The organism is Polaribacter sp. ALD11, assembly GCF_002831685.1.
Classification (GTDB): domain Bacteria; phylum Bacteroidota; class Bacteroidia; order Flavobacteriales; family Flavobacteriaceae; genus Polaribacter.
In genome coordinates this window covers 1,993,015-2,050,685 of record NZ_CP025119.1, presented here as the reverse complement: position 1 = coordinate 2,050,685, position 57,671 = coordinate 1,993,015, and the positions used below count along the sequence as shown (strand labels likewise).

46 protein-coding genes and 1 tRNA gene (1 of these 47 running past the window's edge) are annotated in these 57,671 nt (G+C 31.9%); 27 read left to right on the top strand and 20 right to left on the bottom strand.

Going from position 1 to position 57,671, the window contains the following annotated elements; genetic code table 11:
- Positions 1-56 precede the first annotated feature (56 nt).
- The 4 genes from CW731_RS09145 to polA form a co-directional block, all read right to left on the bottom strand.
- Entirely contained in the window at positions 57-863 is an 807-nt protein-coding gene (locus tag CW731_RS09145; RefSeq protein ID WP_100946433.1) for an N-acetylmuramoyl-L-alanine amidase, read from the bottom strand.
- A gap of 69 nt (positions 864-932) precedes the next feature.
- The gene (locus tag CW731_RS09140) at positions 933-1,895 is read right to left on the bottom strand and encodes a TolB family protein (protein WP_100946432.1); all 963 of its coding nucleotides are present in this window, start codon (positions 1,893-1,895) and stop codon (positions 933-935) included.
- Between the two features lie 6 nt (positions 1,896-1,901).
- Entirely contained in the window at positions 1,902-2,279 is a 378-nt protein-coding gene (locus tag CW731_RS09135; protein WP_100946431.1) for a hypothetical protein, read from the bottom strand.
- A 10-nt stretch (positions 2,280-2,289) separates the two neighbouring features.
- Entirely contained in the window at positions 2,290-5,148 is a 2,859-nt protein-coding gene (gene polA / locus CW731_RS09130; protein ID WP_100946430.1) for a DNA polymerase I, read from the bottom strand.
- 158 nt (positions 5,149-5,306) lie between these two features.
- Here polA and CW731_RS09125 point away from each other — a divergent pair, with 158 nt between their 5' ends.
- From CW731_RS09125 to CW731_RS09110, 4 genes are all read left to right on the top strand, one after another.
- Positions 5,307-6,530 carry a metallophosphoesterase gene (locus CW731_RS09125; RefSeq protein ID WP_100946429.1) on the top strand — a complete coding sequence of 408 codons (1,224 nt, stop codon included), beginning with the start codon at positions 5,307-5,309 and terminating at the stop codon, positions 6,528-6,530.
- Between the two features lie 85 nt (positions 6,531-6,615).
- Positions 6,616-6,909 carry a co-chaperone YbbN gene (locus CW731_RS09120; RefSeq protein WP_100946428.1) on the top strand — a complete coding sequence of 98 codons (294 nt, stop codon included), beginning with the start codon at positions 6,616-6,618 and terminating at the stop codon, positions 6,907-6,909.
- A 216-nt stretch (positions 6,910-7,125) separates the two neighbouring features.
- On the top strand, positions 7,126-7,338 hold the full coding sequence (locus CW731_RS09115; protein WP_100946427.1) for a hypothetical protein: 213 nt from the start codon (positions 7,126-7,128) through the stop codon (positions 7,336-7,338).
- 189 nt (positions 7,339-7,527) lie between these two features.
- Positions 7,528-7,713: a hypothetical protein gene (locus CW731_RS09110; protein WP_100946426.1), complete on the top strand. Its 186-nt coding sequence runs from the start codon at positions 7,528-7,530 to the stop codon at positions 7,711-7,713.
- 72 nt (positions 7,714-7,785) lie between these two features.
- Here CW731_RS09110 and CW731_RS09105 read toward each other — a convergent pair whose 3' ends face one another.
- Both CW731_RS09105 and CW731_RS09100 read right to left on the bottom strand, forming a co-directional pair.
- Positions 7,786-8,427: a polysaccharide deacetylase family protein gene (locus CW731_RS09105; RefSeq protein ID WP_198519802.1), complete on the bottom strand. Its 642-nt coding sequence runs from the start codon at positions 8,425-8,427 to the stop codon at positions 7,786-7,788.
- Between the two features lie 2 nt (positions 8,428-8,429).
- Entirely contained in the window at positions 8,430-11,567 is a 3,138-nt protein-coding gene (locus tag CW731_RS09100) for a DUF2723 domain-containing protein (protein ID WP_100946425.1), read from the bottom strand.
- A 171-nt stretch (positions 11,568-11,738) separates the two neighbouring features.
- Between CW731_RS09100 and CW731_RS09095 the strand changes: the two genes are divergently transcribed.
- From CW731_RS09095 to CW731_RS09085, 3 genes are all read left to right on the top strand, one after another.
- Positions 11,739-11,810: transfer RNA gene (locus CW731_RS09095), tRNA-Gln, on the top strand.
- Between the two features lie 96 nt (positions 11,811-11,906).
- Positions 11,907-12,476: a DUF421 domain-containing protein gene (locus tag CW731_RS09090; protein WP_100946424.1), complete on the top strand. Its 570-nt coding sequence runs from the start codon at positions 11,907-11,909 to the stop codon at positions 12,474-12,476.
- An 81-nt stretch (positions 12,477-12,557) separates the two neighbouring features.
- Positions 12,558-12,956, top strand: a complete 399-nt coding sequence (locus CW731_RS09085; RefSeq protein WP_100946423.1) for a VOC family protein — start codon at positions 12,558-12,560, stop codon at positions 12,954-12,956.
- A 106-nt stretch (positions 12,957-13,062) separates the two neighbouring features.
- Here the strand turns inward: CW731_RS09085 and acs are convergent, their stop codons facing one another.
- The 5 genes from acs to CW731_RS09060 form a co-directional block, all read right to left on the bottom strand.
- Positions 13,063-14,970, bottom strand: coding sequence for an acetate--CoA ligase (gene acs / locus CW731_RS09080; protein WP_100946422.1), 1,908 nt, complete (start codon positions 14,968-14,970; stop codon positions 13,063-13,065).
- Between the two features lie 85 nt (positions 14,971-15,055).
- Positions 15,056-16,984: a glucosamine-6-phosphate deaminase gene (gene nagB / locus CW731_RS09075; protein WP_100947667.1), complete on the bottom strand. Its 1,929-nt coding sequence runs from the start codon at positions 16,982-16,984 to the stop codon at positions 15,056-15,058.
- 35 nt (positions 16,985-17,019) lie between these two features.
- Positions 17,020-18,324, bottom strand: a complete 1,305-nt coding sequence (locus CW731_RS09070; RefSeq protein ID WP_100946421.1) for a sugar MFS transporter — start codon at positions 18,322-18,324, stop codon at positions 17,020-17,022.
- A 30-nt stretch (positions 18,325-18,354) separates the two neighbouring features.
- Positions 18,355-19,419, bottom strand: coding sequence for a phosphotransferase enzyme family protein (locus CW731_RS09065; RefSeq protein ID WP_100946420.1), 1,065 nt, complete (start codon positions 19,417-19,419; stop codon positions 18,355-18,357).
- Between the two features lies 1 nt (position 19,420).
- Positions 19,421-20,335, bottom strand: coding sequence for a sugar phosphate nucleotidyltransferase (locus tag CW731_RS09060; RefSeq protein ID WP_100947666.1), 915 nt, complete (start codon positions 20,333-20,335; stop codon positions 19,421-19,423).
- Between the two features lie 156 nt (positions 20,336-20,491).
- On the opposite strand from CW731_RS09060, the gene CW731_RS09055 reads away from it, so the two are divergent.
- From CW731_RS09055 to CW731_RS09045, 3 genes are all read left to right on the top strand, one after another.
- Entirely contained in the window at positions 20,492-21,529 is a 1,038-nt protein-coding gene (locus CW731_RS09055; protein WP_100946419.1) for a LacI family DNA-binding transcriptional regulator, read from the top strand.
- A gap of 79 nt (positions 21,530-21,608) precedes the next feature.
- Positions 21,609-22,382, top strand: a complete 774-nt coding sequence (locus CW731_RS09050; RefSeq protein WP_100946418.1) for an alpha/beta hydrolase — start codon at positions 21,609-21,611, stop codon at positions 22,380-22,382.
- Between the two features lie 9 nt (positions 22,383-22,391).
- Positions 22,392-23,030, top strand: coding sequence for a carbohydrate-binding family 9-like protein (locus CW731_RS09045; RefSeq protein ID WP_100946417.1), 639 nt, complete (start codon positions 22,392-22,394; stop codon positions 23,028-23,030).
- Positions 23,031-23,138: 108 nt separating this feature from the next.
- Here the strand turns inward: CW731_RS09045 and thrC are convergent, their stop codons facing one another.
- The 4 genes from thrC to CW731_RS09025 form a co-directional block, all read right to left on the bottom strand.
- A complete protein-coding gene (thrC, locus tag CW731_RS09040) occupies positions 23,139-24,425 on the bottom strand; it encodes a threonine synthase (RefSeq protein ID WP_100946416.1) in 1,287 nt (428 codons plus the stop codon).
- A gap of 93 nt (positions 24,426-24,518) precedes the next feature.
- Entirely contained in the window at positions 24,519-25,442 is a 924-nt protein-coding gene (locus tag CW731_RS09035) for a homoserine kinase (RefSeq protein ID WP_100946415.1), read from the bottom strand.
- Positions 25,443-25,507: 65 nt separating this feature from the next.
- Entirely contained in the window at positions 25,508-27,946 is a 2,439-nt protein-coding gene (thrA, locus tag CW731_RS09030; RefSeq protein WP_100946414.1) for a bifunctional aspartate kinase/homoserine dehydrogenase I, read from the bottom strand.
- Between the two features lie 319 nt (positions 27,947-28,265).
- Positions 28,266-29,825 (bottom strand): hypothetical protein, encoded by a 1,560-nt coding sequence (locus tag CW731_RS09025; RefSeq protein WP_100946413.1) that lies wholly within the window; start codon positions 29,823-29,825, stop codon positions 28,266-28,268.
- A 132-nt stretch (positions 29,826-29,957) separates the two neighbouring features.
- On the opposite strand from CW731_RS09025, the gene CW731_RS09020 reads away from it, so the two are divergent.
- The 8 genes from CW731_RS09020 to CW731_RS08985 all read left to right on the top strand — a co-directional run bounded on the left by CW731_RS09020 (position 29,958) and on the right by CW731_RS08985 (position 41,290).
- Entirely contained in the window at positions 29,958-31,133 is a 1,176-nt protein-coding gene (locus tag CW731_RS09020; protein ID WP_100946412.1) for a 2-isopropylmalate synthase, read from the top strand.
- Between the two features lie 21 nt (positions 31,134-31,154).
- The gene (gene leuB, locus CW731_RS09015) at positions 31,155-32,276 is read left to right on the top strand and encodes a 3-isopropylmalate dehydrogenase (RefSeq protein WP_100946411.1); all 1,122 of its coding nucleotides are present in this window, start codon (positions 31,155-31,157) and stop codon (positions 32,274-32,276) included.
- Positions 32,277-32,621: 345 nt separating this feature from the next.
- Positions 32,622-34,298: a dihydroxy-acid dehydratase gene (ilvD, locus tag CW731_RS09010; RefSeq protein ID WP_100946410.1), complete on the top strand. Its 1,677-nt coding sequence runs from the start codon at positions 32,622-32,624 to the stop codon at positions 34,296-34,298.
- 70 nt (positions 34,299-34,368) lie between these two features.
- A complete protein-coding gene (ilvB, locus tag CW731_RS09005; RefSeq protein WP_100946409.1) occupies positions 34,369-36,102 on the top strand; it encodes a biosynthetic-type acetolactate synthase large subunit in 1,734 nt (577 codons plus the stop codon).
- A 63-nt stretch (positions 36,103-36,165) separates the two neighbouring features.
- Positions 36,166-36,696, top strand: a complete 531-nt coding sequence (gene ilvN, locus CW731_RS09000; protein ID WP_100946408.1) for an acetolactate synthase small subunit — start codon at positions 36,166-36,168, stop codon at positions 36,694-36,696.
- 10 nt (positions 36,697-36,706) lie between these two features.
- A complete protein-coding gene (ilvC, locus tag CW731_RS08995; protein WP_100946407.1) occupies positions 36,707-38,182 on the top strand; it encodes a ketol-acid reductoisomerase in 1,476 nt (491 codons plus the stop codon).
- Positions 38,183-38,255: 73 nt separating this feature from the next.
- Positions 38,256-39,518 carry a threonine ammonia-lyase IlvA gene (gene ilvA, locus CW731_RS08990; protein WP_100946406.1) on the top strand — a complete coding sequence of 421 codons (1,263 nt, stop codon included), beginning with the start codon at positions 38,256-38,258 and terminating at the stop codon, positions 39,516-39,518.
- 179 nt (positions 39,519-39,697) lie between these two features.
- The gene (locus CW731_RS08985; RefSeq protein ID WP_100946405.1) at positions 39,698-41,290 is read left to right on the top strand and encodes an NADP-dependent glyceraldehyde-3-phosphate dehydrogenase; all 1,593 of its coding nucleotides are present in this window, start codon (positions 39,698-39,700) and stop codon (positions 41,288-41,290) included.
- Between the two features lie 221 nt (positions 41,291-41,511).
- Here the strand turns inward: CW731_RS08985 and CW731_RS08980 are convergent, their stop codons facing one another.
- Together CW731_RS08980 and CW731_RS08975 are read right to left on the bottom strand one after the other, a co-directional pair.
- The gene (locus CW731_RS08980) at positions 41,512-41,961 is read right to left on the bottom strand and encodes a hypothetical protein (protein WP_100946404.1); all 450 of its coding nucleotides are present in this window, start codon (positions 41,959-41,961) and stop codon (positions 41,512-41,514) included.
- Positions 41,962-42,058: 97 nt separating this feature from the next.
- Positions 42,059-42,886 carry a universal stress protein gene (locus tag CW731_RS08975; protein ID WP_100946403.1) on the bottom strand — a complete coding sequence of 276 codons (828 nt, stop codon included), beginning with the start codon at positions 42,884-42,886 and terminating at the stop codon, positions 42,059-42,061.
- Between the two features lie 177 nt (positions 42,887-43,063).
- Between CW731_RS08975 and rimP the strand changes: the two genes are divergently transcribed.
- From rimP to infB, 3 genes are all read left to right on the top strand, one after another.
- Positions 43,064-43,525: a ribosome assembly cofactor RimP gene (gene rimP, locus CW731_RS08970; protein ID WP_100946402.1), complete on the top strand. Its 462-nt coding sequence runs from the start codon at positions 43,064-43,066 to the stop codon at positions 43,523-43,525.
- Positions 43,526-43,537: 12 nt separating this feature from the next.
- Complete coding sequence (gene nusA / locus CW731_RS08965) at positions 43,538-44,794, top strand: transcription termination factor NusA (protein ID WP_100946401.1); 1,257 nt, start codon at positions 43,538-43,540, stop codon at positions 44,792-44,794.
- Positions 44,795-44,859: 65 nt separating this feature from the next.
- On the top strand, positions 44,860-47,709 hold the full coding sequence (gene infB / locus CW731_RS08960) for a translation initiation factor IF-2 (RefSeq protein ID WP_100946400.1): 2,850 nt from the start codon (positions 44,860-44,862) through the stop codon (positions 47,707-47,709).
- 175 nt (positions 47,710-47,884) lie between these two features.
- Here the strand turns inward: infB and CW731_RS08955 are convergent, their stop codons facing one another.
- The 3 genes from CW731_RS08955 to CW731_RS08945 form a co-directional block, all read right to left on the bottom strand.
- On the bottom strand, positions 47,885-48,337 hold the full coding sequence (locus tag CW731_RS08955) for a carboxymuconolactone decarboxylase family protein (protein WP_100946399.1): 453 nt from the start codon (positions 48,335-48,337) through the stop codon (positions 47,885-47,887).
- Positions 48,338-48,427: 90 nt separating this feature from the next.
- On the bottom strand, positions 48,428-48,994 hold the full coding sequence (locus CW731_RS08950; RefSeq protein ID WP_100946398.1) for a Crp/Fnr family transcriptional regulator: 567 nt from the start codon (positions 48,992-48,994) through the stop codon (positions 48,428-48,430).
- A gap of 29 nt (positions 48,995-49,023) precedes the next feature.
- Complete coding sequence (locus CW731_RS08945) at positions 49,024-49,395, bottom strand: SPOR domain-containing protein (RefSeq protein ID WP_100946397.1); 372 nt, start codon at positions 49,393-49,395, stop codon at positions 49,024-49,026.
- Positions 49,396-49,595: 200 nt separating this feature from the next.
- On the opposite strand from CW731_RS08945, the gene CW731_RS08940 reads away from it, so the two are divergent.
- The 6 genes from CW731_RS08940 to CW731_RS08915 form a co-directional block, all read left to right on the top strand.
- A complete protein-coding gene (locus CW731_RS08940; RefSeq protein ID WP_100946396.1) occupies positions 49,596-50,897 on the top strand; it encodes a c-type cytochrome in 1,302 nt (433 codons plus the stop codon).
- Positions 50,898-50,988: 91 nt separating this feature from the next.
- Positions 50,989-54,045 carry a TAT-variant-translocated molybdopterin oxidoreductase gene (locus tag CW731_RS08935; RefSeq protein ID WP_100946395.1) on the top strand — a complete coding sequence of 1,019 codons (3,057 nt, stop codon included), beginning with the start codon at positions 50,989-50,991 and terminating at the stop codon, positions 54,043-54,045.
- A 22-nt stretch (positions 54,046-54,067) separates the two neighbouring features.
- Positions 54,068-55,531, top strand: coding sequence for an NrfD/PsrC family molybdoenzyme membrane anchor subunit (gene nrfD / locus CW731_RS08930; protein WP_100946394.1), 1,464 nt, complete (start codon positions 54,068-54,070; stop codon positions 55,529-55,531).
- Positions 55,532-55,533: 2 nt separating this feature from the next.
- Entirely contained in the window at positions 55,534-56,061 is a 528-nt protein-coding gene (locus CW731_RS08925) for a DUF3341 domain-containing protein (protein WP_100946393.1), read from the top strand.
- Between the two features lie 10 nt (positions 56,062-56,071).
- The gene (locus tag CW731_RS08920; RefSeq protein ID WP_198519801.1) at positions 56,072-56,620 is read left to right on the top strand and encodes a cytochrome c; all 549 of its coding nucleotides are present in this window, start codon (positions 56,072-56,074) and stop codon (positions 56,618-56,620) included.
- A gap of 27 nt (positions 56,621-56,647) precedes the next feature.
- Positions 56,648-57,671: the 5' portion of a quinol:cytochrome C oxidoreductase gene (locus CW731_RS08915; RefSeq protein ID WP_100946392.1), read on the top strand. The gene runs 428 nt beyond the window's last position; 1,024 of the gene's 1,452 nt are visible here — the first part of the coding sequence; its start codon is at positions 56,648-56,650; the stop codon falls past the right edge of the window.

The following is a 57,671-nucleotide window of genomic DNA, read 5'->3' as shown; positions in this document are numbered from 1 at the left end:
AAAGTAATTTCCTCTTAAAACTGTTGTATCTAAAGAACTAGAAATTAAAAAGGTTTTTAAATTTCATTCATCAATAAAAATAGAATTTTTTTATCCTTTTCAGTCAATTCATGAGATACTTCTTCAGAATTGAAACGGAGTTTAAACGAGTAAATAGCGTTTTTTAAATTGGTTGTATTGTAACCAATATATTTTAAAGCAAAAGTGGTATTAAAGTTTAAAGGAAGTACTACTGTGTCTAAATTTTCTTCATCATACCAAATTCCGAGTCCGCTATCTGCTAATGCCTTCCAAGGAAATAATGCACTCGGATCTGTTTTTCTACCAGGGGCAATATCAGCATGACCAACGATGTTTTGCGATGGTATTTTATACTTTTCTGTTAATTTTTGAAGTAAGAAAACCAAACTGTTTATTTGAGCATAAGAAAAAGGTTCTGAACCATCATTATCTAATTCAATTCCTATAGAAGCACTATTTATATCTGTGTTTTTACCCCAACTTCCGCCACCAGCGTGCCAACCTCTTAGTAAGTCGTTTAGCATTTGTGTAATCGTTCCGTCGTTACAAATTACGTAGTGAGAACTTACTTGTGTGCGTTTTAAAGCAAAGGTTTTGTAGGTTTGTTTACAGCTGTCTTGCGCTGTGTGATGAATAACAATTAAATTTGGTTTTCTTAAATTGAAGTTTTGAGACTTTATAACGTTTGTTATTCTATTATTTATAGTGTCTTGCTTAATTTCTCGAAGAGATTTCCCTAGCTTTTTAGTTTCTTTATTGTACGTTTTTTTTGAGATTTGATAGCTGTTTTTAGAACAAGAGCCAAGTAGCACAAGAATAAGTAATAGTCTTAAATATTTCATCACTAATTTTTTTATTGAGGTTCGAACTAATTCATTAACAATTATAACTTCAATCTTTAAAGGAACCTTTTACTTATCGTTTGTATCAAATTTAACCCTATAAATATTCGACATTCCGTTTTCTATAGAATTTGCGTATTCAACTAGACTCTCTATAGAATATTTTTTTTGATTGATGCTTGATCGTTCACTTGAAAAATATAAGTTTTTCGTTTTTGCATCGTAAAAAGGACAAAAATCTAAGGATGTAGAATTAATTTTTTCACCCATATTTTTAGCTTTTTGCCAATCTCCATTCTCATCTTTTGTGCTGAAGTATAAATCTCCACCTCCGAAACCATCTTTTCTTCCAAAAGAACTAAAAATGAGTAGGTTTTCATCCGGATTCACAAAAGCATTAAACTCATAGGTTTTAGTGTTTATATTTTTACTTAAAACTTTTGGTTTTTGATATTTTCCATGAACGTAATTAGCAACAAAAATATCTTCAGTTCCTATTCCGTCTTTTCTTACAGCAGTAAAATACAAATTTCCATTAGCAGAAACTGAAGGATAAAACTCATCTTTTTCCGTATTAATAAGCGTATCTAATGCTATAGGAGTACTCCATTTATTTCCTTCTTTTTTACTAACCCAAATATTATAATCTTTTCTGTTGCTATTGTTTTTTAGAGGTCTGTTAGAGGCGAAAAATAATTGTTTCCCGTCTACAGAAAAGAAAGGTTCAATGTCTTGGTGTTCTCCAGAAATGTTCATCACTTTCGGTTTGCTCCAGGTTTTATTCTCTTTTTTTAAGTGAACTAAAAATCTTCTTTTCTGTTTGTATTCTCCTAAAGTGTGAATAATTTCATCTCTGTTCGGTGACAATGCAAAATCTCTTTCAAAAAGTGATGTAGAGATAATATTTTTACCAAATATTTCTAAACTATCTGTAGTTTTTTCAACAGATAAATTTGGTAATTCTATTTTTTTGGAAGTGTTGCAACTCCCTAGAATAAAAACAAAGAGTACTAAAAATTTAAAGTTTTTCATGTTTTATTAGGTAGCTGTCGGACAAAATAATAAATCAGTCGGATTGTCGATATCGTATAAGTATTCATAGCCCTTAGATTCTTTCTTACAAAAAGGCTCTAAAAGTCTTGCCATATTTGTAAAACCTTCAATAGTTAAAACACAGAAAAAAGTTTCGTTATCTTTTGTCATTATCCCTTCGTCAGATTTAAATAACCCGAAAATTAAATTACAATTACGTGGCGTTATAAAATCTACTTCTGCTAAATCTAGCTTCTTTCTTTTAAGGATAATGGTGTCTACCAATAAATCTCTAAACAGAATTGCTTCTGCTTTATTAAAGTTATATAGTCGTACAATATTTTGTTCATGACCATTTATATTTTCAATATAATCTAATTCCATTTTATATATTCTAGTGTGCTTGTAACCAATTTTCTCCAATACCTACTTCAACATCTAAAGGAACACTCATTTTAAAAGCATTCTCCATTTCATGTTTTATAATGGGTTTAATAATGTCTAACTCGTCTTTATGTGCATCAAAAACCAGTTCATCATGCACTTGCAATAACATTTTCGATTTAAAACCTTCTTTCTCAAAACGGTTGTGAATATTAATCATTGCTAATTTTATAATGTCTGCCGCAGAACCTTGTATCGGCGCATTTACAGCATTTCTTTCGGCACCACTTCTAACCATTGCATTTCTAGAGTTGATATCTTTCAAATACCTACGTCTATTTAAGACCGTTTCTACATAGCCATGTTCTCTTGCAAAATCTACTTGTGCAGACATGTATGCTTTTAACTTCGGATATGTTTCATAATAGGTGTCGATTAATTCTTTTGCTTCACTTCTAGATAAATCGGTTTGATTACTTAATCCGAATGCAGAAACTCCATATACAATTCCGAAATTCACCGTTTTTGCGTTGCTACGTTGTTCGCGTGTTACTTCATCTAAAGGAACATTAAATACTTTTGCAGCAGTAGAAGCGTGAATATCTTCTCCGTTTTTAAAAGCCTCAATCATGTTTTCTTCTTTGCTTAAAGCAGCAATAATTCTTAATTCTATTTGAGAATAATCTGCCGCTAACAATACATAGTTTTCATCTCTTGGGATAAAAGATTTTCTAACTTCTTTACCACGCTCTGTTCTAATAGGTATGTTTTGTAAATTCGGGTTATTAGAACTCAACCTTCCGGTTGCAGCAACTGCTTGCATATATTCGGTATGAATTCTGCCTGTTTTCGGATTCACTTCATTTGGCAAGGCATCTACATACGTACTTTGTAACTTTTTATACTGACGATATTCTTGAATATCTCTAATAATTTCATGATCTTTAGCTAAGAAAGATAAAATATCTTCTCCTGTTTTATACTGACCAGTTTTTGTCTTTTTAGGTTTCTTTACCAATTCCATTTTTTCGAACAATACAATACCTAGTTGTTTGGGTGAAGCAATATTAAACTCTTCTCCCGCTTGTTCGTAAATATTTTTTTCAAGCCTGTTGATGTCATCCGTTAAGGCAACAGACAATTCTTTTAGAAAATTAATATTGATGTTTATTCCCTCAATTTCCATGGCAGTTAATACCGAAACTAAAGGCAATTCAATCTCATTAAAAAGCTTGGTCACATTTCCACTTTCTAATTCCCCCGTAAAAAGTTGTTTCAATTGAAAGGTAATATCTGCATCTTCAACAGCATATTCTGTTTGATCTGCAACTGGAACAACACGCATAGAAAGCTGATTTTTCCCTTTTTTACCAATTAAATCTACAATAGAAACCGGTTGATAATTCAAATACGTTTCTGCCAACATATCCATATTATGGCGCATATCTGGATTGATGAGGTAATGCGCAATCATGGTATCAAATAACTTCCCTTTTACAGGCATGTCATAATTCGATAAAACTTTGATATCATATTTTAAATTATGACCAATTTTTTCAATTTGAGATTCAAAAAACGGTCTAAATTCTTCTAAAATGGTTTTTGTTTCTTCTTGGTCTTCTGGGAAAGAAACATAATACCCTTTACCAACTTCATAAGAAAAAGCAATTCCTATTAGTTCAACTTCTAAGGCTTTTAAACCTGTTGTTTCTGTATCAAAACAAACAGAAGTTTGTTCCATTAACTTTTTAAGTAATAATTTTCTTGAGAAAGGCGAATCGATATGTTGGTAAAAATGACTCGTATCTTTTATGGTTTTAAATCCGGAAGCTACTTCGGCTTCAGAAACACTTCCGGTTCCTGGTGCAGCAAATAAATCAAACTGACCTTCAGGAATCGGTGCTGGCTTTTTAGTTGTTGACTTCTCGACCGCGCTCGAAGTGACATTTGAAGAACTTTCTGCTGAGTTTGTTTTTTCCGCATTTTCAACAGCAAAAGTTTTCGTGAAATTGGTTAATAAATTTCGAAACTCTAACTCGTTAAAAAGTTCGGTTACTTTTTGAATGTCTGGTTGATCTAGTTCAAAATCTTTCGCATGAAAAGTGACAGGAACATCTAGCATAATGGTTGCCAATTGCTTAGAAAGGATGCCCAAGTCTTTGGCAGCTTCCACTTTCTCCTTCATTTTTCCTTTTAGCTCATGCGTATTTGCTAGGAGGTTTTCCATAGAACCATAAGTAGCTAAAAACTTTTTAGCCGTTTTTTCTCCAACGCCAGGTAAACCAGGAATATTATCTGCAGAATCTCCCATCATTCCTAAAAAATCGATGACTTGTTCTGGTGTTTCTACTCCAAATTTTTCTTGTACTTCTGGTACTCCCCAAATATCGTAACCACCACCAAAACGAGGTTTGTACATAAAAATGTTTTCAGAAACTAGTTGTGCAAAATCCTTATCTGGTGTTACCATATAAGTTTTGTAACCTTCTTTTTCTGCTTGTTTAGAAAGGGTTCCAATAACATCATCTGCCTCAAAACCTTCTTTTACCATTATAGGTATGTGCATGGCTTTTAAAATCTCTTGAATGTATGGCACTGCCAATTTTATAGCTTCCGGAGTTTCATCTCTGTTTGCTTTATACGCTTCAAACATTTCTACTCTGTCTACACTTCCGCCTTTATCAAAACAAACCGCTAAATGATCTGGTCTTTCTCGTTTTATAACATCTAAAAGCGAATTCATAAAACCCATAATTGCAGAGGTATCCAAACCTTTACTATTAATTCTTGGGTTTTTTATAAAAGCATAATAACCTCTAAAAATTAATGCAAAAGCATCCACTAAAAAAACTCTTTTTTGATCTGACATATCTATTTTGTAACCTATTTGGATGATGATTCTTATGAAAACGAGTGAACAATATTGTCACTACAGACGCAGCAGTAAAGCTACAAAACTTTAACATGCTATTAAAATTCCATCGACATTATAACCGCTATCTTTGATAAAATTTTTAAACTTATTATATGCCACGTTGGGTAATTCCTCTAATCTTAATAACCATTTTAATTGTTGCAGTAGAAATTTACACGTTTCAAGCCTTTAAAACCATTTCAAAAAGTAAGCTAGTCCGTTTTTTATTCTTAGCAACTAGTGTTGGGGTCTATTTATATTCTTTTATTACCATTTTTGGGTACGATAGAAGTAACGGTCAAACGCCACAATTTCAAATGGCGATGGGTTTGTTATTAACGGTTTCAATACCTAAGTTGGTTATTATTTTAATTCTTTTTGGTGAAGATATGTATAGATGGATTCTAAAATTGATTTCTGCAATTTCATCTGGCGATACAAAACCTTTGGTTGGTAGAAGAAAATTTATTTCCCAAATAGCTTTGGGTTTGGCGGCAATACCTTTTGCCTCTTTTATCTACGGAATTGTGCAAGGAAAATACAATTACAAGGTTTTAAAATATCAATTAACATTTAAAGATTTACCCGAAGCATTCGATGGTTTTACAATTACCCAAATTTCAGATATTCATTCGGGTAGTTTTACCAACAAAGAAAAAATTAGATATGGCGTCGATCTAATCAACGAGCAAAAATCTGATATTATGTTGTTTACAGGAGATATTGTAAATAATAAAGCCGATGAAATGGATAATTGGATGGATGTTTTCGACAAGTTAGAAGCTAAAGAAGGAAAATATTCTATTTTAGGAAACCATGATTATGGCGATTATATGGATTGGGACAATCCGCAAGACAAAATCGATAATTTTCAGAAAGTAAAAGACATTCATCAAAAAATAGGATTCGATTTATTACTAGATGAGCATCGGTATTTAGAAAAAGACGGACAAAAAATTGCTTTAGTAGGCGTAGAGAATTGGGGAAAAGGATTTAACCAAGCAGGAGATCTACAAAAAGCTTCAGCAAACATCAAAAAAGAAGATTTTAAAATCTTAATGTCTCACGATCCTAGTCATTGGGAATATAAAGTAAAACAAGACCCTTTTCATTATCATTTAACTTTAAGCGGTCATACACATGGTTTGCAAATGGGTATCGAAATTCCGGGTTGGTTAAAATGGAGTCCGTCTAAATTCGTTTACAAACAATGGGCAGGTTTGTACGAAGAAGCAGGCAGGTATATAAATGTAAATAGAGGTTTTGGGTACCATGCATTTCCTGGTAGAGTAGGTATTTGGCCAGAAATTACGGTTATAGAATTGAAAAAAGGTTGATAATGAGCAGAGTCCTATAGGTTTCTTATATTTGTAAATTAACTATTAAATGTTCTATACGTTTTTCCCTTAAAAAACTTATGATATGACAAAATTCGGAGAATTAATTAGCGTTCAAAAACCAGTACTTATAGACTTCTATACAGACTTAGGAGACGCAGAAAACACTTTAAAAATACTTAAAGGTGTTGCCGCAGCTTTGGGCGATACAGCCAAAGTAATTAAGATAGACATAACTAAAAACGAATTTCTTGCAGACTCTCTGCGTGTAAAAGGAAATCCTACGTTTATGATTTATAAAAACGGCGAAATGAAATGGCGTCAAACGGGTTTTCAAGATGCTAATACTTTAATTGGTTTGGTACAACAATATATTTGATTTTTAGAAGCTATTTCCCGCTTTCGCTACTCGCTTTTTTTATCCTGAAAAAGGAATAAAAAAGAGCTCAAACAAACCGCTCAATCGGGGCTATAATTGCTTGCTGGCTATCTTTATCGAGAAGAACGAAGTGATTTCTTGTTTTTTATTAAGTTTGTATCAAATTATTAAAAAGTAACCTTGTAGTTCGTTGAAAATAAATTTATAAAAACAGCAATGAAAAAAAAATATTTAGCAATTATTATGAGCATATTTTTTTCTAATTTAAGTTTCGGGCAAGAGTTGCAAAATGGTCAAATAAGATGGAGTGCCGAGAAAAACCTTACAGAAGAAGATTTTAAAATAAAAATTAGTGACGAAAATAATCATGCTGTTTATAGTCAGTTTATGATTTCTTATTCAGCACAAGGGTTTGATTTTTTAAAATGAAACCTGAATAGTAAAATTGAAAACCTATTTCTAGGAAATGCTTCTTGGATAGACTCAACTAAAGTAGAAAGTATTAAAAAGCAAATTGAATTCCAATAAACTCAGTTTAACCTTGCAGAAATTCAAGCACGTAAATTTAGGCAGATCTTATTTATAAAAAAATGGAAAATATCGAAAGGTTTTGATATTATGAATAAAATAAGCAATGAAATAATGGCAGAGTTTTCTGAAATTCGATTAAAACTAATCAAAGAAACAGAAAGTGGTGCAAACGAACAAAAAGTTTTTGAATGGAATGAGAAAATTGCAAAGGAATTGAAAGAGTTGAATGAGTTTCGATTTGAGAATAAAAAGAAAATAAAAAGGAAAAAATAAAACCTGTTATAGCAGCAAATATAATTTACTACAGGTTACTCGCAATAATTATGTTTTTAAGTAGCGGGTATTTTAAATTGCTTTAAAACAAAAACCTTTTTCAGAAAACTTTTTTAAAACTTTAGGTAAAACATACTTTAATTTTTCTGAAGCTTTTACACTATCATGAAAAACAATAATACTTCCACTTTCGGTGTTTTTTAAGACGTTTTGCAAGCATTTTTCATTAGAAATTGAAGTATCAAAATCTGCGGATAAGACAGTCCACATAATTATTTTATAGCCTTTCTTAAGAATTTCTTTCGCTTGAGATTTTTTTATCTTTCCGTAAGGAGGTCTAAAAAGTTTTTGTTTAATTGTAGCGTCGTTAAATTTTGTAATTGTTTCTTCACATAAATCAACATTTTCTAGGTAAGAGCCATTTTTAGTACACCAGCCTTTCAAATGATTTTGCGTATGATTTCCTACAGCATGCCCTTCAATAATAATTCGTTTAAAAATATCCGGATGATTTACTATGTTTTTTCCAATGCAAAAAAAAGTTGCTTTTGCTTCGTATTTTTTTAGCTCATCTAAAACAAAATCTGTAATTTCCGGTGTTGGTCCATCATCAAAAGTGAGGTAAATCTCTTTTGTATCCAAAGAAAAACGCCAAACATATTTAAAGAAAAACCTTATAATACTATTTGGCGTTCGGGGGAAATATAATTTCAAAACTAATCTTTAATTATCTCTAAGTCTTCTGTGTTTTCTTCATCTGGCAGTAAATGACCAAAAAGTTTAACTGCGTTCATAAAATCTGTTTGAATTTTAGAAACATAGTTTTTGTCTTTACTTCCTCTTTCTACCTGATCTATTAAGTTTTTAAACATGTATAAAGAGGTGTCAATTTCATCAAAAACAAGATCGCTGTCATTTTTACTAAAAGTACTTAGCCAAGTTAATTTTTCTGTAATTAAGCGAGCTAAGATATTCGCTGTTTTTTTCGCTTTTTCATTTTCACCTAAATTGTAATACATTTCTGGGTAGCCTAAAGATAGACTGTAATGATCAAATTTTTCTATAGGCAATTTGTCTAAAGATAGGTCTAAAATTTCTATGGCTTTTAGGGTATCTCCTTCTTTAGCAAACGCATCAGACAAACGCATTAGACTGTTTCTTAAGGAAATTGCGTTTCTTTTCGTTTGTTCGTCTAAATAAATTTTACCGCTGTTGATGTTTTTCCATTCTAATTTCTGAATATTTGCGTACATTTTTTCAGCATCGATTCTACCAATGTCAAACAAGCTTACTTCACGTTTTCTGCCATTTTGATCAACATATTTAGCAGGTGTTTTTATAGGTACTAATTTAAAAGCTAACCCGTCTAACTGTAAATAATCTTTCAACCAAATATATTCTTCATCAGCGCTTGCGCCACCTGTAAAGTAGATAGGGCGTTTCCAATCGTTATTTGCTAAAACATCTAGCATTAAAATTCTGTTTTTTGTAATACCTCTGTCGTCTATAGTAATGTCTATAAAGTCTACAATTTTATCTGCATCTTTTTGAGCAACAACACCGCTTTTTAAGACATTTTCTTTGTTAACAGGAATTCGAATTCTATTTGTTGGGTAGAATTTTTCTTTAATATTATTCTCTTCATCAATGTAATAAGTAGCATCACTATCTGAAGAAATCCAACGCATAAAATCTTTAATTGCAATCACAGAATCTTTAAATCTTGGGTGTTCTATGTGATATGCAATATCTAAACTTCCGTATTTATATTGGTCGTGTGTTAATTGAGATGGGATAGGAGCAGCCTTATAAGTTGCGCGTTTCATTTGATCTATATACCAATCTGTGGCAAATAAGCTGGTGTTTACTAGTTTTAAATCGGTTCTAATGCCTTCAACCTCTTGCATGTACCAAAGCGGGAATGTATCATTGTCTCCAATGGTAAACATAATGGCATTCTCGTCACAGCTTTCTAAATAAGCTTGTGCATTTAAGCGGGTTGTGTATCTATCTGATCTATTATGATCGTCCCAGTTTTGAGAAGCCATTAATGTTGGGACAGCTAATAATGAAACTGCAGAAACCGCAATTGCAATGGTTTTCTTATTGGCAAAGTTCTTTAAATATTCATAAAGAGCTAAAACACCAAAACCAATCCAAATTGCAAATACATAGAAACTACCTACAACTGCATAATCACGTTCTCTTGGTTCAAAAGGTTTCGGGTTTGTGTAAAAAATAATAGCAAAACCTGTAAAAGCAAAAAATAATAAAAGTGTAAAGAAGTTGTTTTTATCCCATTTTATTTGGAAAAATAAACCAATTAGTCCTAAAATTAGTGGTAAAAAATAGTATTTATTTCGTCCTTTATTTTCTAAAACTTGTGCAGGAAGTTGCTGCTGAGAACCTAATCGAGCTTCGTCAATAAAGTCAATTCCGCTAATCCAATTTCCATTAAAAATATCTAAACGACCTTGAATGTCATTTTGTCTTCCTGTAAAATTCCACATAAAATAACGTCCGTACATGTAGCCAAATTGGTAACTGAACATAAATTTTATGTTTTCGCCAAAAGTGGGTTTTCTTTTGCTATTTGCTGGAATACCTGCAATGGCTTTGTACATTTTTTCTGAACCGGGATCTACCATTCTTGGTATAAAGCCTTTGTGCTTGTCAGAATAATTAGGGGTTACGTTTTTATATTTATTTACAATAATATACTTTCCGTTTATCTGTTCATATTTAGGTTTATCATCTTTAAAAGGCTGTTTTGCGTCTTGTTCTCTTTCAAAAGAATTAGAATAATACGTGTCATAAAAAACATTAGCATCTCCGTATTGTTCACGTTCATAATACGCCAATAATTCGCGCGCACTAGAAGGGTTGTTTTCATTAATAGTAGTATTTGCATTGGCTCTAATTGGTAACATCATCCAAGAAGAAAAACCAATCATAATAAAAAGTACAGATAAAATTAAGGTGTTTGTGTGTACTTTGTTGCTTTTTCTTGTGTATTTTAAACCGAAAAAGAACAGTGCTACTAAGATTACTGCAGCAATAATACTTCCAGAATTATAAGGCATTCCAATAGAATTTATAAAAAATAATTCTGATGCACTAAAGAACTTTAATGTAAAAGGGAATAAAAATTTGAAGACAAACATTAATGCTATAACAGAAATTACAGTTGCGATAGCAGTAGTTTTTAAATTAATGGTTTTATACGTTTTAAAGAAGTACAACATTACAATTGCAGGAATTACCAGCAAAGAAAGTATGTGAACACCAAAAGATAAGCCAACTACAAAACTGATTAGTACTAGCCATTTATTTCCTCTAGTGGTGTGTATTTCGCTTTCCCATTTTAAACCTAACCAAAATAAGATGGCCATTAAAAAGGATGACATTGCGTATACTTCACCTTCTACAGCGCTAAACCAGAAACTATCTGAAAAGGTATATGCTAAAGAGCCAACCATACTACTGCCTAAGATGGCAATGTAGCTTCCTTCGGTAATCTTACCTGTTTTTAGAGATAATTTCTCTCCTAAGTTGGTAATTGTCCAAAACATAAATAAAATGGTAAATGCGCTTGCTAGAGCAGACATAAAGTTTACCATTTTTCCTATTTCAGAAACGTCTGAAGTAAACATTGCAAAAAATGCACCCAACATTTGAAATAAAGGAGCTCCTGGTGGATGCCCTACTTCTAGTTTTATGGCAGTGGCGATATATTCTCCAACATCCCAAGAACTAACGGTTGGTTCTATGGTTAAAGAATAAGTTATTAGAGCAATTACAAATGTTAACCATCCTAAAATGATGTTCCATTTTTTAAATTTTGCTGTTGTCATAAGAATTACAGAATAATGTGTGGGCGAATTTAACAATAATTATTATAAATAGCTTGTTAAGTCTTTAATTGCTTAGACAAATCCTCATAAAACTTTGTTAAATGAAATAAATATTTAAAAATGTTTGTAGATTTGAAATAAAAGTTTAAATTTGCACCCGCATTACAGTATTGGCCTATGGTGTAATTGGTAACACACCGGTTTTTGGTACCGACATTCAAGGTTCGAGTCCTTGTAGGCCAACAAAAAAGTCCTAACAAATTAAATTTGTTAGGACTTTTTACTTTTTGTCCCTTTTTTGTATTTTTGTTTGTCAAGAAATTTAAAATATTCCAAAAAATGAAAGAATGGGTTTTTACGAATACTAAAACACTTCAATTTATATGTATATCTGCCTTGGGTATTTATTTAACTATAATCCTACTTACTAGAATTTTTGGTAAAAGAAGTTTTTCTAAGATGTCTAGTTTTGACTTTGCTTGTACAATAGCCATTGGCTCTATTATTGCTTCTACATTATTATCTAAATCTGTTTCTTTATTTGAGGGTGTTTTTGGTCTGACCATTGTTTATTTGCTTCAAGGAATCACTGCTTATTTAAGAAAATTTAAATTTTTTAGAAATGCAGTTGACAATGAACCATTATTTTTGATGAAAAAGCAAGAAATATTATGGAGTAATATGAAAAAAGCGAAGGTTACAGAAGGAGATTTAAGAGCAAAATTAAGAGAAGCAAATGTACTTCGATTATCGGAAGTAAAAGCCGTTGTTTTTGAAACTACTGGAGATATTTCTGTGCTCCATTCTTCAAAAGAAGAAGAGATAGATAGGTGGATTGTAAAGGGTGTTTTAGATAAGCAAAAGAGTATTAAAGTAATAAGAAAATATAGATACCGTTCATATAAATAGCATTTAAGCAAAAGAATATTTTTTTGAAGCTCTACTTTTGTGCTGTAACACACAGTATATTAATCTTTAAAACCTAAAAATATGAAAGTACAAGCTTATTTAGCATTCGACGGAAATTGTCAAGAAGCATTAAATTTCTACGGAGAATTATTTAACGCAGATGTAGAGAACCGAGTTACTTATGAAGATAAAAAAATAGATGTTTCGTCATCCTATAGGAAAAAATTACAGCATGCAGAATTAAAAGGTAAAGGCATCTCTTTTATGGCATATGATGCTGCACCAGACACTCCAATAAACGCTGGAAACCAAATACATTTAAGTGCAGACTTTAATGATAGGGAAGAGGCAGAAGATGTCTTTAATAATTTATCTAGAAGTGGAATTGTTCATCACGAATTTAGAGAAAGAGAATGGGGTTTCTTCGGAAGATGTACAGACAAATACGGAATTAACTGGATGGTAAATGCTAGAAATTAATTTATTATTTGATTCAATATAAAATGCAAAAAATGGATTGTAAGAAATTACAATCCATTTTTTATGAAATTTTCTGTCTTAAATAATATAGGTATAAGTTTGTTATTTACAATCTATTGTCAATAATACTTTGTACTACTTCTGGGTTCAATAAAGTAGAAACATCACCTAAATTATCCATTTCATTTGAAGCTATTTTACGTAAAATACGTCTCATAATTTTCCCAGAACGTGTTTTTGGAAGCCCTTCCGAAAACTGAATTTTATCCAATTTTGCAATCGGTCCAATATGTTCTGTAATAATTTGATTAATTTCTTTTCTTAAGTTATTGTGATCTCTGCTTTCTCCTGCGTCTTTTAGCGTTACGTAGCCATAAAGAGCACTTCCTTTAATATCATGTGGAAAACCTACAATAGCACTTTCTGCAACTGCTGGATGTTCATTTATTGCATCTTCAATTGGCGCTGTTCCTAAATTGTGACCAGAAACAATAATTACATCATCTACTCTTCCTGTAATTCTATAATAGCCAACTTCATCTCTTAAAGCTCCATCACCAGTAAAATACATATTCTTGTATGCAGAAAAATAGGTTTCTTTATAACGTTCGTGATTTCCCCAAATAGTTCTAGCGATACTTGGCCAAGGAAACTTTATACACAGGCGTCCTTCAACTTGATTTCCTTTTAATTCGTCTCCTTTTTCATCCATTAGAGCGGGTTGCACTCCTATAAAAGGCAACGTTGCGTACGTTGGTTTTGTGGGTGTTACATACGGAATTGGGGTAATCATAATTCCGCCTGTTTCTGTTTGCCACCAAGAATCTATAATCGGGCTCTTCTTTCGACCAACATTGTCGTTATACCAATGCCATGCTTCCTCATTTATAGGTTCACCAACAGATCCTAGTACTTTTAAAGAAGATAAATCATATTTACCTACCAATTCTGTACCTTGTTTAGCCAAAGCTCTAATAGCTGTTGGTGCAGTATAAAACTGATTCACCTTATGTTTGTCTACAATCTCCCAAAAGCGTCCGAAATCTGGATAACTAGGCACACCTTCGAATAATACGGTTGTTGCTCCGTTTGCTAACGGACCATACACAATGTAAGAATGACCAGTAATCCAACCAATGTCTGCCGTACACCAATAGACATCATTGTCTCTATATTGAAATGCATTTTTAAATGTATATGCTGTGTACACCATATAACCTGCGGTTGTATGTACCATTCCTTTTGGTTTCCCTGTAGAACCAGAAGTGTATAAAATAAATAACGGATCTTCTGCATCCATAATTTCTGCGTCACACACGGTCGAAGCATTGTCTAATAAAGGTTGTAACCATTTATCACGCCCTTCTTTCATGTTGATATTAGACTTAATTCTTTTTGCAACTAACACTGTTTTTACACTAGGACAGTCTTCTAAAGCCTCATCAACAATTCCTTTTAAGTCGATTGTTTTTGCGCCTCTATAAGAACCGTCAGAAGTAATGACCATTTTACAATCAGAATCATTAATTCTTGTAGATAATGCTGTAGATGAAAATCCGGCAAAAACTACAGAATGAATCGCGCCAATTCTAGCGCAAGCTAATAATGAAATGGCCAATTCAGGAATCATAGGAACATAAATGCAAACTCTATCTCCTTTTTCAACTCCTTGCTCTTTCAATACATTTGCAAACTGATTTACTCTTTGGTGCAACTGTTTATAAGTAATATGTTCTGCTGGTTCATCCGGGTTATTAGGTTCGAATAAAATAGCCGTTTTATCTCCACGAGTTGCTAAATGTCGATCAATACAATTTTCTGTAATGTTTAATTTTGCGCCCTCAAACCATTTAATTTGTGGTTTAGAAAAGTCCCAATCTAAAACTTTGTCCCATTTTTTTCTCCAAACAAAATGTTCTTCGGCAATTTCCTCCCAAAAATTTTCAGGTTCACGAATCGATTTTCTATAAACTTTATAATATTCTTCTAAATGTTTTATGTGGTAATTGCTCATAGAATAATTGATTTTAATTTTTTCTAAATACTATTTTAGTAAAAATGAGATTATTGGTTGATACTTTCTTAATGGTTTATAGCATTTAATATTTCCATCTTACAAAAGCTTCCATAGCTGCGTAATGAGATAGACCTAATTGGTCATATAACTCTGCAGTTTCTCTATTTCTATCTTCTGCTCGTTGCCAAAACTCTCTACTATCTGCACCTTGAAAAACAACGCCATCTTTTTGAGATTGATGTTTAAATATTCCTTTTCTTTTCTCTAAAACTTGATCTGGCCCCATTGGTACAGCCATTTCTATTTCGTCTACTCCCCATTCTTGCCATGCACCTCTGTATAGCCAAACCCAACAATCATCCATGAATTTTTTAGGTTTTAATTCTTTTACTGCAGAGAAAATGGCGTCTAAACAAACTTTATGTGTTCCGTGAGGATCTGCTAAATCTCCTGCAGCATAAATTTGATGAGGTTTTATTTTTTCAATTAAATCTGAAGTAATTTTCACATCTCCAACTCCTATAGGATTCTTTTTAATTGCTCCAGTTTCATAGAATGGTAATTCCATAAAATGGATTTGTGAATCTGGCAAGCCTATAAAATGACTTGTTGCTCTTGCTTCTCCTTTTCTTATCAATCCTTTAATGTATCGAACTTCTGGAGTATCGATTTCACTAGATTTTTTATTCTTTAAAAAGGTAGCTGCCTTCTTATAAATTTTATTTGCTTCCGAATTATCAATTCCGAATTTATCATTATAATCACAAACAAAACTTGCAAAACGAAGTGCTTCGTCATCTGCAACTGCAATGTTTCCTGAAGTTTGATAACCAACATGCACTTCATGCCCTTGCTCATGCAATCTCTTAAAAGTTCCACCCATACTAATAATATCATCATCTGGGTGTGGACTGAAAATTAATACACGTTTTTTAGCAGGTTCTGATCTTTCTGGCCTTTTGTTGTCGTCTGAGTTTGGTTTTCCTCCAGGCCAACCTGTAATTGTGTTTTGTAATTTATTAAATATACTAATGTTAATATCATATGCGGGGCCAAAATCTGCTAACAAATCGCTCATTCCGTTTTCAATATAATCAGCATCTGTTAACATTAAAATTGGTTTCTTTAAATACAAAGCTAAACTCAAAACTGCTTTTCTAGTAAGTGTATCTGTCCAAACTATTTTTTCTACCAACCAAGGTGTGTTTATTCTTGTTAATTTAGAGGCTGCTGCTTGATCTAAAATAAATGTAGCATTTCTGTGTTCTTGTAAGTAAGATGCAGGCACTAAACTACTAACTTGGTCTTCAGCAGAAGCTTTAATAATATTAGATTTTCCTTCTCCCCAAGCCATTAAAATGACTCTTTTAGCTTCCATTATTTTTTTAACACCTAAAGTAATTGCAGTTCTTGGTGTATTTTCTAAGCCAGAAAAGTCTCCACTTGCTGCAACTCTTGTGATATGATCTAAAGCAACTAATCTTGTTTTTGAATTTTGAAGTGATCCAGATTCGTTAAAACCTATATGCCCATTTCCTCCAATTCCTAATATTTGTAAGTCAATTCCTCCAAAAGCTTCAATTTTTGCTTCATATTGATCGCAATAATTTCTAATCTCTTTTTTAGGTAAAGTTCCGTCTGGTACAAAACAATTTTCTGGTAAAATATCTATGTGGTTAAACAATTGTTCTTGCATAAAACGCACATAACTGTTTACAGAATCTGGTTCCATTGGGTAATACTCATCCAAATTAAAAGAGACCACATTTCTAAAACTTAACCCTTCTTCTTTGTGTAGTCTTACCAATTCTGCATACAAACCTTTTGGAGAAGAACCTGTTGCTAAGCCTAAAATACAAGGTTGTTTTTGAGATTGTTTTACCTTAATAAGGCTAGCTATTTCTTGAGCAATTGCTTTTGATGCAGCTGTTGCTTCTTGAAAAACTACAGTACCTATATTTTCGAATCTTTTTTCGAAACCTGTTGCTTTGTCTATATTACTTTTTAACATAATGTGTTGTTTGTTTCTGTGAAAAGTTTGTGTTGTTATTTCCTCCAATTTTTTATTTTATGTCCCCAAATAGCGAAAAAGAGAACAATAGCATAACAAGGAATTAGAATCCAATAACTGCTTGTAGAGGCAGTTGCCATTGCTTGTGCTTCTTCGATTCCGCTCGTAATTAATTTATCTTTTGTAGCGTCTACAATTCTACCATATAAAGGAGGTATAATTGCACCCCCAGAAATTGCCATAATTAATAGAGCAGAACCTGTTTTTGTAAACCTCCCTAAACCGTCTAAAGTTAAAGGCCAAATTGCTGGCCAAACCAATGCATTTGCAACTCCTAAGGCAGCTACAAATAAAATAGATGTAAAACCAGTTGTATTTAAAATGCAGAAACTGAAAATGATTCCTAAAATGGCGCTTATAATTAAAGCTGTTTTTTGTTTTACATACTTCGGTATTAAGAAAACACCCAAAGCGTACGTTGCAACCATTGCCATTAATGTATAGGTTGTGAAATACTTAGCTTCTTCACCTGTAAAGCCAAGAGAAATTCCGTAAGCAATAATAGTATCTCCAGCAATAACCTCTGCACCAACATATACAAATAATGCTAATACACCTAACCATAAATTAGGAAACTGAAAAATACTTGTTTTAGCAGTTTTTCCTTTTTCTATTTCTTCTGTTTCATCTGCTTCAACATTTGGTAATGGTGCTTTTCTTATTAGAATTCCTAGTACAAATAATACAATTGCCATAATTATATAAGGCATAAAAACACTATCTGCCATGGTATCTAACAAAACATTTTTCTCTTCTAGAGTAGCGCCAGCTAATTTTTCTTTTGTTTCATCAATACCTGATAATAAAATAGCACCGAAGATTAAAGAACCTAAAGCACCTGCTGTTTTATTTGCAATTCCCATAATAGCAATACGTTTTGCACCACTGTCTATAGGACCTAAAATAGTAATGTATGGGTTTGCTGCTGTTTGCAAAATTGTCATACCAACACCCTGAATAAAAATACCGGTTAAAAACACCCAGTACGTTCTTGCTTCTGCTGCAGGAATAAAAACCAATGCGCCAATTGCCATAATAATTAGTCCTAAAGACATTCCTTTCTTATAGCCAATTTTATTTAGTATATAAGAGGCGGGTAATGCCATTACTACAAACGAAATGTAAGAAGCAGAGGCTACTAAATAAGATTGGGCATCTGTTAATTCGTTTATGGTTTTCATAAATGGAATTAAAGCTCCATTGATCCAGGTTACAAAGCCGAAAATGAAAAATAAACTCGCAATAATTATAATTGCTGTTGTGTTATTTTTTTGTTGCATGATTTTTTTGGTTTAATAGATGGTTATTTTTTATATTGATAATTTTTCAGAAAAACTTTCAATCAATTTAAATTGATTTTTGGCTCTGTCTAAATTGTGTTCTTCATAATTTGTTTTGTAATAAACATCATTATTTAAATAATCTGTTAAAAACCTTATTGCCATTATAAAAATCATAGTTTTTGCTGCTAAAGGCAAGTGTTTTAATTCTGTTTCAGACAATGAGTCTTTAGTTTTTTCTAAAAAACCTTTTTCATATGCTTTGTAATATTCTAAATTAAATTCAACTTTAGATAACTCTTTTTCATCTTCTGCAGCCGTATTACAAATGGTTCTAATAGCATCACCAAAATCATAATGTATAATCCCTGGCATTACAGTATCTGTATCTATCATACAGATACCTTTGTTGTCTTTGTCGAAAAGAGAATTAGATATTTTCGTGTCGTTATGAGTTACTCTTACAGGAATTTCTCCTGCTTCTTTCAATTCTTGTAAAATGTGCATTTCATTTTTTAAAGCTACAACTATTTTTATGTATTTAGCAGCTTTCGTTAAACGTGCTTTCGAAGCACTTTGTATAGAAGAAGCATATTGCTTGTAACGAAAAGACATGTCATGAAAATTAGGAATAACGTCTATTAATTTACTGCTATCAAAGTCTGAAGTTAAATTAAGAAAATCTCCTAGAAGTTTACCGCCTTCATAGGCTATTTCTTCTTCTTTTACAATTTCGTATGTAATGCTATCTTCAATAAAAATCATCACATTCCAGAAATCACCATTCTCATTATGATAATAAAAATCTGTATTTTTTGCTTTCACAAAACTTAAAACTGTTTTATTTAATTCTTTATGAGATAAGTTTGGATACTTACTTCTAATATGATTGCTTGTTAAAACCTTGTTGTTTACCAAACCAGGAACGTCTTTGAAAATAGCGTGATTTATTCTCTGGAGAATGTAATCTTTATTGCCGTCTGATTTTATTAAAAAAGTGTCGTTTATATGACCAGAATTTAATTCTGAATGACTTACATAATTCGATTGATGATCGAATTTGTTAAAAATAGATGTTAGAATTTCTGCATTCATATTAGTTCCATAATTTAGTTGGATACACTCCGTTCTCTTTCAATTTATTGATTTCTTTTTGTGCTTTTTCTTTGTCTTCACTATACGTAACACCAAACCATATAGAGTCTGATTCTAGTACTTTTACAGAGGCTTTTTCAGACGCTAACATTTTATTTACAATTGTTGGTAAATAGAATTCTGCCTTTAAATTTTGGGTGTTTTTTTCTAAAAAATCTAAAAATAATTCATCTCCAAATTCAAAACATTTTGGTGTAAACCCCCAAAAATTCATAGAAACAGTTGTGTTTGTATCAATAGGAATCATTTTTCCATTATCATCTTCACTTTTTAAAGTTCCATCAATTTTTTCGATTCGAACTCTTTCAGTAACATCTGTTAAAAAGCCGTCTTTATTTACGGTACATTCTCCTCTAGAAACATAGCCATTATCTGAAACCGTATTTTTTAAAGAATAAGCAACCATACTAAAATCGTAACTATTTGTATCTGTATTTCTTAATTGTTCTGCAATTGCATCAAAAGCTTGTCTGCTATAGAAATCATCTGCATTTATAATGGCAAAATTTTCTTTAATAACATCTTTTGTCATTAATAAAGCATGCCCAGTTCCCCAAGGTTTAATTCTTTCTGAATTTCTATACTTTTCTGGTACATTTTCTAATTCTTGAAATACGTATTCAATCTCAACTTTACCAGCTAGTTTTTCATTAAAAATAGCTTTAAATTCTGCTTGAAAACTTTTTCGAATAATAAAAACAACTTTTCCAAAACCAGCCTGAATTGCATCATATAAAGAGAAATCTATTATTGTGTCTCCTTCAGGGGTAAAAGTATCCATTTGCTTCAATCCGCCATATCTACTCCCCATTCCTGCTGCAAGAATAACTAATGTTGGTTTGTTGTGTTTGCTCATAAGAGGTTGGTTTTTAGGTGTTTTTGTTGTTTTTAAAGAGTTGTTATTTGTTACTTTATTTACAAAAATATATAATTTTTTTTGTGTTACCAAGATGTTTTTAATAAATTGTGCTCGAACACACTTTATGAAACAAAAATATTTATATTTGCCATAATGAAGAAATACACCATTAAAAACATTGCAGAGTTAGCAGGCGTATCTAAAGGAACAGTAGATAGAGTAATTCATAAAAGAGGTAAGGTTTCGAAAAAAGCTTTAGAGAAAGTGAATGCTGTATTAAATGAAATAGACTATAAACCAAACTTGTTGGCTAGGAGTTTAAAAAAAACAAAAGAGTATCACATTTGTGTTGTTTTGCCAGATTTTAATAAAGACCCTTTTTGGCGTCCTTGTTTCGAAGGAATTGAAGCAGCTGTTGATGAATTTGCCTCTTTTGGTATTTTTATAGAGCCTTTCTTTTTTTATCCTAATGATGTAAATTCCTTTATAGAAATTAATAATAAAGTCTTAGAGTTGTCTCCGGATGCTGTCTTATTAGCTCCTCTGTTTTATAAAGAAACAGTAGATATTGTTAATAATTATGCGCTTGCAAATATTATTGTAAGCAAATTTAATAATCAATTAGAAACTGAAAAAACGAAAAACTTTGTTGGTCAAGATTTATTTAAAAGTGGAAGAATTGCTGCAAGTTTGCTTAAAATGATAATAACAAAAAAAGCTGCTATTGCCATTATTCACATTGATGAAGATTATAATAATTCGATTCACATGCAGGAAAAAGAAAAAGGATTTCGACATTATTTTAATGAATTAGAGAGTTCTAATTACGTTATAGATACGTACAATTCTAAACAAACTGAACTTGAAAATAACTTGAATAATATTCTTATTGCCTCATCTTCGGTTGAAGCTGTATTTGTGACTACTTCTAAAGTTTATAAAGTTGCAGAATATATAAAAGAAAAGAATCTGAAAAACGTAAAGCTTATTGGTTACGATTTATTAGATGAAAATATAGAGTATTTAAACGATGGCATTATTAATTTTTTAATTCACCAAAACCCTAAAAAACAAGTGTATTTAGGACTATCTTATTTGGCTGATTATTTTCTTTTTGATAAAGAGATTCCTGCTAAAAGTTTATTACCTATCGATATAATTACCTCAGAAAATTTAGAAACTTATTTGTAATGTTTATACAAGTATAAATTATTGTCAAAAAAAAAGATGAATATATTTGACATATAGTGCTTTAATTTAATCATTTAAAATGACCAATAAAATTTATATTTCGGAAGATGAAACTCCAAATCAATCAAAGGAGAAAAACGAACCAAAAATTGCATTTGACAAGAATAGTAATACCACTAAATTAATTGAGGTTACACATCCGTTAATAGAAGTATTTAAGCCCGAAGAAAATAACAATAACGGAAAGGCAATTTTAATTTGTCCTGGAGGTAGTTATAAAATACTCGCGTTAGACAAAGAAGGAACAGAGCCTGCGTTATGGCTAAATACGTTAGGTTATACCGCGTATGTTTTACAATATAGAGTTCCAGATAACATAGAAGGCGCTTTTAATGATGTGCAAAACGCTTTTAAAATTATTAAAAATAAGTTCAATCATACTAAAGTTGGCGTGTTGGGTTTTTCTGCTGGCGCACATTTATGTGCACGCTTAAGTACTTGTTTTTCTAAAGTTTCTAAGACCAACGAAAATGAAATTGATGCAGAACAGTATAAACTAGATTTTTCACTTTTAATTTATCCTGCATATTTAGATTTAGGAGAAAATAAAAGTATTTCACCTAATTTGTTGCAAGACAAAAATGTTCCACCTATTTTTATTTTTGGGACAGAAGATGATGCATATTTTAATAGTGTACTTACTTTTGCAAACTATTTAAAATTATTAAAAAGTAATTTTGAATTGCAGACATTAACCTCTGGTGGTCATGGATATGGATTGAGAAAAGGAAATAAAGCCGCAGAAACTTGGCCTTCTTTAGTTGAAAAATGGTTAAATTCTATAACTGAATAATTGATAATAATGAGTAGCTACAAAGTAAATTTTATTAAAGATAAAGAAGTAATTATTTTAGGTGACGGAAATAACTCAATCTGGAAAAAAGCAAATGGATTAACCAATTTTTCTTCCCCTTGGGATAATAAACCCGTTAAAAAAATAGAATTTAAGGCAATTCATAATTCAGAAAAGATATTTTTTCAGTTTAAAGTTGATGATGATCAAACGCATGTACATGCTTCAGATGATAAAAAGGATAGTATTAATAGTTCTGATAGAGTAGAATTGTTTTTTAGAAGTGATGCAGCTCTAGATCCTTATTATTGTTTAGAAATTGATACCACTGCTAGAATTATGGACTTTCAAGCGAGGCCAAATAGGGTATTTGACTTTAATTGGAATTGGCCAAGTAAAGATATTGTGGTAAAAGCATCAGTAAATAAAGATCATTTTATTGTAGAAATTGCAATTTCGCTTCAATCTTTAAAAGATTTAAACTTGTTAAAAGAGGGGTGTATTGAAACAGGAATTTACAGAGCAAAATACAATAAACAAGAAGATACTTCTTTCGAACCAACTTGGATAACTTGGGTAAATCCGAATACACCAACTCCGGATTTTCATACCTCAACATCATTCGGGCTTTTAGAATTGGAATACTAAATAATTAGAGTCAAAAAAAACGAAACGCTAGTAATTGCGTTTTAAACTTAAAAGAAGATAATAAGTATAAAAAAAGCCAATGAAATGGAGTTCATTGGCTTTTAATTTTTAAGATTTCATTAAAAAATCCTTTAAATCTTTATAATTTGCAGCTTTTATAGCTACTTTTTTATTATTGATAATTTTCTTTATCTGTGCTGGAATTTCCACTTTAACAGGCAACGTTTCTTCAACAACATCTAAAAACTTTACAGGATGCGCAGTTTCTAGAAAAACGCCAAATTCGTTTTCTTTTAATCCGTGTTTTTTCAAACCTAAATAACCAACAGCTCCATGCGGATCTGCAACATATCCAGAATTTTCATAGATATCTTTCATAGTAGTTCGAGTTTCATTATCAGAAAAACTATATGAAGAAAAAGCACTTTTAAGTGTTTCCAAGTCATTATTAAACAATTCTTGTATTCTAATAAAGTTACTCGGGTTCCCAACATCCATCGCGTTAGAAATAGTTGCTTTAGATGGTTTTGGTTTGTAAACGCCGTCTACTAAATAATTAGGTACTGTATCATTTACATTCGTAGAAGCTACAAAATGTTTAATAGGTAAACCTAGTTTTTGAGCCATAATTCCTGCACAGATATTCCCGAAGTTTCCACTTGGTACAGAAAAGATTAAATCTTTGTGTTTTTTATGTAATTCTTTATAAGCAAAGAAAAAGTAAAACATTTGTGGTAACCAACGCGCAACGTTTATAGAATTTGCAGAGGTTAATGTCTTTGTAATTTCTTCATCTAAGAAAGCGGTTTTTACCATTTCCTGGCAATCGTCAAAAACACCATCAACTTCTAGTGCAGTAATATTTTGACCAAGAGTTGTTAGTTGTTTTTCTTGAATATCGCTTACTTTTCCTGAAGGATATAAAATAACCACATTTACGCCTTTTGCGCCTAAAAATCCGTTTGCAACTGCGCCTCCTGTATCTCCTGAAGTTGCGACTAAAACGGTTACTTCGTCATTATTATCTTTGTTGAAATATTCTAAACACTGTGCCATAAATTTTGCACCAACATCTTTAAAAGCCATTGTTGGTCCATGAAATAATTCTAAAGCAGCGATATTATCATCTACTTTTACCAAAGGAAAATCGAAAGAAACTGTTTCTTTAATAATCTCTTTTAGTTTTTTAGTAGGAATTTCATCACCTACAAACTGTTTAATTACTTCGTAGGCAATTTCATGATTTGTATAATCAGAAATATTTTCAATAAAATCTTTTGAAAGTTGCTGAATGTTATCTGGAAAATAAATTCCTCTGTCTTTTGCCAAACCTTGTACAACTGCATTTTTAAAAGTTGATATTGGCGATTTATGGTGTAAACTGTAGTAGTTCATTTTTTTTTGATTTTGTCTGTCATTGCGAGAGAAACGAAGCAATCTGTTTGTTAGAAAGAGATTATTTCAGTTATTCTTCCTTCGTAATGACGATTATTCTAATATTTTTATTCCTTCGTGATTCACTTTCGAAATAAACATTTCAAATTCAATTCCTGTATTTCTGTAACTTTCTTTGATGCTTTTGTAAACGTTTTTGGCAGCTTCATCGCCTTTACAAAGTGCGAAAATTGTAGGTCCAGAACCACTAATTCCAGCACCTAATGCACCTGCTTTTATGGCTGCGTTTTTAACATCGTCAAAAAACGGAATTAATTTTTTTCTATGAGGTTCTACAATAATATCTACTAAAGAATTACTGATGAGGTTGTAATTATCAGAATATAAACCGCTAATTAAACCACCAACATTTGCCCATTGTGTAACGGCGTCTTTTAATGCAATTTCTGTAGGTAAAACCTCTCTAGCATCTTTTGTTTTTATTGCTACTTGCGGATGAATAGCAACAACTCTCAATTCACTCGGAACAGGCAGTTTTATAATTTCTAAAGGACTGTAGCTTCTTACTAAAACAAAACCGCCATAAATTGCAGCAGCAACATTGTCTGCAATTGGTGTTCCGCAAGCAACTTCTTCTCCAAACATGGCGAATTTAGTTAGCTCTAAGTCAGTATAAACATTTCCTAATAACTGATTTGCGCCAAAAGCAGCACCGGCAGCACTAGCAGCAGAACTTCCTAACCCGCTTCCTGGAGAAAAACCTTTGTGAATTGTTAGTTCTACCCCGAAATCTGCGTTTGCTTCAATTAGCATTTTTTTAACAACGGCACTTGCGGCATTTTCATCAACATTGTATGTTAGATTTGCGCCTGTAATATTGGTTATTTTAACACCTTTTTCAGTTGTTTTTGTAAAGGTCATTTCATCTCCAATTGCATCAACAGCAAAACCTAGAGAATCGAATCCGCAAGAAACATTAGCAACAGTAGCGGGAGCAAAAATTTTTAAATAATCCATATTTTTAATTTGCAGTTTTCAGTCTCAGTTTCCAGTCAGTTGCTAACTGAAAATTGAAAGCTTTTTTATTTATTGGCAATTCTAATTACATCCGCAAAAATACCAGAAGCAGTAACATCTGCACCAGCACCAGCACCTTTTATGATTAAAGGATTTTCTGGATATCTGTCTGTAAAGAATAATACAATATTATCACTTCCTTCTAAATTATAAAAAGGATGGTCGGATGGAATGTGTTGTAAACCAACATTTGCTTTTCCATCAACAAATTCTGCAACATATTTTAATCTGCAATCTTTGTCATTTGCTTCTTTAAATATGTTTTGAAAATGTGCTTCGTTTTTAGTTAATGATGCGTAAAAATCATCATTATTAGTTGTTTTTAGGCTGTCTTCAGGCAAAAAAGCATTGTTTTCTATGTCTGCTAGTTCTAATTGATAACCGCTTTCTCTCGCTAAAATTAAAATTTTTCTAGCAACATCTACTCCGCTTAAATCAATTTTTGGATCTGGTTCTGTGTATCCTTCTTTTTGAGCAGCTGCAACAACATCATGAAAAGTTGAATTTGCATTAAAATTATTGAATACAAAGTTTAAACTTCCAGATAAAACGGCTTGAATTTTATGAACGCTGTCGCCAGAGTTGATTAAATTTTTCAAGGTATCTATAATAGGTAAACCTGCACCAACATTTGTTTCGAATAAGAATGAAGCATTGTACTTTCTAGAAACTTGTTTTAATGTTTTATAATTATTAAAACTAGAAGCACACGCAATTTTGTTACATGTTACTACAGAAATACTATCACGTAAATATTTCTCATAAACTTCAGAAACTTGCTGATTTGCTGTATTGTCTATAAAAACACTGTTTCTATGATTGCTTTCTTTTACTTTTTTATGAAAACTTTCTAAAGTAGTTGGTTCTCCTTTTTCTAATGCTTCTTTCCAATTATTTAGATTGATACCATCATTGTTGAAAGCCATTTTTCTAGAATTTGCAATACCAATAACTCTAATATTTAATTTTAAGTTTTCTTTTAAGAATTTCTTTTGTTGCTGTAATTGAGCTAAAAAGCGTTCACCAACATTACCAACACCCGTTACAAATAAGTTTAATTGTTTTGTTTTTTCTTCAAAAAACTGCTCATGTAAAGTGTTTAAAGCTTTTTTTGCATCGTATTTATTAATAACAGCAGAGATGTTTTTTTCTGAAGAACCTTGCGCAATTGCTCTAATATTTACATTGTTTCTACCTAAAGCACTAAACATTTGTCCGCTTAAACCTTGATGGTTTTTCATGCTTTCACCAACTACAGCAATTATTGCTAAATCATTTTCAACAATAATTGGTTTTATTTTTTTTCTTTCTATTTCTATGCTAAAAGTCTCATCTAAAAGTTCTTTTGCTTTTGGCGCATCATTTTCATAAACACCTACACATATAGAGTGTTCTGAAGAAGCTTGCGTTATAAAAACAACATTTATTTTTTGTAGAGAAAGTGTTTCAAACAAACGTTTAGAGAAACCAGGAATACCAATCATTCCTCCGCCTTCTAAAGTAATTAAACTAATATCTTCTATATGAGAAATACCTTTAACACCGTCGCTATTATTAGGGTTTTTACAAATTAAAGTTCCAGCAGTTTCTGGATCAAATGTGTTTTTAATTCGAATAGGGATTTCTTTTCTTAAAGCAGGTTGAATTGTTGGCGGATATAAAACTTTTGCTCCAAAATGAGACAATTCCATAGCTTCTTCATAAGAGATTTCTGAAATAGGATATGCCTGCTTTACAACTCTCGGGTTTGCCGTAAACATTCCAGGAACGTCTGTCCAGATTTGTAATTCAGTTGCATTTAAAGCCGCGGCATAAATAGAAGCAGAAAAATCTGAACCGCCTCTACCTAAAGTTGTTATTTCACCTTCAACATTCGAAGAAATAAAACCGCCTAAAACAGTGACTAAGTGTTTGTTTTCTTCAAAAAATGAAGTAATATTTTTATTAGTAATTTTAAAATTTACTTGCGCGTTTAGGTAGTCATTATTTGTAATTATCAAGTCGCTACTATCTTTATGAGCAGCGTCAAATAATTCTTTTGCAGCGTTTGCAATAATAAAAGAAGAAAGTCTTTCGCCAAAGCTAGAAACTTTTGCAAGTGTTTTGTTAGATAATTCTTGCAGTAAAAAAATGCCTTCGTAAATAGCGTTTAATCTGTCAAATAAATAGGTAATTTCTTTAGAAACGGTTGCTTTATCTTCAGAAATTAAAGCATCAATTATTTGATAATGCAATTCTTTAATGGTTTCTAAAATTTGTTTAGCAGCACTAATGTCTTCCAAAGCAATATTAGCAGCTGCCAATAATTTGTTTGTGGTTTTACCAAAAGCAGAAACTACTACTGCTATTTTTTGTTTTTTAGATTCCTTAGCAACAATGGCTAATACTTTTTGTATGTTTTCTGAGTTTGCGACAGATGAACCGCCAAATTTTAATACTTTCATTGGTAATGAATAGTTTGTGTAATTTATTTTTTGTTGAATTAATTCCGATGTTATTCGAAATTATAGATGACCTAGATTGATATGAATATATAGAACCCCTAAAGGGTAATAATTGTAGAAGAAGTGCGCGTAATTGTATCCATACAAATACCAACTATAGAAATAGTTTGAATGGTTTTTATATTTAAATTAGAAATACTCACGAAGTAAAAGTATTATTTATATTTAATTTATGCTCATTTAATATGAACTATTTTTATAAATAGCATAATTAATGTGATATTACCATAATTTGTAGATTAAATTTATGAATTCAAAATTACTTAGTAAGCAGTTTTGCTTTTTCTTTAATAATAATTGAAATTGGTTTATTTTCAATTTTACTTTCTAACCAAGATAAAATATCTAAATATAAAAAGGCTCTTTTTTCGTATGGATGATTTTCAAACTTTTTTAATTTTGTATGAATCTTCTTAAATTCATTTTTAATTTCATGCGGAAAAACATCACTTAAATCTCTAATAGAAGTTAAAAAAACTTTCTGTACCTCTTGTAGGTTTTCCATTTTTAATAAGAATTTATAGGTGTCTATAAATTGTCTTTCTAAATCATAATCTAAACCACATTCATAATGCGCAATCAAGTTTAAAATACGTGCAAAACACTGTAAGTCTTCAGCAGAACTTAAGTTTTTAGATTTAATAATTTTTTGTAAATAGACAATACATAATCTGTTTTTACCCATTCCGAAATACAAACAAGCAATTTTGTAGTATAATAAAACTACATAATGACTATCTAATCTATTTTTGTATTTTTCAATTTTAGCATTAATTATAGCTACTAAATATTCTCCTTCGTCAAAAGTACCTTCCAAAAAGTGTAAATGCAATTTGTTGGAATATAAATACAAGAAAATAAGTAGTTCTGTATTGGTGTTTAATGGAATTTCTTTGTTTTCAATTTCGATTTCGAAACCTTCTAATTCTTCTTTAAATGTTGATAGTTTTTTTACTAAAAAAGAAGCTTCTAATAAGTAATTTTTAGATTTTAAATAAAAAACAGGGTGTGAATGAATTAATTTAGAACTGTCAAATAAATCGACACATTTTTTAGCATATTTATAACTCAGTAAAAAATCTTGAATTAAAAAACTATGCCATAAATGTGCTTTGTATAACCATAATTTCTCTCTGAAACCTAAAGTATGGTAATCGTATTTAGGCATTCTGTCGTTAAAATAGGTTTCAACAAACTGAACTTCTTTTTCGTTTTTAACATATCCATTTTGTAGTAAATGGCTGTATAACTGTAATGATAAATTAGAAAGTTTGCTAGCAATTACGTTTTGTTGACTTAATTCTTTTGCTTGCACAGATAATTGATCTGCTCTGTTACTTATACTTCTAGTAATATATTGTGTTTCAATAACTTTTTCTAACTCTACAATTTCATAAGCAACATTTTTTTCCTCATTATCTAGAGCCATGTTTTTGGCTTTTTCTAAGAGTTTTAAACTTTGTTTATACAGTCCTTTCTGGTATAAAACGGTTGCAAAATCTAATTGTTCTCTAATTTGAATTCGTACATTTTTATGTGCAGGGTTTAATCGTAAGCTAATTAATATTTGCTTGTATAAATGTGCTTTTAAATTAGAGAGTTGCTGTTTAGAAACAATTCCGCTTCCTATGATTACTTTTTCATCATAAATCTTTAGTTTTTCTAAAAATTTAAATAAAGAGAAGAATTTTGCATCAATATTGCCACCTAATCTTCCTACATAAAGATTAAACTGTCTCTTTTCTGACTTTGTTAAAGACTTAATAAGTACAAAAAGAGCATCATTTTGGTGGTTAGCGGATGTAATGATTTTACTCATAATATATTGATAGTCAAATTTTTAATTATTTTTGATTTACTTTAGAAATCGTGTATAACTAGATGTTAATTAATGTATTGAAAAGGCAAGGTATATATTTGATTTATAATAAGTACAATCTTTATAGAAATTATGCAAGACAATCAAGTACAAATTTTCGACACAACACTTAGAGACGGAGAACAAGTTCCGGGGTGTAAATTAGATACCAATCAGAAATTAGTTATAGCAGAGCGTCTAGATTTATTGGGTGTAAATGTTATTGAAGCTGGTTTTCCTGTTTCAAGTCCCGGAGATTTTAACTCAGTTTCTGAAATTGCAAAAATAATAAAAAATGCAACAGTTTGTGGTTTAACCAGAGCTGTAGAAAATGATATAAAAGTAGCTGCAGAGGCTTTAAAGTATGCAAAATATCCTAGAATTCATACAGGTATTGGCACGAGTGATTCTCATATAAAATTCAAATTTAACTCAACAAGAGAAAAGGTAATTGAACGTGCTATAAAAGCGGTTACTTACTCAAAATCTTTTGTAGAAGATGTAGAATTTTATGCAGAAGATGCTGGTAGAACAGATAATGAATTTCTAGCTAAAGTTTGTGAAGCTGTAATAAAAGCAGGTGCAACTGTCTTAAATATTCCAGATACAACAGGGTATTGTTTGCCCGAAGAATATGGTGCAAAAATAAAATATTTGCGTGAAAATGTAAAAGGAATAGAGAATGTAATTCTTTCCTGTCATTGTCATAACGATTTAGGAATGGCAACTGCAAATTCAATAGCAGGAGTTATAAATGGTGCACGTCAAATAGAATGTACCATAAATGGTATTGGAGAACGTGCAGGAAATACAGCTTTAGAAGAGGTGGTTATGGTTTTAAAACAACATCCGTATTTAAATTTAGAAACAAGCGTCAATACAAAATTATTGTATGATACAAGTATTATGGTGCGAGAAAGTATGGGAATGCCTGTACAACCAAACAAAGCAATTGTTGGTGCTAATGCATTTGCACATAGTTCTGGAATTCACCAAGACGGAGTGATAAAAAACAGGGAGACCTATGAGATTATGGATCCTGAAGATGTTGGTGTTACAGAAAGTGCCATTGTTTTAACTGCTAGAAGCGGTAGAGCTGCATTGGCTTACAGGTCTAAAAAAATAGGTTACGAATTAACAAAAGTGCAGTTAGATGTTGCTTATGATGCATTTTTAAGTACAGCAGACAAGCAAAAAGAGGTAAAAGACCAAGACATTCATAATATAATGAAAGAAGTAAATAAAGCTTCGAAAATAGCAATAGCATAAAAATTTTATAGCCGCATAAAGATGAAATATACAATTGCAGTAATTCCGGGAGATGGTATTGGACCAGAAGTAATTAACCAAGCAAAAAAAGCGTTAGACGCTGTTGCTGAGGTTTATGATCATATTTTTTTATACAAAGAAGCTCAAATGGGTGCATGTGCAATTGATGCATTTGGCACACCTTTACCAGAAGAAACTTTAAAAATTTGTAAAAAAGCAGATGCAATTTTATTTGGTGCAATTGGAGATCCAAAATATGATAATGATCCTACAGCAAAAGTAAGGCCAGAACAAGGCCTTTTAAAATTGAGGCAAGATTTAGGTTTGTTTTGTAATGTAAGACCTGTAAAGGCTTTTGATAGTTTAATAAAAAATTCTCCTTTAAAGAGAGAAATTATTAAAGGAACAGATATAGTTATTTTTAGAGAATTAACAGGTGGTATTTACTTCGGAAAAAAAGAACTAAGCAAAGATGAGCAATCTGCTTTCGATATTTGTTCTTATTCCGTTGAAGAAATTTCTAGAATTACACACTTGGCTTTTAAATCTGCTCAGAACAGAAGAAAAAAAGTTACATTAGTAGACAAGGCGAATGTTTTAGAAACTTCTCGTTTATGGAGAAAAACTGTTACTGAAATTGCAAAACAATATAAAGATGTAAAATTAGAGTATTTGTTTGTAGACAATGCCGCAATGCAATTAATTTTAAACCCGAAGCAGTTTGATGTAATTCTTACTGAAAATTTATTTGGAGATATTATTTCTGATGAAGCCAGTGTTATCGGTGGTTCTATCGGTTTATTAGCATCATCTTCTATTGGGAATGAGAATGCTTTATTTGAGCCAATTCATGGTTCTTATCCAGAAGCAAAAGAGAAAGATATTGCAAATCCTTTAGCTTCTATCTTATCTGCTGCTATGCTGTTAGAGCATTTAGGTTTAGATGAAGAGGCAAATGCTATAGAAAGAGCAGTAGAAAAATCTTTAATTTTAGGGATTACAACACAAGATATAAAAGGGAAAAATAAATATGCTGCATCTACCTCTAAAGTAGGTGATTTTATTGCAGATTATATTTTAAATCAAGAAGATAGCAATCTGAATTTTATGAATATTCATGCAGGTCAAAGTACTATTATTTAGAAAAAGTAAAATTAAATTAGGATTTCTAAATAAAAATTCGAAATATTTGAACATCAATATGAACAAACAAGTCATCAATATTATTTCTATTATTATCATCGTAATTATTACGACATGATAAGGAAGTGGTATTTATATATTTTAAATAGAACCTTCCAAATTTGGAAGGTTTTTTTTTGAATTTATTTCAATGATTGAATATCATTATTAATTTATGTTAAATAGTTGTTTTTAAGCACTTTGATGGTGTTTTTTGATACGTGAATTTAAACATTAGTATTGAGTTTTATTCAACAAAAATAGAGAAATATAGTAAATTAGTCAATAAATTGAAGAAAACCATAAATGGAATTAAATAAACACAGCAAAAGATTAACGCAAGATGAATCTCAACCGGCATCACAAGCAATGTTGTATGCAGTAGGTTTAACAGATGAAGACATGAGTAGAGCTCAAGTTGGTATTGCGAGTACAGGTTATGATGGAAATCCATGTAATATGCATTTGAACAATTTGGCTGCAGAGGTTAAAATTGAAAGTAAAATTGCAGGTTTAGTTGGTTTGGGTTTTAATACAATTGGTGTTTCAGACGGAATTTCTATGGGAACTTCTGGTATGAATTACTCGTTAGCTTCAAGAGACATTATCGCAGATTCAATTGAAACGGTTATGAATGCTCAAAGTTACGATGCATTGGTTTCTGTAGTTGGTTGTGATAAAAATATGCCAGGTGCAGTTATTGCAATGTTGCGTTTAAATCGTCCGTCAATTATGATGTATGGAGGAACAATCGCATCTGGAAATTACAAAGGAAAAAAATTAAATATCGTTTCTGCTTTTGAAGCTTTAGGGCAAAAAATGGCAGGAGAAATTGAAGAAGACGAATATAGAGAAATTATAAAAAGAGCTATTCCAGGTGCTGGAGCTTGTGGTGGGATGTATACTGCAAATACCATGGCTTCTGCAATAGAATGTATGGGGTTCTCATTGCCTTATAATTCATCAATACCAGCAGAAAATCCGAATAAATTATCTGAAGCTGAGAGAACTGCTTTAGCTATTAAAAATTTACTAGAATTAGATTTAAAACCTTTAGATATCATCACTAAAAAGTCTTTAGAAAACGCAATTGCTATTGTAAATGCTTTAGGTGGTTCTACAAATGCAGTGTTACACTTTTTAGCGATTGCACACGCAGCTGATATTGAGTTTACATTGGCAGATTTTCAAAGAGTTTCCGATAGAACTCCGTTAATTGCAGATTTAAAACCATCTGGTAAGTACTTAATGGAAGATGTTCATGGAGTTGGAGGAACACCTGCAATTATGAAGTATTTACTAAAAGAAGGATACTTGCATGGAGATTGTATGACGGTTACTGGCAAGACATTAGCAGAAAATTTAGAAAACGTAGCTGCAATGGAGTTTGATGAACAAGATGTAATTTATCCAAAAGATAAAGCATTAAAATCATCTGGAAATATTCAAATAATTTATGGAAACCTTGCCGAAGAAGGAGCTGTTGCAAAAATTTCTGGAAACGAAGGTTTATTGTTTGAAGGAAAAGCAGTGGTGTATGATGGTGAACAAGCAGCAAATACGGGAATTGCAAACGGAGAAGTAGAAAGAGGTGATGTTGTTGTCATTCGCTATGTCGGGCCTAAAGGAGGACCAGGAATGCCAGAAATGTTAAAACCAACTTCGTTAATTATGGGAGCAGGTTTAGGAAAGTCTGTCGCTTTAATTACAGATGGTCGTTTTTCTGGAGGTACGCATGGTTTTGTGGTTGGACATATTACACCAGAAGCACAATCTGGCGGAACAATAGGGATTCTAGAAACAGGTGATAAAATTAGAATTAGTGCAGAAGATAATTCTATAAATGTTTTAATTTCTGATGAAGAAATTGCAGAAAGAAAATTAAAATGGATTGCACCTCCATTAAAGCACACAAAAGGAATTTTATACAAATATGCAAAAACGGTAGCATCAGCATCTAAAGGATGTGTTACCGATTTGTAGTATTAAAGAATCAAGAAAAGAGAATAGAATATTTATTCTCTTCTCTCTCTCATCTAAATAAGAAGATAATATGGAAACACAAACCATAAAAAAAACACAAAAAACAACCAACGTTACAGAAAGGATTTCTGGTAGCGAAGCAATAGTAAGGTGTTTAATCGCCGAAGATGTAAAAATAATTTACGGATATCCTGGTGGAGCAATTATGCCAGTTTATGACGAGTTATATAAATATCAAGATAAAATTCATCATGTTTTATCTCGTCACGAGCAAGGTGCAACACATTCTGCGCAGGGTTTTGCAAGAATTTCAGGTAAAGTAGGAGTCGCAATTGCAACTTCTGGCCCTGGAGCAACCAATTTAATTACAGGTATTGCAGATGCACAAATAGATTCTACGCCAATGGTTTGTATTACTGGTCAAGTAGCATCTCATTTATTGGGTAGTGATGCTTTTCAGGAAACAGATATTGTTGGTATTTCTACGCCAGTTACAAAATGGAATTGTCAAGTTACGAAAGCATCAGACATTCCTGCGGTAATAGCAAAAGCATTTTACATTGCAAGAAGTGGAAGACCAGGACCTGTTTTAGTAGACATCACAAAAGATGCTCAATTCGAAGAATTCGACTTTTCGTATGAAAAATGTACAAAAGTACGAAGTTATAACCCAGTACCTAAAACGGATGTAAAATCGGTTGAAGCTGCAGCAAAAATTATAAATGCAGCAAAAAAACCAATGATTGTTTGGGGTCAGGGAGTTATTTTGAGTGAAGCTGAAGAAGCTTTTAAAGCAGTTGTAGAAAAAGCAGGAATTCCTGCTGCATGGACAATTTTAGGAGCGTCTGCAATACCAACTTCTCACCCATTAAATGTTGGTATGGTTGGTATGCATGGTAATTATGCACCAAATATCTTAACCAATGAATGTGATGTTTTAATTGCAATAGGAATGCGTTTTGATGATCGTGTTACTGGAGATTTAAACAAATATGCAAAACAAGCAAAAGTAATTCACTTTGAAATTGATCCTTCAGAAATAGATAAAAATGTAAAAACAGCTATTGCTGTTTTAGGGGATGCAAAAGCAAGTTTAGACTTGTTGCTACCTTTATTAGATGAAAACACACATTCAGAATGGCATCAAAGATTTAAAGATTTGTATGCTATTGAATATGAAAAAGTAATTAAAGATGACATTCACCCAACCAAAGGAGGTTTAACAATGGGTGAGGTTGTAAATGAAATTAATATACAGAGTAAAGGTGAAGCTGCAATAGTTACTGATGTTGGTCAACATCAAATGATTGCTTGTCGATATGCTCAATTCAATAAAACAAAAAGTAATATTACTTCTGGCGGATTAGGAACAATGGGGTTTGGTTTGCCTGCAGCAATTGGTGCAAAAATGGCGGCTCCAGAACGTGAAGTAGTTTCTATTTCTGGTGATGGTGGTTATCAAATGACCATTCAAGAATTAGGAACCGTTTTTCAGCAAAAGGCAGCTGTAAAAATTGTTGTTTTAAACAATGAATTCTTAGGAATGGTACGTCAGTGGCAACAGTTATTCTTTGATAAAAGATATGCGTCTACAGAAATGGTGAATCCTAATTTTGTAGCAATCGCAGAAGGCTATTATATAAAAGCTAAAAAAGTTACAAAACGAGAAGAATTAGCAGCTGCAGTTGCAGAAATGATGGCTAGTAAAGAAGCTTATTTCTTAGAAGTTTGTGTAGAAAAAGAAAATAATGTATTTCCAATGATTCCTTCAGGCGCAAGTGTTTCTGATGTTCGATTGGAGTAAAAGAAGAAAATTGAGTAGAGAACTAAGAGTAAATATTATATTTCTTCTAATATCCTTTAAAAAATGAGTACAGAAAAACAATTATATACCATATCAGTTTATACTGAAAATAATATTGGATTGTTGAATAGAATATCGGCAATTTTCCAAAGAAGACACATTAATATAGAGAGTTTAAATACGTCTCCATCAGAAATTGAAGGCGTTTCTAGATTTACTATTGTGATAAATATGACCGAAGAAAATATTAAAAAAATTATTGGTCAGGTAGAAAAGCAAGTAGAGGTTATAAAAGCGTATTATCATAATGATAATGAAATAATTTATCAAGAATCTTGTATTTTTAAAATGAGATCAGATTTACTTTTTGATGAACGCGAAATTCAGAATATAATTAAAGAGAGTAACGCAAGAATAGTTACCGTAAATAAAGAATTTTTTGTGATTGAAAAATCAGGCAAAAAAGAAGAAATAGAATTGCTTTATAGAGAATTAAGTAACTTTGGAATTATGCAATTTACACGTTCTGGTCGTATTTCTGTTACCAAAGAAGAAATGAAAATATCAACAATGTTAGAAACATACAACAACTAAATACAAAAAAATGTCAAATTATTTTAACACATTAACATTAAGAGAAAAATTAGAACAATTAGGTAAATGTCGTTTTATGGATGCTTCAGAATTTGAAGACGGTGTAAGCGCATTGAAAGGGAAGAAAATTGTTATTGTAGGTTGTGGAGCTCAAGGTCTAAACCAAGGTTTAAATATGAGAGATTCTGGGTTAGATATTTCTTATGCATTAAGACAAGCAGCAATAGATCAAAAAAGGGAGTCGTTTTTAAATGCTTCTTCAAACGGATTTACAGTGGGAACTTATGAAGAATTATTGCCAAGTGCAGATTTGGTAATCAATTTAACGCCAGATAAACAGCACACAAATGTTGTAAAAACAGTAATGCCTTTAATGAAGAAAGGAGCAACATTATCTTATTCTCATGGTTTTAATATTGTTGAAGAAGGAATGCAAATTCGTAAAGATTTAACCGTAATTATGGTGGCACCAAAATGCCCAGGTTCTGAGGTTAGAGAAGAATATAAAAGAGGGTTTGGTGTGCCAACATTAACGGCAGTTCACCCAGAAAATGACCCAGAAGGAAAAGGTTGGGCACAAGCAAAAGCATATGCAGTTGCAACTGGAGGTAACAGAGCAGGAGTTTTAGAATCTTCTTTTGTTGCAGAGGTAAAGTCCGATTTAATGGGAGAACAAACTATTTTATGTGGTTTGTTACAAACAGGTGCAATTTTGTCTTTTGATAAAATGGTAGCGGAAGGAATTGAACCAAGTTATGCGGCTAAATTAATTCAATATGGTTGGGAAACGGTAACAGAAGCTTTAAAGCACGGTGGAATAACGAACATGATGGACAGATTGTCTAATCCTGCAAAAGTAGAAGCTTTTAGAATTTCTGAAGAATTAAAAGAAATTATGCGTCCGTTGTTTCAAAAACACATGGATGATATTATGACAGGTCATTTCTCTAAAACCATGATGGAAGATTGGGCAAATGATGATAAAAACTTATTAACTTGGAGAGCTGCAACAGGAGATACTGCGTTTGAAAAACAACAGATTACAGAACAAGAAATTTCTGAACAAGAATATTTCGACCACGGAACTTTATTAGTTGCTTTTGTAAGAGCTGGTGTAGAATTGGCTTTTGAAGCAATGACAGATTCAGGAATTATAGCGGCTTCTGCATATTATGAATCTTTACATGAGACACCATTAATAGCAAACACCATTGCGCGTAAAAAATTATATGAAATGAATCGTGTAATTTCTGATACTGCAGAATATGGTTGTTATTTATTTGACCATGCTTGTAAACCTTTATTAACAGATTTTATGAAGAACATAAAAACAGATGTTATTGGGAAGAAATTTACAGATTCTAATGATGTTGATAATCAAGAATTAATTAGAATTAATGCGATTATTAGAAATCATCCTGTAGAAAAAGTTGGTGCAAGATTAAGAGCATCTATGACAGCAATGAAAGTGATAAAATCGGCATAATTAATAAAGTTTAATTACTCTAAAAAACCTGTCAGATTTCAAACCCTGGCAGGTTTTATTTTATATTCAAACAATGCAAATAAAACAAAATTATTACCCAAGTTTAGAAGATGTAAAAGCGGCTTCTAAAAACTTAAAAAATGTTATTTCTGAAACACCTTTAAGTAAAAACTTCAACCTATCAAAAGAGCTATCCGCAAATATTTTGTTCAAGAGAGAAGACTTGCAAGTAGTGCGTTCTTACAAAATTAGAGGAGCATATAATAAAATGTCTTCTTTAAATGTTGATGAAAAACAGCGAGGAATTGTTTGTGCAAGTGCAGGAAATCATGCGCAAGGTGTTGCGTTGTCTTGTAAATTATTACAAATAAAAGGAACTATCTTTATGCCTTCGCCAACACCAAATCAGAAAATTGACCAAGTAAAAATGTTTGGTGAAGATTATATTGATGTGGTTATTGAAGGTGATACTTTTGATGATGCTTTTAATGCTGCAACATTAGAATGTAATGCAAAAGAAAAAACTTTTATTCATCCTTTTAATGACGAAAAAGTAATTGAAGGGCAAGCAACAGTTGGTCTAGAAATCCTAAATCAAACAGAAGAGAAAATAGATTATGTTTTTGTGCCTATTGGCGGTGGTGGTTTGTCTGCAGGATTGTCATCGGTTTTTAAATACTTATCACCAGAAACAAAAATAATTGGTGTAGAGCCAGAAGGAGCGGCTTCTATGCAAGTATCCATCAAAAATAAAAAAAATACAACTTTAGAAAAAATAGATTCTTTTGTAGATGGTGCAGCTGTTAAGAAGGTAGGAGATTTAAATTTTGCTATTTGTCAGCAAAACTTAACAGCGGTAATAACAGTTCCAGAAGGTAAAATTTGTCAGACCATTTTAGATTTATACAATAAAGATGCAATAGTTGTAGAGCCTGCAGGAGCTTTAAGTATTGCTGCGTTAGATTTTTTTGCTGATGAAATTAAAGGAAAAAATGTGGTTTGTGTAGTTAGTGGAAGTAATAATGACATTACAAGAACTGCGGAAATTAAAGAGCGTGCTTTATTGTATGCAAATTTAAAACACTACTTTATTATAAAGTTTCCACAAAGAGCAGGTGCTTTAAAGGAGTTTGTAGCAGAAATATTAGGACCGAATGATGATATCACTCATTTTGAATACGCAAAAAAAACAAATCGAGAGAATGGAGCAGCAGTAGTTGGTTTGGAATTAAAATCATCAAAAGATTTAGCGCCATTAATTAAAAGAATGAAAGATCGAAATTTCTACGGAGAATATTTAAATGACAAACCAGTATTGTTTGAGTTTTTGGTGTAATATAGAATATAAGGGTTTAAACCCCTTGTCTATACGTAAAACTCGAAAACCTTTTCGTTTTTTAAGATAGAAACACCGTGTTTTATGTTTATTTTTAGTTAATTTTGATGGGTAGAGAATGACCTAATAGTTTATTAACTTTTAAGCAATGAAGCATGCTCCATTATAAAAATCAATTTATGAAGAATACATTTAAAGAAATTCCGAACGAATATAAAATTACTTCACTTGTTAACCAAAATACGTATTTAGTTGATGGAGAATTAAAAGAGTGGAAAGGTGAAAACGCTCAAGTTTATTCAACAATTTCATCAACTAAAGAATATAAGCCAACCTTGTTAGGTACGGTTCCTAATTTAACAGAAAGTGAAGCTATTGAAGCTTTAAATGCAGCATCTAAAGCTTATGGTAGAGGGCAAGGTTTATGGCCAACGATGAAAGTTGAAGGTAGAATTGCTGCAATGGAGAAGTTTGTGGTACAAATGAAAACCAAAAGGGAAGAGATTGTAAAATTACTGATGTGGGAAATTGGTAAAGCTTTGTCAGACTCAGAGAAAGAATTCGATAGAACAATTGAATATATTTACGACACCATTGAGGATTACAAGCAAATGGACAGAGATTCTGCTAAGTTTGAAAAAAACAGTGGAGTTCATGCGCACATTAGAAGAGGTCCTTTAGGAGTTGTTTTGTGTTTAGGACCCTATAATTATCCTTTAAATGAAACTTTTGCGTTGTTAATTCCTGCTTTAATTATGGGGAATACAACTGTTTTTAAGCCAGCAAAACACGGTGTTTTATTATTAACACCATTACTAGAAGCGTTTCAAACTAGCTTTCCTGCTGGTGTTGTAAATATCATTTATGGTAGAGGAAGAACTTTAGCAACACCAATTATGAAAACGGGTAAAGTTGATGTTTTAGCGTTGATAGGAAACAGTAAATCTGCAAATGCAATTCAAGCAAATCATCCGCAGAAAAATAGATTGCGTTTAGTTTTAGGTTTAGAGGCTAAAAACCCAGGAATTGTTTTGCCAGATGCAGATTTAGACTTAGCAATTAATGAATGTCTAGCTGGTGCAATGTCTTTTAACGGACAACGTTGTACGGCTTTAAAAATATTATACGTTCACGAAGATGTTGTAGCTGAATTTAATAAACGTTTTGCAGCAAAAGTTGATGCACTAAAATTTGGAAACCCTTGGGAAGACGGTGTGAAATTAACACCATTACCAGAACCAGGGAAATTAGCATACATTCAAGAATTAATTGACGACGCTACTGAAAAGGGAGCGGAAGTTATTAATAAAAAAGGAGGAGAAACGTCAGAAAATTATATTTTTCCAGCAGTTTTATATCCGGTTTCTAAAGATTCTAGAGTTTTTGAAGAGGAACAATTTGGTCCAGTAACACCAATAGTTTCGTTTAAAGACATTCAAGAGCCTTTAGATGATATGGCGGCCTCTAATTACGGACAGCAAGTAAGTGTTTTTGGTAGTGATGTGAAAACCTTAGCGCCTTTAATTGATACACTTGTAAACTTGGTTTGTAGAGTAAACTTAAATAGTGCTGCGCAACGTGGGCCAGATGTGTATCCGTTTACAGGAAGAAAAGATTCTGCAGTGGCTACTCTAAGTGTGCATGATGCTTTGCGTTCTTTCTCTATTAGAACCTTTTTGGCAGCTAAAGATACCGATTATAACAATGCCATTTTACAAGAATTATTAGACAAAAAGACTTCTAATTTTATTAGTACAGATTATATTTTGTAGTAAAGTTAGAAATATTATTTATAAAACTAAAAAACCTCCATTTTGGAGGTTTTTTAGTTTTTATGAATGCTGTTGTACCTGAAAAAGCGAAGTTTTGTATGGGATGGTCTTCCGAAGGAAAATAATACGTTATAAAACAAATAACAATCTTTGTTTAAGTCTGAAAGCATTGATTTTGCCAATCCTGTGTTAATGCTTATATTTTCTGTATGATGAATAATTTACTGCTTCTTTTTATGTGCGTCAACTTTTTTATGTTCCAATTTTGTAGCTCCTGTATTTTTGAACTTGGCTCTAGGAATCGAAAAATGTTTTAAAAGGTCACCATCACCATATTTTTTTTTCATTAACTGTTTGTCCGACTTAATAGCTTTTTGAATGTAAGCAATATATGCCTTCAAAACTTCATTTTTTGTTTTCAATTTAGATACGTCTTGATTTGCAAAACCATATTGAATTTCTCTTGCTTTCATATTTAAGTACTCGAATTCAAGCTTGTTAATTTCAGTAATTAAAGGATTGTTTTCAGCATTCACTGTCCGTTGACTTCCTGGGTCTTCTTTAATAATTATATCAATTCCTGTAATTGGGTCATTTCCACCAATTTTATTTTGAGAAAATCCAAGTGTAGAAATTAAAATTGGCGCTAATAGTAAAATTATCTTTTTCATATTATTAAGTTTATGTACAACTTAAAAGCAGACATGATGTTGTTTTAATTCTTTTAATAATTTAGATTAATGGCTTTTAAGCAAGGTGGTTAAGACTTTAAACCCTTACTGTAAACATTGGTTTTAAAGCTTTTTTAGATAAATTTTTGGTAACACTTCCTGTAAATAAGTGAGATATGCCACTTCTACCATGCGTGCTCAATGCAATTAGATCTGCTTTTTTCTCTCTAGAGAAGTTTAAAATACCTTTTTCTACAGAAGTATCGCTGTAAATATTTATAGAATATTTTGGTAAGTTGTATTCTTTTATAAAATCTTTTACTTTTTGTTTTGCATCAAAAGTACTCTCGAATCTAGCGGGTGTATTTATCTTTAATAAAAGAATTTTACTATCAAAAGCATTAGCAAAATCTAGGAATTTTCTAAAAACTTCTTTATTCTCTTTTTTGAAGTTAGAAGCAAAAACTAAGTTGTTTAATTTGAGTTTTTTGTCGTCTATTTTTACTATGATAACTGGAGTCTTAGAGCTTCTTACCATTTTTTCTGTGTTAGAACCAATCATAATTTCTTCAAATTCAGAATGTCCTTTAGATCCCATAATTATCAAATCTGCATTAATTTTCTCGGCATATTTTTTTATACCTTCAAACGGGTTGTTCAATTTTATAAAATATTCAACAATAATATCTTCAGAAAAAAAACTTTTTTTAAATTCTAAAACTTTTTCACGTGTTTTTCTTAAATACAACATACTTTCTGGGATGCTAAATTTACTGCCAGAACCCATATCTATAACTCCAGAAGGAAGTTCTATCAAATGTATAAGATACACAGTAGCATTGGTTTTTTTTGCAATTTTAGCAGCCATTTTAGCAGCGTATTCAGACGGTTTAGAAAAGTCGATTGGAACAAGAATTTTTTTCATAAGTCAGAATTTTAAGTTAAAATATTTAGTCTACATAAAGTTACAAAAAAATAATGAATTAGAGCTTGGTTTGGTAAATCATAAACAATTCGTATATTTGCACCGAAATTTATAGTAAATGAGGGAGGAAGGGGACTTAAAAGTCCCCTCTTTTTATACTTTATTTTAAGGTTTAATATGAATCAAACAACAGTTAAAGACTTAGTAGACGAAGCATTGGCACTTAACGAGTCATTGTATCTTATAGAATTTTCAATATCTGAAAACAACAAAATTCAAGTTGTTGTAGATGGAGATAATGGTGTTCCTTTAAGCGAATGTATCCGCATTAGTCGAAATGTAGACGGTAATTTAGATAAAGAAGTAGAAGATTACTCTTTAGAAGTTACAACACCAGATATTGCACATCCATTAAAGGTGAAAAGGCAATATATTAAGAATATTAATAGAACTCTTAAAGTAAAAACTGCAGAAGAAGAATTAGAAGGTACTTTAATAGCAGCGGATGAAGATAAAATTATCTTACAGTGGAAGGCAAGAGAGCCTAAGCCAATTGGTAAAGGAAAGGTTACTGTAGATAAAACAGCAACTTTAGAGTATAAGGAGATTAAAGAAGCAAAAGTGAAAATTGTATTTTAAGCAAAAAATGTAATGGAGAATATAGCATTAATTGATTCGTTTTCAGAATTTAAAGATAATAAGAGTATAGACAGAGTAACATTAATGTCTATTTTAGAAGAAGTATTTAGAGCTACTTTAAAACGTAAGTTTGGTTCAGATGATAATTTTGATATTATTATTAACCCAGATAAAGGAGATTTAGAAATTTGGAGAAATAGAGTTGTTGTTGCAGATGGTTTTTCTGAGGATGATAATGAAGAAATTGAACTAGCAGAAGCAAGATTAATTGAGCCAGATTTTGAAATTGGTGAAGATGTTTCTGAAGAGGTGAAATTGATTGATTTAGGAAGAAGAGCTATTTTAGCATTGCGTCAAAACTTAATTTCAAAAATTTACGAACACGATAGCACAAACATATTTAAGCATTTCAAAGAATTAGAAGGCGAATTATACAGTGCAGAAGTGCATCATATACGCCATAATGCAATTATTTTATTAGATGATGATGGTAACGAAATTGTATTGCCAAAAAGTGAGCAAATTCGTTCAGATTTTTTCAGAAAAGGAGATTCTGTAAGAGGTGTTATAAAAACGGTAGAGTTAAGAGGAAATAAACCAGCAATTATTTTATCAAGAACAGCCCCAGCGTTTTTAAATAAATTGTTTGAACAAGAAATTCCTGAAGTTTTCGATGGTTTAATTACTGTAGAGAGAGTTGCAAGAATACCAGGTGAAAAAGCAAAAGTAGCGGTAGATTCTTATGATGATAGAATAGACCCTGTTGGAGCTTGTGTTGGTGTAAAAGGATCAAGAATTCATGGTATAGTTCGTGAGCTAGGTAATGAAAATATTGATGTTATCAATTACACTAAAAACGAACAATTGTTTATTTCAAGAGCATTAAGTCCTGCAAAAGTGACTTCAATGGAAATTGAAATGTATGAAGAAGAAAGGAATGGTAAAAAAGGACGTGTAAGCGTACTTTTAAAACCAGAAGAAGTTTCTAAAGCAATTGGTAGAGGTGGTGTTAACATTCGTTTAGCGAGTGAATTAACAGGTTACGAAATAGATGTTAAGAGAGAAGGTCTAGAAGAAGAAGACGTAGAATTAACAGAATTTGGTGATGAAATCGAACCTTGGGTTATTAAAGAATTTAAAAACATTGGTCTAGATACAGCTAGAAGTGTATTAGAAGCTAGTGTAGAAGAGTTGGTTAAGAGAACCGATTTAGAAGAAGAAACTATTTTAGATGTTCAAAGAATTTTGAAAGAAGAATTCGAAGAGTAGTTTATAATTAAAGAGTAATCGTAAAAAAGTATATTTTTACAAAATTAAAGGCTAAAAAATAATATATGTCTGAAGGCAAAACAACGAGGCTTAATAAGGTTTTAAGAGAATTAAATATTTCTCTAGATAGAGCAGTAGAATATTTAGCAGATAAAGGTCATGAAATAGAATCTAGACCTACTACTAAAATTTCTGGTGACGTCTATCAAGTACTGCTAGATGGTTTCCAAACAGATGCTAGCAAAAAAGCTGCATCTAAGGAAGTTGGTGAGGAAAAGCGAAAAGAAAAAGAAGCTATTCGTGCAGAACTAGAAGCTAAGCAAGAGAGTAAAAGAGCAGAAGACGCTAAAAAAGAAGAAGTTCTTAAAGCTAAAGCCAAAAAACTAGAGTTTAAAACTGTAGGGAAAATAGATATTGATAATATCGGTAAGCCAGCTCCTAAGAAAGAGGTGGTAAAAGAGATAGAAGCAAAAGTTGAAGCCCCAATAGTCGAAACACCAAAAGTCGAAACACCAAAAGTTGAAGCGTCGAAAGTTGAAGCGCCAAAAGAACCTGTTGTTGAAGCTCCTGTGGTTAAAGCAGAAAAGCCTGTTTTTAAAGAAATTAAGGTAGAAAAGCCAATTTCTTTAGTAGAAAAGGAAGCTTCTAAAGTAGATAAGAAAGTTGATGGTAGAAAAGAGGTTTCTAAATCTACAGAAAAGGTAGAAGAAATTACTGCAGAAAATGCAGAAGCTATCAAAACTCAATATAAGAAGTTAGACGGACCAAACTTTACAGGTAAAAAGATTGATTTAAAGCAATTTGAAAAACCTAAAAAGAAAAAACCAGAACCTAAAAAAGATGCAGCTTCAGATCCTCGAAAGAAAAGAAAGCGTATTGTAACTAAAGTGGGTGCTCCTGGAAGCAGAACAGCAAACAGAGCTCCAAATAGTAGAGCTGGAAACGGTAGAGGTCCTTACAATAAAGGAAGAGGAAACGTAAGACCAGCAGCAAACGTTAAGAAAGAAGAACCTACAGAGGCAGATATTCAGAAGCAAGTAAGAGAAACCTTAGAAAAGCTTCAAGGAAAATCATCTAAAGGAAAAGGTGCAAAATATAGAAGAAATAAAAGAGATGCTCGTAGAGAACATTCTGATGCAGAATTAGAAGCACAAGCATTAGACAATAAGATCTTAAAAGTAACAGAGTTTGTTACTGTAAGTGAGGTTGCAACAATGATGGATGTTCCTGTAACAAATATTATTTCTGCATGTATGTCTTTAGGAATGATGGTAACAATGAATCAGCGTTTAGATGCAGAAACATTAGTTATTGTTGCTGAAGAATTTAATCATAAAGTAGAATTTGTAGGAGCGGAAGTAGAAGAATCTATCGAAGAAGTTATAGACAAACCAGAAGATTTAGAAACTCGTGCGCCAATTATTACTGTAATGGGTCACGTAGATCATGGTAAAACTTCTTTATTAGATTATATTAGAAAAGCAAATGTAATTGAAGGTGAAAGTGGAGGAATTACACAACATATTGGTGCGTATTCTGTAAATGTAGGCGATCAAAAAATTGCTTTCTTAGATACACCAGGTCACGAAGCCTTTACGGCAATGCGTGCACGTGGTGCTCAAGTAACAGATTTAGTTATTATTGTAGTTGCAGCAGATGATGATGTAATGCCACAAACAAAAGAGGCAATTTCTCATGCACAAGCAGCAGGAGTTCCTATTATATTTGCAATCAATAAGATTGATAAACCAAATGCGAACCCAGACAACGTGAAAACTCAATTATCTTCAATGAACTTATTAATTGAAGAATGGGGTGGAAGCATTCAATCGCAAGATATTTCAGCAAAGGTTGGAACAGGTGTTCCAGAATTATTAGAAAAAGTTTTATTAGAAGCTGAGATTTTAGAATTAAAAGCCAATCCTAATAAAAATGCAGTTGGAGCAGTTGTAGAAGCTTTATTAGATAAAGGTAGAGGATATGTCTCTACAATATTAGTACAAGCAGGAACTTTAAAAATTGGAGATTACTTATTGGCAGGTAAACACAGTGGTAAAGTAAGAGCAATGTTTGATGATCAAGGAAACAACTTAAAAGTTGCTGGACCATCAACACCTGTATCTATTTTAGGTTTAGACGGAGCGCCACAAGCTGGAGACAAGTTTGTAGTTTTTGATGATGAAAGAGAAGCGAAACAAATTGCTTCAAAAAGATCTCAATTACAACGTGAACAATCTGTAAGAACTCAAAAAACTTTAACGTTAGCAGAAATTGGGCGTAGAATTGCGTTAGGAGACTTTAAAGAATTAAACATTATTTTAAAAGGAGATGTAGATGGTTCTGTAGAAGCATTAACAGATTCTTTCCAAAAATTATCTACAGAAGAAATTCAAGTTAATATCTTACATAAAGGTGTTGGAGCCATTACAGAAAGTGATGTGTTATTAGCAACAGCTTCAGATGCAATTATTGTTGGATTTAATGTAAGACCACAAGGAAATGCAAGAGTAGTAGCAGATAGAGAAGAAGTAGATATTAGAACATACTCTATTATTTATGATGCAATTAATGACCTTAAAGATGCAATGGAAGGAATGTTATCTCCTGAAATGAAAGAAGAGGTTACGGGTAATGTTGAAATTAGAGAAGTTTACAAAATCTCTAAAGTTGGTAATATTGCAGGTTGTATGGTAATGTCTGGTAAAATCTTTAGAGATTCTCAAATTAGAATTATTAGAGATGGTATTGTAGTTCATGATGGTACTCTTACAGCTTTAAAGCGATTTAAAGACGATGTAAAAGAAGTTGCCAAAGGATATGATTGTGGGGTTCAAATTAAGAACTACAATGATATTGTAGAAGGAGATTTAATAGAAGCTTACAAAGAAGTAGCAGTTAAAAAGAAATTGAAATAAACTAATTTTTTATATAAAGTAAAAGCCGAAATTCTTATGAATTTCGGCTTTTTTGTGTTGTTATTTTAGCTTATTTGATAAGCTTAATATCTTGTGTACTAAGAGTGACAAATTTATAAACAAAGACATCACAAGGTTAATTTTAGTCTTTATCTGTCTTTTGTTTACATTATAATTATCTGCTTACTTTATAGTTTCCTGGTGTAAATTGAAAAGTTATCATCAACCTTGTCCAAGTGTTTATTTGGGCAATTGCTAGTGCTAAGTTGCAAACTTCAGACTTTGAAAAGAATTCAAAAAGTGATTTATAAATGCTTTCCGTAATAGGTTCGCTATTAAGTTTAGTTAGTTTTTCTGCTAACTGTAAAACTGCTCTTTCCTTATCTGAAAAATAGGATGTTTCTTTCCAAAGACATAAAGAAGCCATTCGTAATTCTGTTTCATTTGCATGTTTTAGTTCTTTGTAGTGCATATCTACACAATATGCGCAACCATTTATTTGTGCAACTCTTAACCTTAATAACTCAAGTAATGGCATTCCTAAAGTTGAACTGTGCAAGTAATCTTCAATTGCTCTTAATTTTTCAAATATTTCTGTAGGTACTTCTTGATACGATATTCGTTCCATAATATTATTGTTTTAATAATTAATTTATGGTACAAATTTATCATCTACCTTATACCTAATACTTAAGGTGTCTTAAGAAACATGAGAAAGTTACTTTCTTCTCAATTCACTTAAGTATTCGGGTGTAATCTCTAAATATGAGGCAATCATGTACTGTGGAACTCTTTGAGCAAAAGCAGGGAAGTTACTTATCAAATCATCATATCTATCTTTACTCTTCATTTGTAGATATATGTCATTCCTACGTTGTATCGCAATTAACATATTTTCGATAATTATTCTGAAATATCTTTCAAGCTTTGGTATCGTTATAAAGAGTTTATCTAATTCTTCTTTTTCAAAAATAAGAACTGTTGTTTTCTCAATTGCTTGGATAGATACATATGACGGTATTTTTTTTATGTAACTCTCCATATTCGTTACCCACCAGTTTTCAAGTGCAAATTGAGTTATTTTTTCACTTCCCTTATCGTCAACATAAAATGAACGAACTAAACCTGATATGATAAAATAATTACTTTTACAGACTTGTCTTTCCTTGAGTAGATAATCTTTTTTACTAAAAGTTTTTTGAGTTAATTTTGAAAATATTTCGTCTATTTCTACATCATTAAATTCAACATATCTAGTTATATTTTTTTTAAATTGACTTTTCACTCTTGTTGAATATGTTTAGCTACTAACTATTACTGTTTTTCCATGGGAATTACAATAGTTCCAGAGAACTCTTTTTTAAATAGTAAATTGGCTCTATCAGCTTCAAGCTTAGTTTTATAATTTCCAACTTGTACTTTCCATTCAGGATTATTGTAAACTAATTTAGTATTAACTCTAGGGTATAATATCTTAAACTTAGCGTTCTTACTTTTAGCAGTTGTTTCATTACCATAATAGATTTGAATGTTGTATCCAAAGCCATTAGATTTGTTGTAATTTCTCTTTTTCTCTAGTATATTTTCCACCTTTTCACTCTTGTTTGTTGTGTTTTGAGCTTTTAAAGTCCCAATACTTGTGAATAAACAGAACAAAAATATCCTTAAAAACAATGTATTTTTCATAATCTAAAATGTTTCTGCAAAAATAACGACTTGCTAAAGAATAAATTGAGTCTTTATCTTATTTAGAATTATTATAAATTGATATTTAACATTCTATTAGCTTTTTAAAATTTAGCAATATGTAGTACTTTTGTAGAACTGTTCAAAACATGTTTTTTTGAACGAATTTAGACACAATACTAAAATTATAGTTTGTATATATGAAAAGTGTAGCATTGCATAGTAGACTAACCTCTGTACTTCTAAAAAGTCTTACATTACTTTTATTTTTTGCGTTTAGCATTTCTTCTTATTCTCAAGATGTAGATGAAATTCGCCAAAAAGAAGGAAAAAAACTATTTAAATCTTTATGTGCTTCATGTCACAAGTTAGATAAGAAATTGGTTGGGCCAGCCTTGGGAGGCGTAGAAGAGCGTAGAGAGAATTCTTGGTTAAAATCTTGGATAAAAAATAACGCCGAATTTCAAAAGGTAGATGCAGATGCGGCGGAAGCTGCACAGTATAGCGCAACAGCTATGAATGCATTTCCGCAACTAACAGATAAAAATATAGATGATGTTTTGTATTATACAACTGTTGGTGAAATTAAAAAAGCTCCAGCAGCTGGTGAGGTTGTTGTTGGTGGTCAAGTGTTAGAGAAAAGTGGCGCTCCAGATTGGTTAATTTATTTATTAGCTGCAGCTATTGTAGTTGCTTTTTTAATGATTGCTAGCTTGTTGAAACAAGTAAGTGAGTTGAAGGGTAATAAGAAGCCAAATGTTCAATCAAACTTAAGAAGAGATCTTCAGGAGTTATGGGTAGGTGTAAAGAACAACACTTTCTTAAAAGTTTTAGGGACAATATTTTTATTGTTAGTTGGTGCTTATCTACTTTTTGGAACTTTGTTTACTGTAGGTGTGGATCAAGGTTATCAACCGATTCAGCCAATCGCATTCTCGCACAAAATTCACGCTGGAGATAATAAAATCGATTGTCAATATTGTCATTCTTCAGCAAAACATAGTAAGCACTCTGGTATACCTTCAGTAAATGTTTGTATGAATTGTCATAAAGCAATTTCAGAAGTAGCGGAAGGAACAGAGATTGAATGGAACGGTCAAACGTATGGTAAGGCACAATTAGATCAAGAGATAGCTAAAGTGTATGATGCTGCAGGTTGGGATCCAGACGAATTAGTTTATACAGGTGAAGAGAAACCAGTAAAATGGATTCGTATTCATAATTTACCAGATTTTGCATATTACAATCACTCTCAACACGTAACTGTTGCAGGTGTTAAATGTCAGAAATGTCATGGCCCTGTTGAAGAAATGGATGAGATGTATCAATATTCTCCACTAACAATGGGTTGGTGTATCGATTGTCATAGGGAAACAAATGTAGATTTAAAAGGTAATGAGTATTATGCTAAAATCCACGATCAATTAGCTAAGAAGTACGGAGTAGAAAAAGTTACTATTTCTCAGTTAGGTGGTTTGGAGTGTGGTAAATGTCATTACTAGTTAAAGAAATAAAAGATTCAAAATTAAAAGAGGTATAAAGTTGTAGTTTTTCAATTTTTAAATCTTTCAATCATTAAATAAAAAAGTATAAATGGCTTCAAACAAAAAATACTGGAAAAGTGTTGAAGAACTAAAAGGTAGTTCTGTTGTTGAAACGCTGGGTAAAAATGAATTTGTAGATAGTATACCTACAGATGATTTTTTAGGTGATAAAGAAACACTTGAGAATTCTTCTACTTCACGTAGAGATTTTTTGAAGTATGTTGGCTTTACAACAGCGGCAGCTTCATTAGCAGCTTGTGAAGGACCGGTTATTAAATCGATTCCATACGTTGTAAAACCAAATGATATTATTGCAGGTGTTGCAGACTGGTATGCTACTACAATGGCAGATGGTTACGATTTTGCAAATGTATTGGTTAAAACTCGAGAGGGTCGTCCAATTCAGATAATGCCAAATAAAGAAGCAAACGGAACAACAAGCGCAAGAGTTCAAGCAGCTGTTCTTTCTTTATATGATGAAAAATTACGTTTAAAAGAACCTACTAAAGGAGGTTCTGCTATTTCTTGGGATAATGCAGACAAGGAAATAGGACAAAAATTAAATGAATTAAAAGAAGCTGGTAAGCAAGTTGTTCTATTAACAGGAACAATGGCAAGCCCATCAACAGATAAAGTAGTTGGTGAGTTTTTAGCTACATACCCAAATGCAAAACACGTTATTTATGACGCGATATCTGAAGCAGCAGCAGCAGATGCATTTAAAACGATGTATGGTAGAAGAGCTTTACCGAATTATAAGTTAGAAAATGCAGAAACAATTGTCTCTTTTGGTGCAGATTTTCTTGGAGATTTCCATGGAGGTTTTGAAAAAGCATTTATTGCTGGTAGAAAACCTGAAACAGGTAAAATGTCTTACCATGTTCAAGTAGAAAGTAATATGTCTCTTACAGGAGCAAATGCAGATAAACGTATGGTTGCAAAACCATCTGATGTTGTTTTTGCTTTATTAAACTTATACAATGCAATTACAAAGCATGGTGTCGCTTCAAAAGCAACTCCACTAGATGTTGAAATTCAAAAAATTGCTAAAAGTTTACTAAAATCAGGCTCTAAAGGAGTTGTGATGACTGGTATTAATGATGTGAATGCACAATTAATATCTTTAGCGATTAATAAAGCCTTAAATAGTGAGATATTAGACATCAATAATTCATTAAATATTCGTCAAGGAAATTTTGATGAAGTTCAAAATGTAGTTTCAGATATGAAGTCTGGAAAAGTGGGAGGTATATTAACAGTGAATATAGATCCTTCTTATACATTACCAAATGCTACTGAATTTACAGAGGCATTAAATAAAGTTGATTTAAAAGTTGCTTTGTCGGTTGAGAATAATGAAACTGTAAATGCAATGGAATATGCATTACCAGCACCACATTTTTTAGAATCTTGGGGAGATACTAATTTCTCTGAAGGAAATTATGGTTTAGTTCAACCAACAATTCAGCCATTATTCAAAACACGTCAAATTCAAGATACGTTCTTAAAATGGTCTGGAAGTTCAACTTCTTACTATGACTATTTAAAGTCTTTCTGGTCAACAGAAATTTTAGAAGGTTCTTCATGGAATAAAGCTTTACATAACGGTTTTTTCAATAAAACAGCTTCAGCAACTGTAGAAGGTTCAGTAGTACTTTCAATTGAAGAAGTTGCATTAAAATTAAAGAAAAGTACATCAGTTTCAGCAATGGAGTTGAATTTATATACCAAAACTGGTTTAGGAGATGGTAAACAAGCGAACAATCCTTGGTTACAAGAATTTCCAGATCCAATTACAAGAGCTTCTTGGGATAATTATTTAACCATGTCTATTCCAGATGCAAGAGAATTAGGTTTCTCTAACCCTGTAAAAGATAACGGAGCAATTAATGGAGATTACGCGAAGGTGACCGTAAATGGTGTCGAAGTAGTAGTACCTGTTATGATTCAGCCAGGTCAAGCAAAAGGATCTGTAGGTTTATCGCTAGGTTTCGGTAAAACTTTTGGTTTAAAAGAAGAGATGCAAGTAGGTGTTAATGCTTACCCTTTATATAAGGGAGGTAATAACATTCAATATAATGTTGCAATAGAAAAAGTAGTTGGAACGCATAAATTTGCTTGTACACAAGTACAAAAAACAATTGCAGGTCGTCATGATATTTTAAAAGTTGCTAGTTTAAAAGAGTACAATACTGTTGCGCCTAAAGATCATCATCATGGTTGGAATAAACCTGCATATGTATCTTATGATCATAAAGAAGTTGAAGCCAAAACAATTGATTTATGGGATGAGCATAACAGAGAAGTAGGTCATCATTTTAACTTATCTATAGATTTAACATCTTGTACAGGTTGTGGAGCATGTGTTGTAGCATGTCATGCAGAGAACAATGTACCTGTTGTTGGAAAGAATGAAGTTAGAGTTGGTAGAGATATGCATTGGTTGCGTATTGATAGATATTACTCTTCAGAAGTTGAAACTCGTGAAGAAGCCAAAGAAATGGGGCTAAGCGGTGGAGATTTATATAAAGCTTTAGAAACTGAAGCAGAAAATCCTGAAGTTACTTTTCAACCAATGATGTGTCAACACTGTAATCATGCTCCTTGTGAGACTGTTTGTCCTGTTGCTGCAACATCACATGGTCGTCAAGGTCAGAATCAAATGGCATACAACAGATGCGTAGGTACAAGATATTGTGCAAACAACTGTCCATATAGAGTTCGTAGATTTAACTGGTTTAATTATTCTAATAATAACGAGTTCGATTTTAACATGAACAACGAATATGGGAAAATGGTTTTAAATCCAGATGTTGTAGTTCGTTCTAGAGGAGTTATGGAAAAATGTTCTATGTGTATTCAAATGACACAAGCAACGATTCTAAAAGCTAAGAAAGAAGGAAGAAAAGTAAATGTTAATGAGTTTGAAACAGCTTGTTCTTCAGCATGTACTACAGGAGCTATGGTTTTTGGAGATGTAAATAATAAAGAAGACGAAGTAGCTGCATTAGCAGAAGACAAAAGAGCATACAATGTATTAGATTATCTTCAAACGAAGCCTAATGTAATATATCAAGTGAAAGTAAGAAACACAAACGAAGCGTAATTTAAATTTAAGATATCAGAATATGTCTCATTACGAAGCACCCATAAGGGAACCTTTAGTATTAGGTGATAAAAGTTACCACGATATTACCGAAGACATTGCAAAACCTATAGAAGGGGCTGCAAATAAAAATTGGTACATTGCATTTTATATCTCATTAGCAGCAATGCTTTGGGGATTTGGATGTATTTTTTACACCGTAGGAACTGGTATTGGAGTCTGGGGATTAAACAAGAACATTGGTTGGGCTTGGGATATTACCAACTTTGTATGGTGGGTAGGTATTGGTCACGCAGGAACATTAATTTCCGCGGTACTTTTATTATTCCGTCAAAAATGGAGAATGGCAATTAACCGTTCTGCGGAAGCAATGACAATTTTCGCTGTTTTTCAAGCAGGATTGTTTCCAATTATTCACATGGGACGTCCATGGAATGCATATTGGGTGTTACCGCTTCCTAATCAATTTGGATCATTATGGGTTAATTTTAACTCACCTCTATTATGGGATGTTTTTGCAATTTCAACATATTTATCTGTATCATTAGTATTCTGGTGGACAGGTTTATTGCCCGATTTTGCAATGATTAGAGATAGAGCAGTAAAACCTTTTCAAAAGAAAATATACGCTTTACTATCATTCGGTTGGTCTGGTAGAGCAAAAGATTGGCAACGTTTCGAAGAAGTATCTTTGGTACTTGCAGGTTTAGCAACACCATTAGTACTTTCTGTACATACAATTGTATCAATGGATTTTGCAACATCAATTAATCCAGGTTGGCACTCAACAATTTTCCCTCCTTATTTCGTAGCTGGAGCAATCTTTTCAGGATTTGCAATGGTACAGACGTTATTAGGTATTATGAGAAAAGTTACAAACCTAGAAGATTACATTACACGTATGCACGTAGAGTATATGAATATGGTAATTATCTTAACAGGTGGAATTGTAGCTGTAGCTTATGCAACTGAATTTTTTATTGCATGGTACACAGGTTCACCATACGAAAACTATACTTATTTATCTGTAGGTGCTGCAACAGGACCTTATGCTTGGGCTTTTTGGTCATTAATTACATTCAATATCATTACACCACAATTATTATGGATTAAGAAATTTAGAAGAAGTTTTACAATTACTTTTATCATTTCAATCGCAATTAATATTGGTATGTGGTTTGAACGTTTCGATATTATTGCAATTGTATTAAGTAAAGGTCATTTACCATCAACATGGTGGCGTTTTGAACCAACGTTTGTAGATGTAGGTATCTTTATAGGTACAATAGGATTCTTCTTTGTATTATTCTTATTATATGCGAGAACATTTCCAGTAATTGCGCAAGCGGAAGTAAAAACAATATTAAAATCTTCTGGTGAATATTATAAGAAGAGAAGTGAACAAGGAATTCCTACAAAACCTGCAATTGTTGTTGCAAATACAGTAGTAAAAAAGGAGGATTCTGATAACAATTTAAACGGATAATTATGGAAGCATCAAAAGTTATTCATGCGTTTTATACAGATGACGAAGTATTGTTAGATGCAGTAAAAGCTGTAAAAGCAGAACATCATCATATCGAAGAAGTATTTTGTCCATTTCCAGTACATGGTTTAGACAAAGCAATGGGATTAGCTCCTACAAGATTAGCTATTACAGCTTTTTTTTATGGGATTACAGGTTTAGCCTTTGCTATTTGGATGACAAATTACATTATGATTGAAGACTGGCCGCAAGACATTGGTGGTAAACCAAGTTTTTCATGGTTAGAAAACATGCCAGCATTCGTGCCAATCATGTTTGAACTAACAGTCTTTTTTGCAGCACATTTAATGGTTATTACGTTTTACATGAGAAGTAGAATTTGGCCATTTAAAGATGCAGAAAATCCTGATCCAAGAACTACGGATGATCATTTTTTAATGGAAATTCCAGTTCATAATAATGAAGAAGCATTAACTTCTTTGTTAGCTAAAACAGGAGCTGTAGAAATTAATATAGTAGATAAGCACTAATATATAGATAATGAAGAATTTTAAATTAATTATCGCTCTAGTAATCTTTGCAAGTATTGTTTCTTGTAATGATAATAAAACAAGAAAAGCACAATACATGCCAGACATGTATGAATCTATTCCTTATAATGCTGATAGTGCAGAAGGGTTAGGAGGAGAACCTGTAAATAGCAAACCAGTTGCTGGTACTATTCCAAGAGGTGGAGCTCCTGCTTATGATATTCCTGATACGATCGAAGGTTATGATAACGCGAAAACAGTGTTGAAATCACCTTTAGATAAAGATGAGAAGAACCTAGACAATGGTAAGAAAATGTACTCTATTTATTGTGCCTCTTGTCATGGTAAAAAGGGAGATGGACAAGGATACTTAGCAACTTCAGAAAAGTTTGCTGGAATTCCTAATTACAAAGACAGAGACATTACTGAGGGAAGTATTTATCATGTAATAATTCATGGTAAAAACTTAATGGGTTCCCACTCATCTCAATTAACGTACAAAGAACGCTGGCAAATAGTGCAATACGTAGAAGTTTTACGAGCAGATTTGTTAAAATAAACTACAAACAGAAAGAATACTAAAGATATGTATCAATTCTCAGGTAAATTAAAAACATTCTCATTAGCACTAATTATTCTTGGTGTTATAGGAATTGCATTCAGTTTTTATAATGGTTCTCAAAAGACCATTGAAGACGCTAAACATGTAATTGAAGCCTCTAGTAACGACGGTCATGGAGGTTCTCATGGAGAATCACAAAATGATGGTCATGCCATAGAAGCTCCTAAAGCTGATCATAATACATCAGGAGTTCATCAAAACGTTGAAAATGTAGATAAAACGATGAGCGGACACGGTGCTCATGATGATAATTCTCATGCTGAACATGTCTTACATCAATTACAAAATAGACCTTGGTCTGCATTTTATGTAGCTTTGTTCTTTTCATTAGGAATCACATTATTAGTTTTAGCTTTCTATGCAATACAAAGAGTTGCGCAAGTGGGGTGGTCTGTTGTTATTTTAAGAGTAATGGAAGCTATAACAGGTAACTTATTACCCGTTTCTATTTTAATGATAGTTGTAGTTATTGCTTCGGTAATGCATCTAAATCATTTATTCCCTTGGATGGCGGAAGGTACTTTTGACCCAACAAGTGAAAATTACGATCCTATTGTAGATGGAAAATCTTGGTGGATTAATTCTACTGGATTTGTAATAAGAAGTATCGTATATCTTTTAATTTGGAATGCTTATCGTTTCTTTATCAGAAAAGGGTCTATAAAAGAAGACACAGCGAATGATGGAAATAAAACATATAAGAGAAATTATAACGCATCAGTTATTTTCTTATTCTTATTTATGATAACAGAGACAACGATGTCTTGGGATTGGATTATGGGGTTAGATCCTCACTGGTTTTCTACATTGTTTGGTTGGTATGTTCTTTCTACTTTGTTAGTAAGTGCTTTAACAGTAATTGCTTTTTTTACAATATACTTTCGTTCTAAAGATTTACTACCAGGTATTAATGATAGCCATATTCACGATTTAGCAAAATTTATGTTTGGTTTTTCAGTATTCTGGACATACTTATGGTTTTCACAGT

What these genes read in the sequence shown, in the direction of transcription:
- CW731_RS08935 (WP_100946395.1), top strand. Translation starts at nt 50,989, where the DNA reads ATGGCTTCAAACAAAAAATACTGGAAAAGTGTTGAAGAACTAAAAGGT.
- CW731_RS08920 (WP_198519801.1), top strand. Translation starts at nt 56,072, where the DNA reads ATGAAGAATTTTAAATTAATTATCGCTCTAGTAATCTTTGCAAGTATT.
- nagB (WP_100947667.1), bottom strand. Translation starts at nt 16,984, where the DNA reads ATGTTAAAAAGTAATATAGACAAAGCAACAGGTTTCGAAAAAAGATTC.
- infB (WP_100946400.1), top strand. Translation starts at nt 44,860, where the DNA reads ATGTCTGAAGGCAAAACAACGAGGCTTAATAAGGTTTTAAGAGAATTA.
- CW731_RS08975 (WP_100946403.1), bottom strand. Translation starts at nt 42,886, where the DNA reads ATGAAAAAAATTCTTGTTCCAATCGACTTTTCTAAACCGTCTGAATAC.
- polA (WP_100946430.1), bottom strand. Translation starts at nt 5,148, where the DNA reads ATGTCAGATCAAAAAAGAGTTTTTTTAGTGGATGCTTTTGCATTAATT.
- CW731_RS08925 (WP_100946393.1), top strand. Translation starts at nt 55,534, where the DNA reads ATGGAAGCATCAAAAGTTATTCATGCGTTTTATACAGATGACGAAGTA.
- thrA (WP_100946414.1), bottom strand. Translation starts at nt 27,946, where the DNA reads ATGAAAGTATTAAAATTTGGCGGTTCATCTGTCGCAAACTCAGAAAAC.
- CW731_RS09100 (WP_100946425.1), bottom strand. Translation starts at nt 11,567, where the DNA reads ATGACAACAGCAAAATTTAAAAAATGGAACATCATTTTAGGATGGTTA.
- CW731_RS08985 (WP_100946405.1), top strand. Translation starts at nt 39,698, where the DNA reads ATGAAGAATACATTTAAAGAAATTCCGAACGAATATAAAATTACTTCA.
- nrfD (WP_100946394.1), top strand. Translation starts at nt 54,068, where the DNA reads ATGTCTCATTACGAAGCACCCATAAGGGAACCTTTAGTATTAGGTGAT.
- nusA (WP_100946401.1), top strand. Translation starts at nt 43,538, where the DNA reads ATGGAGAATATAGCATTAATTGATTCGTTTTCAGAATTTAAAGATAAT.
- CW731_RS09045 (WP_100946417.1), top strand. Translation starts at nt 22,392, where the DNA reads ATGAGTAGCTACAAAGTAAATTTTATTAAAGATAAAGAAGTAATTATT.
- CW731_RS09115 (WP_100946427.1), top strand. Translation starts at nt 7,126, where the DNA reads ATGAAAAAAAAATATTTAGCAATTATTATGAGCATATTTTTTTCTAAT.
- CW731_RS08980 (WP_100946404.1), bottom strand. Translation starts at nt 41,961, where the DNA reads ATGAAAAAGATAATTTTACTATTAGCGCCAATTTTAATTTCTACACTT.
- CW731_RS09020 (WP_100946412.1), top strand. Translation starts at nt 29,958, where the DNA reads ATGCAAGACAATCAAGTACAAATTTTCGACACAACACTTAGAGACGGA.
- ilvA (WP_100946406.1), top strand. Translation starts at nt 38,256, where the DNA reads ATGCAAATAAAACAAAATTATTACCCAAGTTTAGAAGATGTAAAAGCG.
- CW731_RS09120 (WP_100946428.1), top strand. Translation starts at nt 6,616, where the DNA reads ATGACAAAATTCGGAGAATTAATTAGCGTTCAAAAACCAGTACTTATA.
- CW731_RS09065 (WP_100946420.1), bottom strand. Translation starts at nt 19,419, where the DNA reads ATGAATGCAGAAATTCTAACATCTATTTTTAACAAATTCGATCATCAA.
- ilvD (WP_100946410.1), top strand. Translation starts at nt 32,622, where the DNA reads ATGGAATTAAATAAACACAGCAAAAGATTAACGCAAGATGAATCTCAA.
- ilvB (WP_100946409.1), top strand. Translation starts at nt 34,369, where the DNA reads ATGGAAACACAAACCATAAAAAAAACACAAAAAACAACCAACGTTACA.
- CW731_RS09135 (WP_100946431.1), bottom strand. Translation starts at nt 2,279, where the DNA reads ATGGAATTAGATTATATTGAAAATATAAATGGTCATGAACAAAATATT.
- rimP (WP_100946402.1), top strand. Translation starts at nt 43,064, where the DNA reads ATGAATCAAACAACAGTTAAAGACTTAGTAGACGAAGCATTGGCACTT.
- CW731_RS09070 (WP_100946421.1), bottom strand. Translation starts at nt 18,324, where the DNA reads ATGCAACAAAAAAATAACACAACAGCAATTATAATTATTGCGAGTTTA.
- CW731_RS09090 (WP_100946424.1), top strand. Translation starts at nt 11,907, where the DNA reads ATGAAAGAATGGGTTTTTACGAATACTAAAACACTTCAATTTATATGT.
- CW731_RS09060 (WP_100947666.1), bottom strand. Translation starts at nt 20,335, where the DNA reads ATGAGCAAACACAACAAACCAACATTAGTTATTCTTGCAGCAGGAATG.
- CW731_RS09055 (WP_100946419.1), top strand. Translation starts at nt 20,492, where the DNA reads ATGAAGAAATACACCATTAAAAACATTGCAGAGTTAGCAGGCGTATCT.
- acs (WP_100946422.1), bottom strand. Translation starts at nt 14,970, where the DNA reads ATGAGCAATTACCACATAAAACATTTAGAAGAATATTATAAAGTTTAT.
- CW731_RS09140 (WP_100946432.1), bottom strand. Translation starts at nt 1,895, where the DNA reads ATGAAAAACTTTAAATTTTTAGTACTCTTTGTTTTTATTCTAGGGAGT.
- CW731_RS09025 (WP_100946413.1), bottom strand. Translation starts at nt 29,825, where the DNA reads ATGAGTAAAATCATTACATCCGCTAACCACCAAAATGATGCTCTTTTT.
- CW731_RS09035 (WP_100946415.1), bottom strand. Translation starts at nt 25,442, where the DNA reads ATGGATTATTTAAAAATTTTTGCTCCCGCTACTGTTGCTAATGTTTCT.
- leuB (WP_100946411.1), top strand. Translation starts at nt 31,155, where the DNA reads ATGAAATATACAATTGCAGTAATTCCGGGAGATGGTATTGGACCAGAA.
- CW731_RS08945 (WP_100946397.1), bottom strand. Translation starts at nt 49,395, where the DNA reads ATGAAAAATACATTGTTTTTAAGGATATTTTTGTTCTGTTTATTCACA.
- CW731_RS09085 (WP_100946423.1), top strand. Translation starts at nt 12,558, where the DNA reads ATGAAAGTACAAGCTTATTTAGCATTCGACGGAAATTGTCAAGAAGCA.
- CW731_RS09145 (WP_100946433.1), bottom strand. Translation starts at nt 863, where the DNA reads ATGAAATATTTAAGACTATTACTTATTCTTGTGCTACTTGGCTCTTGT.
- ilvN (WP_100946408.1), top strand. Translation starts at nt 36,166, where the DNA reads ATGAGTACAGAAAAACAATTATATACCATATCAGTTTATACTGAAAAT.
- ilvC (WP_100946407.1), top strand. Translation starts at nt 36,707, where the DNA reads ATGTCAAATTATTTTAACACATTAACATTAAGAGAAAAATTAGAACAA.
- CW731_RS09050 (WP_100946418.1), top strand. Translation starts at nt 21,609, where the DNA reads ATGACCAATAAAATTTATATTTCGGAAGATGAAACTCCAAATCAATCA.
- thrC (WP_100946416.1), bottom strand. Translation starts at nt 24,425, where the DNA reads ATGAACTACTACAGTTTACACCATAAATCGCCAATATCAACTTTTAAA.
- CW731_RS08955 (WP_100946399.1), bottom strand. Translation starts at nt 48,337, where the DNA reads ATGGAACGAATATCGTATCAAGAAGTACCTACAGAAATATTTGAAAAA.
- CW731_RS09125 (WP_100946429.1), top strand. Translation starts at nt 5,307, where the DNA reads ATGCCACGTTGGGTAATTCCTCTAATCTTAATAACCATTTTAATTGTT.
- CW731_RS09110 (WP_100946426.1), top strand. Translation starts at nt 7,528, where the DNA reads ATGAATAAAATAAGCAATGAAATAATGGCAGAGTTTTCTGAAATTCGA.
- CW731_RS08940 (WP_100946396.1), top strand. Translation starts at nt 49,596, where the DNA reads ATGAAAAGTGTAGCATTGCATAGTAGACTAACCTCTGTACTTCTAAAA.